Source organism: Bradyrhizobium sp. UFLA03-84 (assembly GCF_002289535.1).
Classification (GTDB): domain Bacteria; phylum Pseudomonadota; class Alphaproteobacteria; order Rhizobiales; family Xanthobacteraceae; genus Bradyrhizobium; species Bradyrhizobium viridifuturi.
Window position 1 is genome coordinate 227,509 of record NZ_NSJY01000009.1, and the last position, 55,868, is coordinate 283,376.

Below are 55,868 nucleotides of genomic sequence, written 5' to 3' on the forward strand. Positions count from 1 at the left end.
GCGCCGACCGTGCAGGGCGCGCTGGAGGCGGCAGTCAAGGCGATCTGCGGCGAGGATGTGCGCGTCCACGGCGCCGGGCGTACCGACGCCGGCGTGCATGCGCGCGGCCAGGTCGCGCATTGCGACATCGCCAAGCATTTTCCGCCCGGCCGTTTCCGCGACGGGCTGAACGCGCATCTGCGGCCCAATCCGATCGCGGTGCACGCGGCCGATATCGTCCCCGACGATTTCGAGGCGCGCTTCTCGGCGACCAAGCGGCACTATCTCTATCGCATCACCAACACCCGCGCGAACCTCGCGCTCGACATCGGCCGGGTCTGGCGGGTGCCGCGCGCGCTCGATGCTGATGCGATGCACGAGGCCGCACAGCGCCTGCTCGGCAAGCACGACTTCACCACCTTCCGCGACACCGAGTGCCAGGCCAGGTCACCGGAGAAGACGCTCGACCAGCTCGACGTCACGCGCGAGGGCAGTGCCATCAACATCGTGACGTCGGCGCGCTCGTTCCTGCACAGCCAGGTGCGCTCGATGGTGGGCTCGCTGGTCTGGGTCGGCGAAGGCCGCTGGAGCGCCGACGATCTTTTTGGTGCGCTCGCCGCCCGCAACCGCGCCGCCTGCGGCCCCGTCGCGCCGCCGGACGGGCTCTATTTGATGCGGGTGGATTATTAGACGGCGCGAATGATCCCGTAGGATGGGTAGAGCGAAGCGAAACCCATCATGTGCGCCGCGGATTCGAAGTGATGGGTTTCGCTTCGCTCTACCCAGCTGACGGACTGTATCTGGTATGGGCGGCTTGACGGTGACCCCAATCCCTACTGTGCATGGGGTTGTTTTCGATATTTATGTCCGGCCGAGCGGCCGGATCAGGCAAAATACCGCTCCAGCACGCCGCGATAGATCTTCGTCAGCTTCTCCAGGTCAGCCACCGGCGTGCGCTCGTCGATCTGGTGCATGGTCTGGCCGACCAGGCCGAATTCGATCACCGGGCAGTAGCTGGAGATGAAGCGCGCATCCGAGGTGCCGCCGGAGGTCGAGAGCTCCGGCTTGCGGCCGGTGACCCCCTCGATCGCGGCGACCGCGAGATCGGTGAACGGGCCGGGCTGGGTGACGAACACGTTCGAGTTCGACGGTTGCCAGTCGATATGGGCGCGGATGCGGTTGCCGCAGGCCTTCGCCAAGCGCTCGTCGACCAGCTGCCGCAGGCTCTCCTGGGTGTGATTGTCGTTGTAGCGGATGTTGAACTTGGCGCGCGCCTGGCCGGGGATCACGTTGCTCGCGGTGTTGCCGACATCGACGGTGGTGAATTCGAGGTTGCTGGCCTGGAATTGCGCGCTGCCGTGATCGAGCGGCTCGTCGCTCAGCGCCACGATCAGCCGCGAGATATCCGGCACCGGGTTCGAAGCGCGGTGCGGATAGGCGACGTGGCCCTGCACGCCGTCGACCACCAGCGTGCCGGATTGCGAGCCGCGCCGGCCGATCTTGATCATGTCGCCGAGCACCTCGACATTCGAGGGTTCGCCGAGCACGCAATGGTCGAACTTTTCGCCGCGCTCGGCGCACCATTTCAGCAGCTTGACGGTGCCGTTGATCGAGACGTCTTCCTCGTCGCCGGTGATCAGGAACGAGATCGATCCCTTTGGCTCGCCGCTATGATCCCTGAGATATTGCAGCACCGCGGCGACGCTGCAGGCGATGCCGCCCTTCATGTCGACGGCGCCGCGGCCATAGAGATAGCCGTCCTTCACCTCGCCGGAGAATGCGCCGAGCGTCCATGCCGCTTCATCACCGGGCGGCACCACGTCGGTGTGGCCGGCAAAGGTGATATGCGGCGAGGAAGTGCCGATGCGGGCATAGACGTTGTCGATATCGGCGGTGCCGGGCTCGGAGAACGTCACGCGGTGGACGTTGAAGCCTGCGGTTTTCAGCAAATTTTCGAGAACGCCGAGCGCGCCGGCATCGGCCGGCGTGACGGAAGGGCAGCGAACCAGATCGCGGGTAATCGAGACGGCATCATTCATGCGCCTCGCTTAACACGTCACACCGCGGGTGGACCAGCTTTGTGCGGCACGATATCGAGCTCGCTCTGCTGATCCCAGCCCTGCGTGGAGCGCGACCCGCTGCCGTGGCCGCCGCCGCGGCTCACATGGGTTTTTCCCAGCGGATTGGGACCGTAGCGGTTGGGGTAACTTGTGCCGCGCAGGAAGGCGAGCTCGATGAAGCCCCAGAAATAGAGCACGAACACGATCGTGCCCGCGGCCATCATCACATAAGACTCGTCGGGAAGCCGACCTCCGAACTGGCTCATGAGACCCGGGATCGCGAAGTACGGCACCATCCACCAGCCGCTCTTGTCCCGGTCGTGCAGGCGCTTTATCGCGACCGCGATATAGACCCAGACGAACAAGAACGTTCCGCAGGCCTTGACCAGCAGGGTCGGCAATCCGGCCCATGTCAGTGATTTATAGCTGTCGGGGTCGAAGGCCCGGAAGATATCGTCGATGTTGAAGCCAAACGAGCCGGTCTTGCCGCCGAGGCCGGCCAGGACCACGAGCGCGGCCAGGAACATCATCCAGCAGACGATGATCAGCGTACCGAGCCAGAACTTGGCCCGGTTGACGCGGCCCTTGAAGCCGAACAGGTAATTGGCCCAGTCCATGAAAAAACTCCGGGCGGCGGCAATGTTTCGCGGCCCGGAGTTTTGTCGGCGTCAGGTCGAGATTGGTTCGATCAGTCCCGCAGCAGCTCGTTGATGCTGGTCTTGGCGCGGGTGCGCTCGTCGACGCGCTTGACGATCACGGCGCAGGCGGTGGCGGGTCCGGGCTGGCCGTTCTTCAGCGGCTTGGCCGGCAGGGTGCCGGGCACCACGACGGCATATTCCGGCACCTCGCCGACGAAGATCTCGCCGGTCTCGCGGTCGACGATCTTGGTCGAGGCGCCGAGGAACACGCCCATCGACAGCACCGCGCCCTTGCGCACGATCACACCCTCGGCGACCTCGGAGCGCGCGCCGATGAAGCAGTCGTCCTCGACGATCACCGGCTCGGCCTGCAGCGGCTCGAGCACGCCGCCGATGCCGACGCCGCCGGAAATGTGCACGCGCTTGCCGATCTGGGCGCAGGAGCCGACCGTCGACCAGGTGTCGATCATGGTGGCTTCATCGACATAGGCGCCGAGATTGACGAAGGAGGGCATCAGCACGACGTTCCTGGCGATGAACGCCGAGCGGCGCACGATCGCACCGGGCACGGCGCGGAAGCCGGCGTCGCGGAAGCGGTTCTCGCCCCAGCCCTCGAACTTCGAGGGCACCTTGTCCCACCACGATGCCTTGCCCGGGCCGCCCGCGATCTGGCCCATGTCGTTGAGGCGGAACGAGAGCAGCACGGCCTTCTTCAGCCACTGATTGACCTTCCACTTGCCGCTGGCCTCACGCTCGGCGACGCGGGCCTCGCCCTTGTCGAGCAGCTCCAGCGCGTGGTCGACGGCCTCGCGGACCTCGCCTTTGGTCGAGGTCGAAATGCCTTCGCGGGCGTCGAACGCGGTGTTGACGGTGGTTTCGAGGGCAGACAGCGACATCGGGACAATCCTTGGGCGTATCGGAGATATGACGGGAATTTTGCAGGGCTTTTTCGGAATTTGGGGCTGCGGAGTCAAGGCAAACCCGGCCGCCGAGCAGTGTCTCTCCTCCGTCGTCCCGGCTTTCGCCGGGATGACGTATGGAGGGATCAGGGCTTCAACCGCTGCAGGAAACCCGTGAGATCATCCGTGACATGGTCGACATGCGCCGCATCGCGGCCTTCGAGCTCCCAGGTCTCGCGCACCACTTCCTGGCTGCCGTCGGGTACGACCAGCACGGTGGTCATGCCGAGCTCATGCGGCACCACCAGATTGCGTGCGAGGTCCTCGAACATAGCCGCCTTCGCCGGGTCGACGTCGTGCAGCCTGAGGAATTTCTGGTAGGTCTGCGGTGCAGGTTTCGGCTCGAGATCGGCGGCGATGATGTCGAACACGCCGTCGAAATGGTGACCGATGCCGAGCCGGCCGAGCACCGCATCGACATGGTCGACCGAGCCGTTGGTCAGGATCAGCTTGCGCCCCGGCAGTTCGGCGATCGCAGCCCCCATCACCGGATTCGGTTGCAGCGGCGAGTGGTCGATCTTGTGCACATAGGCGAGATAGTCGTCGGCCTGCACGCCGTGCTCGGTCATCATGCCGCGCATCGTGGTGCCGTAGCGCAGGTAATAGTCCTTCTGCAGCCGCCGCGCCTCCTCGGGCGAGATTTTCAGCCAGTTGCCGACGAACTCGCCGATCCGCGCATCGACCTGCTGCCACAGATTGACGTGATGCGGATACAGCGTGTTGTCGAGGTCGAACACCCAGGTTTCGACGTGAGCGAAGCTGCGGGGAGTTTTCATTATTGCCCTCCAGCGATCAGCGCGAACGTCGCAGAGCCCTCCGCCGTCGTCCTGGCGAAAGCCAGGACCCATACCGCGGAATCTATCAATAAGGCACGATGCCCGTCGTTCTTCGCCAAACGCAGTCTTGTGGTTATGGGTCCTGGCTTTCGCCAGGACGACGGTGATGTATGTGGCGCGAGCGTCTTCATCACGGCATCGCAAAGCGCAGCGTCTTGCCGCCGCTGGTCATGTCGACGGTGGTGAAGCCGAGCGCGGTGAGGCCACGGGTGGCGCAATCGCCTTGCTCGTTGACCTCGAACTTGCTTTCGCGGGTGCAGAGCTGCACCGCGCCGCCCCAGTTCAACGGCTTGTCCTTGATCTTGATGGTGCGGTTGTCGCCGTCGACCGCCTCGGCGAAGGAATAGATCTGCTTCGGCGTGCCTGACACGTCGGGATGCAGGCATTTGCCGGGGTCGATGCGATACCAGCCGCGGCTGGTCACCGCCTTGCCGTCGTCGGTCGCGACCGCGGCCATCACCTTGTACTGGGTATCGTTGCACCAGGTCAGCCCTGAGGCGGACGGCTTCTGCACGGCATCGACCATGGTGGTGAAGAAGCTCGGCGACTGTACGATGTCGCCGGCGAGCCCGCGGCTCTTGAGGAAGGCCGACAGCGCGCTCTGCGTCTTCGGCCCGTCGACGCCGTCGATCGGCGCCGCATCGTAGCCCGCGATCACCAAGAGACGCTGGATGCCGGCGAGTCGCGCCTGCTCGTCGTCATACTCGCTGTCCTCGGCGAGGTAGGCGACGAGGTTGCCGTCATCGGTCTGCGTCGGCGTGATCTGGGTGAATTGCGCCGGCGTCTGCCCAGAGCGGCATTGCCGTGCAGCGGCGATCACGAAATTGTCCTGCGCGACGCAGAGCGTATCGGTGCCGTTCTGCGGGATCGGCGAGGCGCCGTAGACGCCGAGCGCGCGGGCATTGAGCAGCACGCGATCGGCGGTGAGCGCGCCCTGCACCACGACCCGGCAGGTCGCGGGATCGATGCGGAACCAGCCGCGGGTTGCGGTTGCGGCCTTGTCGTCGATGCCGATCGCGGCCTCGATCACGTAGCTCATGCGGTTGCAGAGCTTGAGGTCGGCATGCGCCGGCGCCGACGAGAACAGGAACGACATCAGCGCGGCCGGCAGCGACATCGCGAGCCGCGCCGCCGGCGACCGGCGAGGGATCCTCGCCGTGTGTCCCGTGCCTGCCATTACTTGTGGATCAGCGTGCCGGTGCCCTGGTTGGTGAAGAGCTCGAGCAGCACGGCGTGCTGGGTCTTGCCGTCGATGATCACGACGCCCTGCACGCCCTGTTCGAGCGCGTAGATGCAGGTTTCGACCTTCGGGATCATGCCGCCGGAGATCGTGCCGTCGGCGATCAGCTTGCGCGCTTCCTTGATCGACAGGTCCGGAATCAGCTTCTTGGACTTGTCGAGCACGCCGGGCACGTCGGTCAGCAGCAGCAGGCGCTTGGCCTTCAGCGCACCCGCGATCGCGCCGGCAAAGGTGTCGGCGTTGATGTTGAGCGTCTGGCCGTCCTGCGAGGTGGCCAGCGGCGCCAGCACCGGGATCAGCTCGTAGCCGATCAGCTGGTTGAGCAGCGTCAGGTCGACCTTTTCGGGATCGCCGACGAAGCCGAGATCGACCGCTTTCTCGATGTTGGAATCGGGGTCGACCATGGTGCGCGTCGTCTTCGACGCTTTCACCATGTTGCCGTCCTTGCCCGAGAGGCCCACGGCCTTGCCGCCGGCCTCATTGATGTAGCCGACGATCTGCTTGTTGACCGACCCCGCCAGCACCATCTCGACGATCTCGATGGTCGCGGCGTCGGTGATACGCAGGCCGGCGGCGAATTCCGACTGGATGCCGAGGCGCTTCAGCATGGTCGCGATCTGTGGCCCGCCGCCATGCACGACCACCGGGTTGATCGCGGTCTGCTCGAGCAGCACGATGTCGCGCGCGAACGCCTTGGCGGTGTCCTCGGCGCCCATGGCATGGCCGCCGTACTTAATGACGATGGTTTCCTCGTCGTACTCCTGCATGTGCGGCAGCGCCTCGGACAGGATGCGGGCCTGATCGAGCGGGCTGATGTGCTGGTCGGTCATGGGGCTGGGCTCATCGTCAGCGGAGGGACGGGCGCGGTTCTATCTGATTGCCGGGCAGGGCGCAAAGCGTCTTGACCCTCTGCCCTTGTGGGAGAGGGGCGCTTCGCGCAGCGAAGCGGGGTGAGGGGTCTGTCCCCTCCTATGGCCACCTTTTCCCACATGGGGAGAAGGAAGAAAGGCAATTATGAACCCTTCGGCCACATCGCCGAAACCGCCAGCACCAGCCAACTCAGGATCAGCAATGTTCCGCCGGTCGGCGCGGCCATCGGAAACAGTCCGTGGCCGGCATACTGGCGCAGCACCAGGTCGCCCGCGAACAATGACGCCGCGATGACGAAGCCGGCCGCGGCCACGATTCCGAGCTTGGCATGAACGATCGCGCGGTCCGCGACTGCAATGGTCGCGATAACGGCGGGTGCATGGAACAGCAGCATCGAGGACGCCGCCGCCAGCCGCGTGGCATCAGGCAAATGAGCCGCGGCCGCCGCCAGCATCACGCCGCAGGCGCCCATCACGGCGGCGCAGACGATCAGGAATCGGGATACGCCGCTCATCGACGCCGTTCCTCGATCAGGCGCACCATGGCGGCGCGCAGCTCCGGCATGCCATCGCCGGTGCGCGACGAGGTCACCAGCACGTCGGGGAACGCGGCGGGATGTTTTGCCAGCGTCGCAATGGTATCGGCGATCGTGGTCTTGAGTTCGCCGGCCTTGACCTGGTCGGCCTTGGTCAGCACGACCTGGTAGCTGACCGCGGATTTATCCAGCGTCTTCAGCACGTCGAGATCGACGTCCTTGATGCCGTGGCGCGCGTCGATCAGCACATAGACCCGCGCCAGCGTCGCGCGGCCGAGCAGGAATTTGTGGATCAGCGCCGTCCACGACGCCACCTTGGTCTTCGGCGCCGAGGCGTAGCCGTAGCCCGGCATGTCGACCAGGCGGAAGTTCGCGTTCTCCGGGCCCTCGAAGAAGATCAGCTCCTGGGTCCGGCCCGGCGTATGCGAGGTACGCGCGAGCGCGCTGCGGCCGGTCAGCGCGTTGATCAGGCTCGATTTGCCGACATTGGAGCGGCCGGCAAAGGCGACCTCGAGGCCGGCCATCGGCGGCAACGTCTCGATCGAGGGCGAGGCCCAGATGAAGCGCCAGTCGCCGGCGAACAGCTTGCGTCCCTGCTCGATCAGCTCCGCATCGGGTTCGGTGGTCATCGAAGGGTCCCACTTCGTCTTGGCCGGCGTAGCTCCAGCCGTTCACGTCGACGTCTTGCTACCCTCCAATACGTGGATGCCCGGCACAAGGCCGGGCATGACGCATTGATGGGCGAGGTTGCCGGAAGCTACGTCGGCTTCTTTGCGAACGTCGACTTCAGATTGTCGAACAACTCCACCTTCACGCCGTTCTTGCGCATGATGAAGCTCTGCTGCAGCACCGAGAGCGTGTTGTTCCAGGCCCAGTAGATCACGAGACCCGCCGGGAAGCCGGCCAGCATGAAGGTGAAGATCAGCGGCATCCAGTCGAAGATGATCTTCTGGGTCGGATCCGGCGGCGCCGGGTTGAGCTTCATCTGCACCCACATCGTGATGCCCATGATGATCGGCCAGATGCCCATCACCAGATAGGCGCCGAAATGCGGTCCGAGCAGCGCGATCGGATCGAACGGGATCAGACCGAACAGCGTGAACAGGTTGGTCGGATCCGGCGCCGAGAGGTCCTTGATCCAGCCGAAGAACGGCGCGTGCCGCATCTCGATGGTGATGAACAGCACCTTGTAGAGCGAGAAGAACACCGGGATCTGCAAGGCGACGGGAAGACAACCGGCGATCGGGTTGATCTTCTCCTTCTTGTAGATCTCCATCATCTCCTGCTGCTGCTTCACGCGGTCGTCAGGATAGCGTTCCTTCAGCGCCTGCAACTGCGGCTGCACCGACTTCATCTTCGCCATCGAGGCGTAGGACTTGTTGGCGAGCGGGAAGAACAACATCTTCACGATCACCGTCACCAGCAGGATCGCGATGCCGAAATTGCCGACCAGGCGATAGAACCAGTCCAGCGCCAGGAACATCGGCTTGGTGATGAAGTAGAAGTGGCCCCAGTCGATCAGCAGATCGAAATGGTTGAGGCCGAGCTGCTTGTTGTAGCCGCCGAAGCCGACCAGCGGGAAGTTGAGGCCGACGGTCGCGGCTTCCTTGGCGCCGGCGAACAGCCGCGCGTTGGCAACGCCGGTGCCGCCGATCGGAATGGTCTGCGCGCCGAGCATGTAGTCGGCCTGGTAGCGCTTGTCGCCGGTGGTGAACCGAGCGCTTTCGAGCGTCGCGTTGGTCTCGGGCAGCAACGCGGTGGCCCAGTATTTGTCGGTGATGCCGAGCCAGCCGTCGGTGACCTTCGAGAACACGATGCCGCGCGAATTGCCGCCGGTCGAGGTCTTGGCCTCGTCGAGGTTCTTGTAGGTGTATTCCTGCAGGCCCTGTTCGCCGAGATAGCCGATCGGGCCTTCGTGCAGGATGGCATAGCCCGACACCGGCGGCTTGCCGCCGCGCGAGATCAGGCCGAACGGATACAGCGTGACCGGCGCGCTGCCTTGATTGTTGACCTCATCCTTGATGCTGAAGAGGTAGCGATCGTCGATCGAGATGGTACGGCGGAAGGTCAGGCCCTGGCCGTTCTCATACTTCAGAACCACCGGGGTGCTCGGCGACAGGCTGTTCGACCCCTCCTGCTGCCAGACGGTCTCGGCGTTCGGGGTCTTCACCGACGCGCCGTTCGCGGTCAGCCACAGGAACTCGGCATAATAAGGCTCGGCAGTGCCCGATGGCGACAGCAGCACGACAGCCGGCGATTTGGGATCGACCGTCTCGCGGAACTGGACCAGCGCCAGATCGTCGATCCGGGCGCCCTTCAGCGCGATGCTGCCGATCACGCGCGGAGTGTCGATCTTGATGCGCGGGCCCGAGGCGAGAACCGTCTCGCGGCTCGCCACCGGCGCGTCGGCGGCAGGCGTGCCGGGTGCAGGGGACGGCGTTGCCGTGGCTCCGGGAGCGGCGCCAGGCGCGGCACCCGGCGTCGCCTGCGGCGCCGGCTTCAGCAGTTCGGCCTGCTTCTGCGCCTCGCGCTGCTTCTCCATCTGCGGCACATTGTAGAAATATTGCCAGGCGATCAGGACGAGGCCGGACAGAATGACGGCAAGGATCGTGTTGCGGTTGTCGGACATCTCTTAGGGTCTCGTCATTCCATTCGGATTGGGCGCGCGTTTGTTACCCGCCTTTTGCGCAGGCCGGTCGAGGCGGCGCAGCGCCGACCGCAGGTCGTCAATCATGGTCGCAAAGTCGCGGGTCAGCGCGTCACGGCGGCCGACTAGCACATAATCATGGTGTGGCCGCATGAATACGGCATCGACCCGTCTCATCACTTCGCGAAGCCGGCGGCGGATGCGGTTGCGCTCGGTCGCGGTGCCATTCTTCTTGGTGACGGTATAGCCGACGCGGATCGGGCCCTGATCGTCGCGCGGGCGGCCCTGCAGCACAAAAGCTGCGGTATTCGCCCGTGCGCCATTGGCAACGGCGAGGAAATCCGCCCGCTGCCTCAGCCGATCCATAATGGTATCTCCGGGGAGGAGACGTCCGGGCTCAGGCGCTCAGGCGCTTGCGGCCACGCGCGCGACGCGCGGCGAGGACCTTGCGGCCGCCAGCCGTGGCGAGACGGGCGCGGAAGCCGTGACGGCGCTTGCGCACCAGTTTGCTGGGTTGATAAGTCCGCTTCACGGGTAATTCTCCGCTGACCGGGCAATTTGCCGTTGTATTGAGATGGAGTCCGGTGATGCTGGCGGGCCCAAACGAGCCGTTTACGGCCCCAAAGAGCCGCCCCCGGTCAAGAACCGGGCCATCGCGGACAGTTGGCGCGGCTTATAAGGGAGCGCCCTGTTTTCGTCAATGTCACAGGGCGTCGCAAAGAGGCTTCTTTGAAACGTCGCAATTGGGGCGAATATAACTGTTTTCGCGGGGTTTTTGACGGTGAGGAGCGCTTCTGGGCGTTCGGGGAACCGCCGACATTAGCGATCCGTAATTTGACCGGCTTGGGGGCCGGGCCGCATCTTCCGACCCCTAAGCCAAACAAGGCCTTATCTTGTGGCTCTAACTTACGATCAGGCGACCGCGCAGAACCAGCGGCCCAAGCCGACCCTGCGGCTCGGGTTGTCGGGCAAGCTTTTGCTGCTGACGATTCCGCTGGTGATGATCGCCGGGCTCCTGATCTACGTTCCGGCCATCGCCAACTTCCGCATGAACCGGCTCAACGACCGCTTGGCCGCCGCCAATACCGCGGCGCTGGTGCTCGATGCCGCTCCCTCCGGCCTGGTGCCGGATTCGCTGGCCCGGCAGATCCTGACCAGCATCGGCGCCCGCGCGGTCGCCATCAAGCTCGGTCAACAGCGCCGCCTGCTCGCCAGCGCCGACCTGCCGGCCGCGATCGATCATGACGTCGACATGCGGGACATGACGGTGTGGTCGGCGATCGTCGATGCCTTCGAGATCATGCTGGAGCACGGTGACCAGACCATCCGCGTGGTCGGCCCGGCGCCCGGCCAGGCCCAGTTCATCGAGGTCGTGATCGACGAGAAGCCGCTGCGGCAGGCGATGTACCGCTTCTCGCGCAACGTGCTGGTCGTTGCGCTCTTGATCGCCGGCCTGACCGCCGGCCTGGTCTATCTGGCGTTGCATTATCTGTTCGTGCGGCCGATGCGACGGCTGACCGCGAGCCTGGTCGGCTTCCACGAGAATCCGGAGAGTTCGGCGCGAATCATCGTGCCGAGCCAGCGCGGCGACGAGATCGGCGTTGCCGAGCGCGAGCTGTCGGACATGCAGCGCGACCTCGTCTCGATGCTGCATCAGAAGAGCCGGCTCGCCGCGCTCGGGCTCGCCGTCTCCAAGATCAACCACGATCTGCGCAACCTGTTGGCGTCATCGCAATTGCTGTCGGACCAGCTCGCCAGCGTGCCCGACCCGCGGGTGCAGCGCTTCGCGCCGAAATTGCTGCGCTCGCTGGAGCGCGCCATCGCCTTCTGCCAATCGACATTGTCCTATGGCCGCGCGCAGGAGGCGGCGCCCGACCGCCGCGTGATCATGGTGGAGCCGGCGGTTGCCGAGGTACGCGAGTCGGCTGGGCTTGCGACTGACGTCTCGATCACCTGGATCAGCGCGATCGAGCGCGGCCTGACCATCGACGCTGACCCCGACCAGCTGTTCCGCGTGCTGCTCAATCTGGTGCGCAACGCAAGCCAGGCGCTGGAAAGCCGGCAGGACGGCGATGGCGGTGCGCAGCAGATTCGCATCACGGGCCGCCGCGAGGGCACGGTTGCGATCATCGAGGTATCCGACACTGGCCCCGGCGTTCCGGCCAAGGCGCGCGAGCATCTGTTCGAGGCGTTCCAGACCTCCGGCCGCCCCGGCGGCAGCGGGCTCGGCCTTGCGATCGCCGCCGAGCTGATCCGCGCCCATGGCGGCCACATCCATCTGGTCGAGGGCACCATCGGCGCCACCTTCCGGATCTCGATCCCGGATCGCCCGGTGGAATTGCTGTCGGTCCGCAGCGAGCGGGCACGGGCGTAAGGCCGTTCCGGTACTCCGGGGCGGCTAGAGCGTTCCGAAAATGGCGTTTCCAGAGCTTGCCAACTGGACCGGGAGCCTGTAGCTAGAGCGCTCTTTCGCGACGTTCCGGGGCTCCCGGAGCCATGCGGGCTTCAAGCCCTGCAGCGAAAATGCGCCCGTAGCTCAGCTGGATAGAGCATCAGACTACGAATCTGAGGGTCGGACGTTCGAATCGTTCCGGGCGCGCCATTCATCTTTGATTTCATTGGGTTTTTAAGGCATGTGCCCAGCGGCGAGACCGCTGTGCTCTGACCTCTCGTGCCGAGGCGCGGTCAAATACTTGTGCGGCGCAGTATGTGTTATTGCATCGCAACAAAATTGGCCTATGTCGGCTTCTCAAGTCCGATTGAGGAGCCTTCACGTGACCAAGATTTCCCTCTCCATCATTGCTGCCGCCACCCTCGCGATCGCGAGTGCAACGGCCGCATCCGCCACAGAGCTTCCGACTTACGAAGCCGCGGGCCTGCCGATCTCGCCGATGCAGGCTGGCGTGCTCGGCGCCGCCAATGTCCACGAGCAGGCGCCGTCAGCCGCGACGTCGGCCACGCCGCATCAGCTCAATGTTCTGACGCCGCGCAACAAGATCACGACCGCGCGGGCTTCCGCCCGGACCGACCGCTCGCTGCACTGACCGGCATAGCCGGTCCTGTCCGAGAGGGCCGCGACACCATCGCCGGCCTTCTCGGTTTCGCACAAGCCGCGGCGTGTAGCGAAAAATCTCCTCGCCGGCTGAACGCCCGGCGTCCTGCCTACTTGCCCATCCGCAGGCCTTTGGTGGTGAAGCGCTGTGGCTTGTCGCCGGGGCGCAGGGGGCGTCGTGTGCCGGCGGCCTTGCCGGTGCCGGGCGGTTGGTGCGCGGGCACGAGTTGGTCGGGGCGCGAGCCGATCAGATCGCGGCGTCCCATCTGGATGAGCGCTTCGCGCAGCACCGGCCAATTGTCGGGGTCGTGGTAGCGCAGGAACGCCTTGTGCAGCCGGCGCTGCCGGAGTCCCTTGATCGCCTCGATCTTGTCGCTCGCGCCGCGGCGCACGCCACGCAGCGGATTGACGCCGGTGTGGTACATCGCGGTTGCGGTCGCCATCGGCGAGGGCAGGAACGTCTGCACCTGGTCGGCGCGGTAGCGGTTCTTCTTGAGCCAGAGCGCGAGGTTCATCATGTCCTCGTCGGTCGTGCCCGGATGCGCGGCGATGAAATACGGGATCAAATAGTATTTCTTGCCGGCCTGCTCGGCCGCGGCATCGAACATTTTCTTGAAGCGGTTGTAGGCGCCGATGCCCGGCTTCATCATCTTGTCGAGCGGGCCGCGCTCGGTGTGCTCGGGCGCGATCTTCAGGTAGCCGCCGACGTGATGGGTGACGAGCTCCTTGATGTATTCGGGGCTCTCGACCGCGAGGTCGTAGCGCACGCCCGAGGCCACCATCACGCGCTTGACGCCCTTGACCTCGCGCACCTTGCGATAGAGCCGGATCAGGTCGTCATGCGAGGTGTTGAGGTTCGGACAGATCTCGGGGAAGACGCAGGACGGCCGCCGGCACGCCGCCTCGATCTTCGGATCCTTGCACGCCATCCGGTACATGTTGGCGGTCGGCCCGCCGATGTCTGAGATCACGCCGGTGAAGCCCGGCGTCTTGTCGCGGATGCGCTCGATCTCGCGCAGGATCGAGCCCTCCGAGCGGTTCTGGATGATGCGGCCCTCGTGCTCGGTGATCGAGCAGAACGTGCAGCCGCCGAAGCAGCCGCGCATGATCGTCACCGAGAAGCGGATCATCTCCCAGGCCGGGATCTTGGCGTCCTTGTAGGAGGGATGCGGCGCACGCGCGTAGGGCAGGTCGTAGACGGAATCCATCTCGGCCGTCGTCAGCGGGATCGGCGGCGGATTGAGCCACAAATCGCGGTCGCCGTGACGCTGCACCAGCGGCCGCGCGTTGCCGGGATTGCTCTCCCGGTGCAGCACGCGCGAGGCGCGGGCATAGGCATCGCGGTCCTGCTCGACCTGCTCGCAGGCCGGCAGGCGGATCACGACGTTGCCCGCCTGGCGCGCTGCGCCCTCGTCGGCGGAATCGAGATCGTCGGCATGCAGTTCGGCGTAATCCTCGGGCACGCGGCGGAACAGCGCGACGCCTCTGATCGAGTCGAGATCGCGCGGCGCCTCGCCATTGGCGAGCCGGTGCGCCACCTCGACGACTGCACGTTCGGCGTTGCCGTAGAGCAGAAGGTCGGCCTTGGCGTCCGCCAGCACCGAGCGGCGCACCTTGTCGGACCAATAGTCGTAATGCGCGATGCGGCGCAGCGATGCCTCGATGCCGCCGAGCACGATCGGCACGTCCTTGAACGCTTCGCGGCAGCGCTGCGCATAGACGATGGTGCAGCGGTCCGGACGGCGGCCGCCTTCGCCGTCGGGCGTGTAGGCGTCGTCATGGCGCAGCCGCCGGTCCGCCGTGTAGCGGTTGACCATCGAATCCATGTTGCCGCCGGTGACGCCGAAGAACACGCGCGGCTTTCCCAGCGCCTTGAACGGCTCGGCCGATTGCCAGTCGGGCTGCGCGATGATGCCGACCCTGAAGCCCTGGGCCTCCAGCAACCTGCCGATGATCGCCATGCCGAAGCTCGGATGGTCGACATAGGCATCGCCCGTCACCAGCACGATATCGCATTGGTCCCAGCCGAGCGCCGTCATCTCGGCACGGTTCATCGGCAGGAACGGCGCCGGCTTGTCGGCGCGCGACTGGTGGCGCGGCCACGACGTCAGGGAAATTTCGGCGTTGGCAAGGGTGCTCATGGCGGCCACGCATAAGACTCCGGCGTCGCGAATTCAACCAATCAGCATGCCGTCCGGCCCGATTGCGAATTGCCATGGCCGAAGAGTTCCGGATCGGGCTGAAGGGGATCGGAATGGCGATCGGCAAATCATCTGATATCTCAATAGCATAAGAGATCAACGCCGTGCCATTCTTCTGCATCCTCCCGACCGGCAATCCCGACGATGCCGTTGGCGGCGTTCCCTGAACTGGCCGCCACCAACGGGTGCTTCGGACTGGCCGCCTCAGGTGCGCGTGATCGAGAGGCCGCCGTCGACCAGCAACGCGGTCCCGGTGACGAAGCTGGAATCTTCCGACGCCAGATAAAGCACCGAGCGCGCGACTTCCTCGGGGCGACCCACGCGCTTGAGCGCATGCAGGTTGGTGACGAAGGCCGCCTTGTCCGGGGTGTCGTTCATCTCGCGATACATCTCGGTCTCGATCGCGCCGGGCAGCACTGCGTTGACCCTGACGTTCTGCGGGCCGAACTCGGCGGCGAGCGTCTGGGTCAAGCCGATCAGGCCGGACTTGCTTGCGGCATAGGCGGCGACGCCGGGGAATGACGAGCTGTAGCCGACGAAGGTCGAGGTGAAGATCACCGATCCGCCGCCATGCTTGGTCATCTCGGCGATCTGGTGCTTGGCGCCCAGGAACGAGCCGGTGAGGTTGATCGCAACGGCATCGTTCCAACCGGCTTCGGAGACGCCGGTCGAGGCGCCGCCCTCACCGAGCGTGCCGGCGTTGTTGAATGCGATGTCCAAGCGGCCGAATGCCTTGACCGCCAGCGCGACGAGCGCCTTGGCATAATCTTCCGAGCGCACATCGCCGGCGAGCGCGACGGCCGTCCCGCCGTTGGCCTTGATCTCGTCGACCAGGCTCGCCAGCTCGCTTTCCCGCCGTGCGCCGACCACCACCTTCGCGCCTTCGGCCGCGAACAGCTTGGCCGTGACGCGGCCGATGCCCGAGCTCGCGCCGGTCACGATTGCAACCTTGTTTGAAAGACGTCCCGTACCCTGTGCCATGTCCGTTCTCCGGTTCGGCCGCGCCAATCGCGGCGTGATGGCAACCTGATTAGACGCTCACAGAACTGGAAAGAAGGCACAGAAAATGGTCTTATCATTCAGCTTTTATGAATGCTCGAGGCTGCCATGGACCGTCTGCGTGCCTTCGAGGTGTTTGCCACCGTGGTTGGCCAGGGGTCCTTCACCCGCGCGGCGGACAAGCTGGAGACCTCGCCGGCCAACGTGACCCGCTACATCAACGAACTGGAGGAGATGCTTGGGGCGCGCCTGCTCAACCGGACCTCGCGGCACCTGTCGCTGACCGACACCGGCAAGACGCTGTATGATCGCGCGCTCTCGATCCTGGAGGAGGTGGCGGAGGCGGAGGCGATCGCGTCCTCCACTGCGATGCAGCCGCGGGGACGTCTGCGGATCAACGCGCCGCTGAGCTTCGGCATTCTTCATCTTGCGCCACTGTGGCCGCGTTTCATGGCGCGCTATCCGGACATCGAACTCGACATCAGCCTAGTCGATCGCCTCGTCGACCTTGTCGACGAGGGCTTCGATCTGGCTGTCCGCATCTCGCGCGAGGGATCACCGAGCTTGATCAGCCGCAAGCTCGCGGCGATTCATCATTTCGTCTGTGCGTCACCGGATTACGTCGCGCGGCAAGGCGCGCCGCAGACCCCGGATGACATCAGGAATCACGCCTGCATTGCCTACGCCTATTCCGCCTCGGCCGAGGAATGGCGGTTGCTCGATGGAGACGGCAAGCTTCACACGGTGCCGGTTTCCAACATCTTCAACACCAACAACGGCGAGACGGCTTGCGCGGCAGCGTTGGCCGGCTTCGGATTGATTCTGCAGCCGACGTTTCTGATTGGAGAGCTGCTGCGGCAGGGCCGCCTGGTCCGCCTGCTGCCGGGCTATCACACGCCCGAGACCGACGTGCTGGCGGTTTACCCGAGCCGCCGCCACGTCAGCGCAAAGGTGCGGGTGATGGTGGACTTCCTGGTCGAGGCATTCCGCGGCAAGCCGCCGTGGGATTGACGTGCGATCGAAGCCCGCACGAGCCAATGTCCGGGCAAATTCGGCCCAAGGACGAGGGAACGCCCGTAAAAACCCTGCTTGCGCCCGCCGGGGCGTTGAGAAAAAATAAGGTTTTTCAGTCTATAGGCGGCAGAATGTTTTGTTCATTTTGTCCGGCCTTTGAACCGGCGGGTCGTCTCTCATGTCGAGTGAGATTTCAAACGCCGTTTTTTGCGCGGCGGTCATTCTGGGTGTCGTCTACGGCAGTCGCATCCTGGAGAAGACGTGGCCCATCGCGGAAGTTTCCGGCGACGAGTTTCGTGCTGATTGGCTCGCGGTCATCGTGAGCGTCGGGTTGGAGCACCTGTTCGCCCCGCTTGCTGCGATCAGCGCTGGTGCGATCGCAAGCTATGCCGGACTTGGTTGGATCAAGCTGCCGACCGAAGGTTACTGGTGGTTCGTCTCGTTCGCGATCGTGGTGGTGGCGCTCGATCTCTACAAGTACACATTCCATCGGCTGCAACATGCGGTCCCCTTTCTTTGGGCGATGCACTCGTTCCACCACAGTGCGAACGGCATTACGTTCATCACCGGTGGCCGCCATTTCTGGTTGGAAAGGGTGCTGTCCGACGCCTTTCTTCCGATCATAGCGATCCTGTTTCGGATCCCTCCGGACATGGCGATCGCTGCGGCATTCATCTTCTTCCTTCCCGATGCCTGCGCGCATCTCAACGTCCGCATCCCGCTCGGCCGCTTCGTGACCTGGATCAACAATCCGCAATGGCATCGGATCCATCATTCGGTGCAGATCGAGCATCGCGACAAGAACTTTGCCGCCTTCTTCCCGCTCCTGGACATTCTGTTCGGCACGGCGTGGGTGCCGAAGCCGGGCGAGTATCCGGCAACCGGACTTGTGCCTCCTGAGCGGGCCGACATCATCAACAGCATCATCTGGCCGATCCGGCATCTTCGGCATGGGGAGTCTAAGAATGAACTGGGTTAAGGGCCTTCTACTGTTCGTCGCGTTGATTCTCGGATACGCCGATCTCGAGTCGACGAATGTGATCCTGAATCTCGGGCTCGGCGAGTTGAACCCGTTCATGCATATGGCGCAGACATGGTTCGGCGTGTGGTGGCTGGTCCCCAAACTCGGTCTCACCTTCGTCCTGACGTGGCTGCTCTGGCGCAGCAACAATGTCTACAACATCGCTCTCGTCGTCGCCTTCTGCTCAACGCCTGTCTTGAACAACCTCGTCATCATCGCCGGAAACTGAACCGGACACGCGTTGCGTTGCCGGAACAGGGCGACGCGCGCGCCTTGTGGCGGGCGTGCAAACTTTCGTTTGAACTCGCAGAACCTGCTCGTGCTGTCTGGCGACAAACTCTGGAGTGACGGAGGATCGCGTGGCGCGATCGGGAGAATGAATGATGTCGGACAGGCTTGCTCTCAGCTGCATCGTCGCTGGCGCCCTGATGCTGGGGGCGCTGGGTGCGACAGTGCACGCGCAGACGCCGTCGAGCTGCAAGGAGCCGCGGTCGGGCACCAGCCGCGTCCCGATCCTGTCGCCGCCGCTCGCCAATGTGGTGACGGGCAAGGGACGGCTGCAATTCTACTCGGCGCCGAATCTTCACTGCCCGATCAGCGGGGTGTTCGTGATCCCGAATGACGAGCTGGTCGCGTACGCGCAGACCAATGATGGCTGGTCGTCGGTGACGTACTTCCATTCAGGGACAGACAACGACGTCTCGGGTTGGGTGAGGTCGGCGAGACTGAAGGCGACCGGGACCGTCGGCCCAAAGCAGTAGCGGGCAAACGGGGGCGCGGCAGACGCGGCTTCCTTGGCGTGGCCAGCAGGCCACGACGCATGCCTCTTGCGGCATCAATGGATCGCCGCGTACATGATCTTCTCCTCGGTGGCTTCGAGTGCGGAGAACTCCTCGACCACCTTGCCCTGGCGCGAGACCAGGATGCGGTCGGACAGCGCCATGATCTCGGGCAGATAGGACGAGATCACCACCACCGCCTTGCCCTCGTCGGCGAGCCGGTTGATCAGCTCGTGGATCTCGACGATGGCGCCGACGTCGACGCCGCGGGTCGGCTCGTCGAAGATGATCAGCTCGGGCTCCTGCACCAGCGATTTGGCGATCACCACCTTCTGCTGGTTGCCGCCCGACAGCTCGACCACCTTGGCCTCGTCGCCGATGGCGCGCACCTTGAGCCGCTGGATCCAGCTCTTGCCCACGCTGTTGGTCTCGCGCCGCGACAACAGCATCCGCCCGCCGGGAAACTTCGAGAGCAGGCCGAGATAGATGTTGCGTGCGATCGAGGCGGTCTCGAAGAAGCCCTCGACCTTGCGATCCTCGGTCACATAGGCGATGCCGGCCTTCACCGCCGGCGCCGGTACCCGGTAGCGCACCGGCTTGTCGTGCAACAGGATCTCGCCGCCGTGGAAGAAGTCGCGCTTCAAGACACCGGAGACGATCTTGAAGGTCTCGGTGCGGCCGGCGCCGACCAGGCCGAACACGCCGGTGATCTGCCCGGCGAACACCGACAGCGAATTGTTCTTCACCATCGGCGCCATCTTGAGATTCTGCACCGTGAGCACCCGCGCGCCGGCCGGCCGGACGCTGGCCTTCCGCGCGCCGTACAGCGTGTTGGAGAGGTCGCGGCCGACCATCGCCTGCACGATCGCGGCACGGTCGAACTTCGCCGCGTCGTCGGTGATGACGTGCTTGCCGTCGCGCAGCACCGTGATGCGGTCGGCGAGCAGCAGGGCCTCTTCCAGCGCGTGCGAGATGAAGACGATCGAGACGCCGCGCTTCTTGAGATCGCGGACCAGGTCGAAGAAATACTTCTTCTCCTCCGGTGTCAGCGATGCGGTCGGCTCGTCGAAGATGATGACCTTGGCCTTGTGCAGCACCGCGCGCGCGATCTCCACCATCTGCTTCTTGGCGGCGCCAAGCCCGCTCACGGTCGCGGTCGGCGTCACGTCGAAATTCAGCGACTGCAGAAATTGCTGGGCGGCGATGTAGATGCCGCGCAGCCGGTTGTAGAACTTCTCCTGTCCGAGAAACAGATTTTGCGCGACGGTCATGGTCGGCACCAGGCTGTTCTCCTGGAACACCATGGCGATGCCGAGATTGCGTGCCTCGAGCGGCGTGCGCGGCGCGACGTCCGAGCCGTCGACCGTCATGCTGCCCGAGGTCAAGGTCACGACGCCGGCCATCACCTTGGTCAGCGTCGACTTGCCGGCGCCGTTCTCACCGACCAGCGCGTGGATCTCGCCGCGGCGGAGGTCGAAATCGACCCCCTCAATGGCGGGCACGCCGGCGTAGAGCTTGGTGGCCTTGCGCAGGGACAGCACGGTGTCGCTCATGAGCCTGTCTCCTCGGCAAGCCCGGCGAGGGGCAGTTTCAGCACGCGGCCCGGTCCTTTGGCGATCAGCACGAGGTCGCCGCCGAGCTCGAGCGCTGCGACGACGCCGTGATTGACGCCGTCGACCCGGCTATGCAGCGAATAGAGCGGCTTGCCGTCTTCGCCGAGCCGGATCACGAGGCCGTAGGAGCGCGGCGGCGCCCAAGGCTTGATGACGCCCATCGTCTTGATGTGCGCGCCCTGCATCGGTTCCTTGAACGAGAAGCCCGAGCGGAGCCGCGGCGCCACCCAATAGGCCGGGTCGATCTCGGCCATCATGCGGCGCCGGTAGGCCGGCTCGCGCAGCACGAATTCGATCAGCTGGGTGCGTGCCGTGAACGCGGTGAGCCAATAGCCGCCGCCGGCAGCCTTCGACAGCCGCGACGGATAGACCGGCAGGTGGCCGAGCACGATCTGCGGCGGCCTGCCATTCGTGATAAGGACGAGACGATGCCGCCAGCTCTCGCTGACCAGCACACCGTCGCCGCGCGCGCAGGCGCCGAAGGCGTAGCCGAGCCTTGCGGCCAATGGTTTCACCGAGCGGGTCCTGGGATCGAGCCGGAACACGCGGCCGCTCCGGTTGAGCTCCATCAGGTCGCGGGCCCAATCGTCGACGCCGCAGGTCGCCGAGCCGTCGGTCGCGATCAACGTGCCGTCGTCCGCCAGCGTCAGCGCATTGATCGCATTGAAGGCGGCGTCGCTGAACGTCACGCCCGGTTCGGCCGCCGAAGGACTGGTGTAGAGACGTACCTCGCGGCCGCCGAGCGCGACCGCGATGCCGCCGTCCGCAAGCGCGCAGAGCGCCGAGATCGGCTGCTCGAAGCTGCGCAGCTCGGTTGCGGCGCTGCCGTCGAGCCGCAGCAGACGCCGGCCGTCGGCGACATAGAGGTTGCGGCCGTCGGTTGCGAGGTCCTCGGGCGCCTCGCATTCCAGCAGCGTGGTTGCGGCCTCGAGTTTCTGGTTGGGCTTGAGCGCGCCATCGAACGACGGCACGGTGATGGTGGCCTCGCCGCGGCCGAGAAAGCGGTTGGCGAATTCCCTGACGGCCGCGATCACGACAGCTTCCCCCAGCGCTTGTCATACTGCACGAAGTTCGGATCGGCATTCGTCAGCTTGTAGCGGCCGATCCGGTTGTTCATGATGCCGCCGAGATAGAGATAGCCGCGATGCTCCCGCATCGAGGTGATCATCGGATGGTTCTCGCCGCGCAGGTCCCAGAACGATTCGAGGATCTTGCCCTGCTCGTTGAACTTGACGACACAGCCGGTGTTGATGTTCGGGAACAGCCATTCGTCGACCGGGACGCGCTTGGCCATGCGGCGGCGGAAGCCCGGCATCTTCCAGGCGAGGTCGAGCGAGGGGCTGCGCATGCCGACCAGCGCCAGCCAGTAATTGCCGTCGGAGGCGAGATTGATGTTGTCGGGATAGCCCGGCAGATTGTCCATCACCACCTCGACCTGGCCCTTCTTCGGCCCCGCGAACCACAGCCGCTTGATCGAGCAGCCGAAGGTCTCGGCGAACAGGATCGACTGGCCGTCGCTGGCGACGCAGATGCCGTTGGGGAATTTCAGGCCGCGCAGCGCGGTGTGGGTGGCGCCGGTCTTGGTGTCGTAGCAGATGATGCGGCCGTTGCCGCGCGCCTCGAGGCCATCGATCGGCCATTCGTCCATCTCGTAGCGGACGGTGGCTTCCGAGAAGAAGATCAGGCCGTCATCGGTGATGTCGAGGTCGTCGGCGAGCCGCAGCCGGCTGTCGTCGTTCACCGAATGCATGCTGCGGTTGGTCTCGTCGGTCGCCTTCTCGACGGTGCCGTCGGGCTTGATGCGATAGAGGCCCATGCCGCCGATGCAGACATAGAGATTGTCCTGCCGGTCGAACGCCATGCCGAGCGGCTGGCCGCCGATATGCGCGAACACCTCCATCCGCTGATAGTCGGGCGCGAGGAAGCGCATGATGTCGCCGTGGCGCGAGCCGGCGTAGAGATTATTGTTGCGATCGAGGATCACGTCCTCCGGCGCTTCGATGCGGCCGAGGCCGATCAGTTCGACATCGCGCAGCTTGTCGTTCTGCTCGAATGGGCCGCCCTGGCCGATCTCGGTCGGAGGCGGCGGCGGCAGCGCGTGATAGGTCGGCGCGACATAGACCTTGCTGATGATGCGGGTGCGGTTCTTCTGCCAGCGGATATCGACCATCGCGGCGACCAGCAGGATGCCCGCGAGCGCCATGCGGTTGATGCCGCCGCGCGCGTTGAGCGTGGTCAGGCCGTTGGTGATCAGCAGCACGATCAACACGCCGACCAGCGATTTGGCGACCGAGCCCTTGCCGCCGCCGAGCGTGATGCCGCCGAGCACGGTTGCGGTCAGCACGATCACCTCGAGGCCGACGCCGATGTCGCCGCCGACGGTGCCGAGGCGTGCGGCGAAGAACAGCGCGGCGATGCTGGTCAGCACGCCGCTGGCGACATAGCACAGCGCGATGGTGCGGCGGACCGGAATGCCGGAATTGTAGGCCGAGCGGCGCGAGCCGCCGATCGCGGTGATGTGCCAGCCCGGGCGCAGCCGCGTCATGAAGATATGGCCGAAGATCGCGATCGCGATGTAGACCAGCGCGACGCTCGGAATGCCGAACACGTCGCCGCCGCCGATGAAATTCCAGGACGGAATGTCGGGGAAGGCCGCCGCGATCGAATTGGAATATCGCTGGATCAGCAGGTCGAACGCCGATCGGTAGATGATCAGGGTGATCAGCGTGGTGATGAAGGCGCGGAGCCGCAAGTAGCCGATCAGGACGCCGTTGACGGCACCGAGCAGCGCGCCGCAGGCGAGGGTGGCGACCACCACCGCGGGCACCGGCCAGTTCAGCACGTCGAGCAGATAGAGTGCGCAGAAATCCGTCAGCGCGAAGATCGAGCCGACCGAAAGATCGATGCCGCCGACGATGACCACCAGCGCCATGCCGAGCCCGATGAAGCCGATCTCGCCGGCCTGCCGGGCGGTGTCGGCAAGGCTCGACGGCGACAGGAAATGATCGATGGAGCGGCTGAGCGCGAAGCCGACGATCAAGAGCAGGATCACCGGAATTGCGGTCTCGGTCCAACGCTTGGACAGGATCTCGCCGAGGAGATGATCCGGCCAGTAGCGGTAACGCAGGCTCGTCAAGGTGTCGCGCATCGGCATTCCAGCAAGGCGTTGATTTTCTGAGAGATCGACGTCCCGGGCGAGGCGCGCCCGGGACGTCAAGCGGAGTGGCCGGGTTATTTCTTCAGGTCACTGAGATTCCAGCACGCGGTCTGGCTGTCCGCGTTCTCCTTGGTGATCGGAATCAGCGTGGTGTACTCCGAGCCCTTGATCGAACCGGCCTTGGCGCCGGACGACAGCAGCCATTTGATCGTGCCGGCCATCTGCGCGGCCTGGGTCGGCACGTCGTAGCTCAGGTTGAGGTCGAAGGCGCCGGACTTGACGAGCTCGCAGGCGCCTTTGCGCTCGCCGCCGCCGGAGGTCGCGACGAACACCTTGCCGGTCAGTCCGGCTTCCTTCACCGCGGCCGCGGTGCCGATATCCATGCCGTCCCAGAAGCCGACGATGCCGCAGAGATCGGGATTCTGCTTCAGCACCGTCTGGGTGATCGCCTTGGCTTTCGCCGCATCCCAGTCGGCCGCCTGGCTCGAGACCACCTTGATCTCCGGATGCTTGGCGAGCACGTTCTCGACGCCCTTGAGCGTGTAGGCGCTGGCGGCCGCCGAGAGCGCACCCTGCACGATGGCGATCTTGTTGGACTTGCCCTGGCAGGCCTTGACCACGGCTTCGGTGTCCTTTTCGCCGATCTCGATCCAGTTGGCGCCGACGAAGGCCGAGGAGCGATAGGCCGATCCCATGTTGATCTGGATCACGTAGATGCCTTCGTTCTCGGCGCGTTGCAGCAGCTTGGCGTAGGTCTGCACGTCCGGATTGTGGATCACCATCACGGCGGGCTTTTCGGAGATCAGCGAGGTCACCGCCTGCGCGCCGGCATTGGTGTTCCAGTTGGGATCGCGGATCTCGAACTTGACGCCGTAAGGCTCGAGCTCCTTCTTCATGCCGGCGTACCAGCCTTCGGTGAGGTCGAAGTTCATGGCCACCGGAACATAGGCCACCGTCTTGCCGGCGAGCGACTCCTTGAACGGCTTCTGGAACGGCTCGTCCAGGCCCTGCTGGGCCAGAGCCGGTGCGGCGATGGCCGCGAGCCCGAGCGCTGCGGCGATCACCTTTGCAGTCCTGACAGCGTATTTCATTGCTTCCTCCTTGGTCGTGATTGATCGTTCGTTGGCTTGGTTCAGATGTCGCCCTGCTGTGCCGTTTCTTCGTTGCGCGGATTCAGGAATGAATCCGTGATGACGGCGAGCAGCAGGACGACGCCCTTGACGAGATTTTGTCCGGCGTAGGAGATGTCCATGATGGTCATGCCGTTGAGCATGGTTCCGATCAGCAGCGTGCCGATGACGACGTTGAGCACGCCGCCGCGGCCGCCCGACAGGCCGATGCCGCCGAGCACGACGACGAGGATGACGTCGTAGATCAGGGTCGAATTGAAGACGCGGGTCGGCATCGAGTTGACCGACGCCGCCATCACCAGGCCAGCAAAGCAGCCGATCAGCGCCGCGACGACATATTGCAGCACGATGATCGGCCGCGAGGGGATGCCGGTGACGCGGGCCGCGTAGGGATTGTCGCCGATCGCGTAGATATAGGCGCCCCAGCGCGTCTGGCGCAGCAGGAAGGCGACCACAACGCAGGCGATCGCGAACATCACGATCGAGGTCGGGATGCCGAGGATGGTGCCCTGTCCGAGCCGCTCGAAGCCCTTCATGCCGTCGCTCCACTGCACGACGTCGAGCTGAAACAGCGCGGCCTGCCCGAGGCCGGCGAGCAGCAGGCCGGTTGCCAGCGTCGCAAACAGCGAAGGGACTTCGGCATAGGCAATCAGCCAGCCATTGACCAGGCCGAAGGCGATCGTGAGCAGCACGGCGGTCGCCAGCGAGGCCGGCAGCGAGTGGCCGTTCTGCACCATCTGCAGCACCAGCCCCGGAGGCACTGCCAGGGCGGCGATCAGCGAGATGTCGATGCCGCGCCCGATCACGACGATCGCCATGGCGAGTCCAAGGATGCCGAGCACCGCGACGTTCTGCAGCAGCGTCAGCATGTTCTCCGGCGTCAGGAAGCCGCGCAGGAAAATCGAGAACGCCAGGAACAGCACGGCGAAGACGGCGAAGACGATCTCCTGTTGATTGAATCGCAATCGCTTCATTGCCTCGTCCTTCCCTAGGGCTATGGGTGCGCCGTCTGTCTGGATTTGGTGCGGGAGCCGGTCGCGACGCGACTGGGCCGTGTCCGGCCGGCGACCGCGGCGTCGGCGAACGTGCTGACGGCGTTGATGTAGGTTTCGATCGAAGTGCCGCGCCGGCGGTACTTGGCGCGCTTGACGTACCAATCCTGCAGCAGCGGCTTGATCAGCGAGGCCGTCAGCGTGACCTGATCGATTGCGAACACACCGCTGGCGACGCCCTGCTTGAGGACGCCGGCGATGATCTTCTCGGTCATCACCTCCATGTCGATGGCGCGCTGGCGTTCCGCCGGTGGAAACGACTTCGCTTCCATGAAGCAGAACACGAACCAGGGCTGCATCGCTTCGCTCATGCGGACATGGGTGGCGATGATCCAGTGCAGATGCTTGCGGGCATCCTGCTTGACGTCGGCGGGCGGTTGGTTGAGGACCTCCGCCACTGTCTCGGCGACCTCGCCGAGGATCATCGACAGCAGCGTCGGCTTGCTGTCGAAATAAGTATAGAGGCCGCCCATGCTGAGGCCAGACGCTTCCGCGAGCTGGCGCAGCGTGGTGGCGTGAAAGCCGTGCTTGTTGGACAGCGTCAGCGTGGCGCCGATGATGCGCGTGAGGTTCGGAACGGCGAGATGCGGTTTCTGGACTCGAACGGAATCCCGATGCCGTTCGAGGATGCGTGCGCAAAGCACGTCCATAGCGAACGCATTCGTCCCCGACCGCTGTCGCGCGAGACCCAAATTGCCTCCCTGGCTATGTTCCCGGACCGTTTCATTTTGTTGCCGGTCCAGGCTGGACTTGACGCCCTTGCCTAATTCCTAGCCCACGAACCGGCGTTCCGAAAAGGGGGCTGAGCAAATTTTCTTAGTGAGCGCTCGCTCGTTTTTCCGATCGCACGTGCTGCTTGCCTGGGATGCGCGTGTGCTCCGGCGGCCGTCGGGAACTTTTCACGCTGAAAGCTCAGCACAAATTTCCGGCGCCGCGCCGACGAACATGCCGATTAGACGGCCGTCACATTCCAGATAAAAAGAACGCAGGTTAGCCGCCCGAACTCCATCCGCGGTCACTTTGGACCGAAGCAAGGCTATGGCGGCGGTTGGACCATCTCAAGGTTGGTGTGGTCAACGTTCCGGCGGTGCAGCAGCAATATGGCCGCACTTCGGGGTCTCGGCGTTTCCCTATCGCCCGGCGGCGCCGGTCTACAGCCATCGATAATTTTACACGAGGTCACCTCTATCTTTCACAGATCGTGACGCCGTCACATTTCTGACGATGGGCGTATGGAAAATAGAAAGAGCAACGGCTTGCTGATTCCATGCGAAAATCTGACGTGACGTGCCCCCATTGCCAGGCCGGCTATCGCCGGATCGAATTGACGTCGAAGGGCGGTGTCGCCGGCGAGTTTCGCTGCCTAGTGTGTGACCACATCATCGAGCTGATGGACGGTTCGACCGACGTCGCCTTTCGGCTGACCGTGCAGCCGGGCAAGACGTCCTACGCGTACTAAGGCGCTTTCTCGGTTCTGGCTCCCCGGCGTCACCTGCTCCAGCTAAGGCAGTGAGAGATCGCGCGCCCGCGGGCTGCTTGGCGGCAACGGCATCCTGCTCGAGAACCCTATCGGCCGCTGCCTTCGTCTGAAGCGCGTCATTCGGCCGGCGGCATGCTGCCATGTCCGCTGCGGTGTCCAGCCGCGGCGTTCGCCCGCGACAGCATGCCGAGCGCGACGAGTGCGGCGGCAAATCCTGCGGCAGCACCGACACCGAGCGCCCAGCGCGGGCCAAGATGGTCGGCGACCCAGCCGACGATCGGTGCGCCGATCGGCGTGCCGCCAAGCGCAACGCCGAGCCGCAGCGCCATCACGCGCCCGCGCATCGCAGGCTCGGTCGAGAGCTGCATCAGTGCGTTCGAGGTATTCAGGACCGTCAGCGAGGCGATGCCGATCACGACCAGGGCGGCGGCGAACAGCCAGTAGTTCGGCGCCAGCGCGGCCAGCGTGCAGCCGACACCGAAGATCGCCGAGCCCAGCATCAATGCGACAAAGCGCGGCTGGTCGCGCGTCGCCGCCAGCAGCGCTCCCGACATCGTCCCGATCGCCATCATCGACGACAACAGGCCAAAGCCGCGCGCGTCGGTATGGAAGACGCCGACCGCCATGGTTGAGATGAAGATCGGAAAATTCAGCCCGAAAGTGCCGATCAGAAACAGCATGACCAGGGTCGCCCGGAGATCGGGGCGGGACCAGACATAGTGAAATCCCTCCATGATGCCGCCCCTGGTGCGGGCTGCGCGCGCATTCGGTCGAAGCTCCGATTTGCGCAGCAGGCACAGCGAGGTCAGCACCGCCATGAAGGACGTCCCGTTGAACAGGAACGCCCAGCCGGTGCCGACCGAGGCGATCAGCAAGCCGGCCATCGCGGGGCCGACCATGCGCGCGGCATTGAACGAGGTCGAGTTCAGCGCGATGGCGTTCGACAGGTCTCGATCGCCGACCAGCTCGGCCACGAAGGTCTGGCGGACCGGAGCGTCGAGCGCGGCGCTGCAGCCGAACAGGAACGCGAACACATAGACGTGCCAGAGCTGCACCAGCCCGGTGACGGTGAGAATGCCGAGGATGAGCGACAGTGTGCCCATCGTCGCCTGGGTCGCCATCAGGAGGCGCCGCTGGTTGAAGCGATCGGCGGCGAGGCCGGACCAGGGCATCAGCAGGAGTTGCGGGCCGAATTGCAGCGCCATCACGATGCCGACGGCGGATGCGCTGTGATTTGTCAGCTGGGTGAGGACGAGCCAGTCCTGCGCGGCGCGCTGCATCCAGGTGCCGATGTTCGACACCAGCGCGCCGGCCGCCCAGACCCGGTAATTAAAGCTCGCGAGCGATCGAAAGACGCGTCTCATGTTCGCTGTGGATCATTCCCGCCGTGAAACCGTCCGAACCGCCGCGCCAGGAACAGGCCGATCAGGAGGCCGCCGAGGCCGAGCGCTGCGACGTCGCTGGTGGTTCTGAGGCCGAATTCGCCGACGCGGCAAACCAGGAGATATCCGACCGCGAGGTTGAAGAAGCCCCACACGATGTTGACGGTCGATGACGACAGGCCTTCGCCCGGCGGCTTCGCGAACGGGCTCTGGAACGGCTCGCCCATCATGCCGGCGACGACATGCGGGATCGCGTTGGTGAGGAAGGCGCCGCCGAAGAAGTAGGCGACGAGGTCAAGCCAGTTCATGGGCATGCGTCCTTTCCAGGAGATCGATTATCGCTTGGGTCGAGCCGGTTTCGCCGAGCCGCGGGAATACCTGCTCGATGCTGTAATCATGGGCGTTCGGCCGCGCATCGGTCATGGCGTCGATCGCGAGCGTGACGTTGAAGCCGGCCTCAAAGGCCTGCCGTGCGGTGGATTCGACGCCGGTGCCGGTCGCAACGCCGGCGACCACGACGTGCGTGACGCCGCGGGCCCTCAGCCGGGTCTCCAGGTCGGTGCTGGCAAACGCGCCCCAGGTCCGTTTGGTGACGACGATGTCGCCCGGTTGCCGGTCAAGCTCCGGGAGCAGGTCGGTCCAGCCGTCGGGAAATGCGCTGCTATGGCGCGGCCGCTCAGTCCGTCCGGGTGCAACACCGTCGACATTGACCAGCACGATCGGCAGTCCGCGCCGCCGAAACGCGTTGATGAGCGCGCAGGCGCGCGCCACCACGTCTGCGAACGGATGGACGAAGGGCGCGTCGGCGAGCCCGGCCTGCAAATCGACGACGATGAGGGCGGTGATCGGATCGAGCGTCGTCAGAGCCATCATCGTTTCCTTTTCAACCGGATGTGTCTTGCGATCGGTGCGGCGTCAGTCCGCGACCAGCCGCTTCAGCAAGCCGACCGCGGCGGCGAGTTCATCCTGTTCCCGCGCCGTCAGCCGCGCGGCAATCGTGCGCGACAGCCAGTCCTGCCGTGCGGCGCGGCCGGTGCGCAGCCGCTCGCGGCAGGTATCGGTGAGCGACATGATGGTCTGGCGGCCGTCGTCCGGATCGGGCGCGCCGCGCACCAAGCCTGCAGCCTCGAGCGCTGCGATCGCCGAGCTCATCGACTGCGGACGCATGCCCTCCGACCGCGCCAGGCTGGACACGGTCGCGGGGCCGTCCCTTTCGAGCCGCAGCAGCACCGCGACCTGGGAGGGCGGCAGGTCGTCACGCTGCCCCTGCTCGCGCAGCCGGCGCTTCAGCGTTCCGATCAACAGGCGAAGGTCTTCGGCGAGCGCGGAGGTGCGCGCCGAGCCGGTACGGGCCGGTGAACTGTTCATGCCGTCTTGATGGCATATGTACAGGTAAACTGTAAAGTCTGTCTTCGCAGCTTAACTTCAGATTTCCGTGATCGCCGGCGGCGCCGCCGAGCTTTGCTGGATCACGGCCGCAACCCTGAATGGCGCCTGAACCCGCTTTGCGGAGCGCATCAATTTAGATTTTGTTGTCTTCCTGCGCGCGGCCCGGTTTCACAGTCCGGACTTGCCGGCGATCCTGCGCGCGAGACGGCCACTCAATAATCCACGGCTCGGCGGCAACGTGACGGCAAGCTGGGGCGCGCCGTTGCCGGGCTGAGCATCAGGCCGGGGATGCGGCGCGTGCGATGGCATGCGCCTATTCGCTCGTGGTCTCGCTGGTCGCCGGGGCTGCATAGATGTCCCGCGCGCGCTTGGTCACGGCCGCATAGCGCGCGGTCGCGCTGAGGCTCATCAGCCCGGCGCGCACCAGGCCGAGGATGGCGCGTCGTGAGTGGAACGGGCCGGTCTTGCTCGCGGCATATCCGCGCGGATAGAGCTGCAGGCGGCCGGTGAGTGCTTCTTGCAATGCCACCTTCTGGGTCGCGCTCAGGCGCCGGCGCCGTGCGGGCTTTTCCGCTTCCGCCAACATGCGCAGCTCGATACCCGACGATCTTCGTGGCGCGCGCTTCATTGTCAGCTCACACTCTGGCCGACTGGCACGACGACCTTCCGCGAGGCCCGGCGCCTGGCCGGCATCGCCATGGACGCCGGCATGTGGCACATCATGGCTTGCGCTGTTGCTCATTCATGGGACAGAACCGCATTTCGAGCGGCGGCGGCATCTGACGAAAGTCAGGATCGGTTGTGACGAAAGTCATATTCGTTTGCGGCCGCACCCGGCTTACGCCAGAGTGGGCTGCTCGCTGAGCGATGGGCAACGCATGATCAATCTGAGCGCGGATTTGCTTGCGGCCGCGGAAGCCAACGTCATCGGTCTCGCCGTCATCGGTGCCGACCGGAGCATGCAGCGGAAGATCGGTCGGCTGGTCGAATGGCTTCCCGCAATCGGCGTCGATTGCTGCGAGTGCATGCTGCTGGTCGGCATGGAAGCCGAGTTGGCGGCGCTCGCCAGCGGCCGGCGGGACATGATCGCGCTGGCCGGCGTACGCGGCGCGTCGCCTGACACCACGCAGCCGATGACGGCGGTCGTGCTGTGGAACGGCGCGCAATCGCACTACTTCGTGATCGCCATGCCGGACTTCGCAGGGCGTCAGGTGGAAACGCTGCTCGGCAGCGAACGCAGGGCGCGGCGCCTGATGGAGCAACAGCTCGAGGCGGCGAGCGCGGAGGTGCGCTTTGCCTCCCTGGCGCGAACGCGGCTGCGGCTGGCGCGCGACCTGCACGATACGCTGGTGCATTCGATCGTTGCGCTGCTGACCCAGATCCGGCTGATCAGGCATTATCTGTCGGTCGATCCCGCGCGCGTGGCGGACAGCCTTGCGACGGCCGAAGACGCGGCTGCGAGCGGCCTCGTGCGCGCCCGCGAGGCGATCGATCGCCTGCGCACGCCCGACGATCTGAAGCTCGATCCCGACGTCGAGGGACTGCTCAGCGACTTCGCCGCACGCAGCGGCGTCAGGGTGTCGATCCAGATCGACGAGCAGGCGCGTGCCGGCTTGCGCGATTGCGGATTGACGGTCCAGCGCATCCTCAGCGAGGCGCTGCGCAACGTTCAGGCCCATGCGCAGGCGCGCCGTGTTTCCTTTCACGCCTTCGAAGCGCCGGCGGCGGTCGGTCGCAAGCTCATCGTCGAGATCCGCGACGACGGCCACGGCTTCGATCCCGCGGTCCCTCATCCCGGACATTTCGGATTGATCGGAATGGCCGAATTTGCTGAACTTGTCGGCGGAAGCTGCGCGGTGGAGAGCGCCCGCGGACAGGGAACGCTGGTCCGGATATCGCTCCCCGTGGCGGTGCCGCCGACGGCGTCGGCCGGCGTGCTGGCCGATTGATGTCGTTGCCGTGCGACAAACTTCGAGAGGATGACGGAAGCCCGTGAGCAGGATCGAGAAGGTACGGGTGCTGATTGCCGAGGATCAGACCCTGATCAGGGAAGGTATCGCCACACTGCTTGCCCAGCAGAACGACGATTTCGAGATCCTTCCCGGTGCGGCCGACGGCGAGCAGGCCATCGAGTTCGCGCGGCGCTACCGGCCGGACGTCATCCTGATGGATCTGCAGATGCCGCGTGTCGACGGCATTGCGGCGACTCAGCGGATTCTGCGCGAGCTGCCGCAGACTCACATCGTCGTGCTGACGACGTTCGAGACCAACGACCTGATCTTCGAGGCGGTCAGCGCCGGCGCCAAGGCGTATCTGCTGAAGGATGCCAGGATGGAGGAGATCGCATCGACGATCCGCGCTGTCATCAACGGCCAGTCCGGGCTTTCGCCCGGTGTCGCCGCGCGCATCCTCGATGAGTTCAAGAGGCTGCGCGGCCCGCGCGTCTCGGCGAAGCTGCCAGTGCGCGACGGGCTGACGGCGCGGGAGAATGAAATTCTCACGCTGATCGTCGAGGGCAAGAGCAATACCGAGATCGGCGAGCGGCTGCATTTGGCCGAGGGCACGGTGAAGAACTACGTCAGCACCATCCTGGAGAAATGCCAGGTCAAGAACCGTACGGAACTCGCAATAAAGGCAATAACTTACTAGAAATAATTGGCCTTGTCCGTACAACCAGGCGGCTGATCTGGCTGAAATTGCTCGCCTTTCTCTGGGCCGCGCCCGCAAAATTGGCTATAGGGTTGTTTCGGATTTGCTTTTTAAAGCGGCAGGTCCGTATTGCGCAGCTTTGAGTAAGCAGGGAACGACCATGAAGGGTATCGAGCGCCAGACCAAGGATTCGGATGGACTGGCAAACGCGGCGGCCGGCAACGGCGCGGATCCTGCGGCGCATGGCATGGCGGCGATCGATCAGGTCCGCGACCTTCTGTTCGGCGGCGCGCAACGCTCGCTCGAGACCAACCTCTCGGGCCTGCGCGAGGAGATGCAGGCATCGCTGAAGCAGATGCAGGCCGACTTCACCAACGAGCTCACCGCGCTTTCAGCACGGCTCTCCGACCTCGAACGCGATACCGAGCAGAAGCGCCTCGACTCGCTGAAGGATGTCGGCGCGGCCATCACCCAGCTCGGCACCGTCATCAGCGGATTGGGATCGGGCCGCACGGGCAAATAAGCATGCCAGCTGCTGCCGGCCAGAATCGCGAGATCGAGCAGCTCAAGACATTGCTGTTTCAGCCCGAGGCGACGCGTCTGACGTCGCTCGAGGCCGACCTCGATACGCTACAGCGCTATGTCGGCAATGCCGATCGCCTGGAGACGGCGACCGCCGGTATTCTGGTCGAGGCGCTGGAGCGCGCCGAGGTCAACCGGCCGCGCGAGCTCGCCACCGCGATTGCGCCGGTCGTGGTCTCCGCGATCCGCAGCGAGATCAAGAATTCGCGCGAGCAGATGATCGAGGCGCTCTATCCGATCGTCGGCCGGCTGGTCAGCGCCGCAGTTGCGAATGCGTTCCGGGAACTGGTTGCATCGCTCGAGCAGCGCATCAACGCACTGACCTCGGCGCAACTGTGGGTCGGGCGCGTCAAGTCGCTGGTGACGGGACGTCCGATCAGCGAGTTCGTGCTCGCCGATCGCCCGCCGCAGATCAACCGCCTGCTGATCATCGAACGCGGCAATGGCCGCCTGATCGGCGACTGGAAGCGCGAGGCGACCGCCGACGAACGCGCCGATCTATTGAGCGCGATGGTTGCGGCGATCCTCGAGTTCTCCGTGCAGGCGCTGGCCGGTGAAGGCAATCTGCAGACGCTCGATTTCGGCGGACGGCAGCTCGCGCTGCGCGCCTCGCCGCGTTACATCCTGGCGGCGGAGTGCCTCGGACCGCTGCGCCCCGCCGACAATGCCCGGATCAACTCGCTGTTCTTCGACGCGATCGAGCGCATCGACCGCGGCGCGGATTGCGACGGCCCGATGCTCGCCTCGCTCGCAACCGCGATCGAGACCGACGATACGCCGCGACGGATCGCGAGCCGGCGCGGCAAGGTGATCCTGTTCGCGGTGCTCGCCGCTGTGTTGGCGCTGCTGCTCTGGCTTGCCGCGACGTCGGTGTCGCGCGGCCTTTTGGAGCGGCGCACCCATGCGGTGCTGGAGCAGCTCGCCGCGAAGCAGCCCTTGCTGGTCACGTTCCCGCTGCGACTCGATTTCGATCACGGCAGGGCAAGCGTGGCGGTCTCGGGCATCGAGCCGAGCCAGCTGGAGACCGCGCCGTTGATCGACGCGCTCGCTGCGGCCGCGGCGCCGTACAAGATCGTCAACCAGATCGGGCAGGTCGCCACCCCGGACCAGGCGGCGGCGTCGCAGGCCGGTATCGTGGGCTTGCAGCAGAGCCTGGCGCGCTTGCAGGCGAGCCTCGACCAGATGCGCGAGGCGATCAGCGCGCAGGCAAAGTCCGGCGATCAGAAGGTTGCCGGGCTGACCGAGCAATACGGCAAGCTCGGCGAGCAGTCCGCGAAGCTCGGCGAGGAAGTTGCAAAACTGCAATCCGTCGCCGATGGCCCGACGGCGCGGCTCGACCGCTTCATCGCCTCGACCGCGATCTTCTTCGCCAACAATTCGGACGAAGTTCTCGACAACGATCAGGCCGAGCAGCAGCTGCGTGAGCTCGCCGGACTGCTGGCGAACAACGACCTCAAGGTACGGATCGTCGGCTACGCCGATCAGAGCGGCACCGAAGGCACCAACAAGACGCTGGGGCGCAAGCGGGCGGAGCAGGTCCAGCGCAAGCTGACCGCGCTCGGGGTCGATCCGTCGCGGCTGATCTTGGTGTCGCGCGCCGCGACGATGCCGATCACCGACCGGCTCGACGTCACCGTCGGCGGCAATCGCCGCGTCGCGTTCGAGACGGTCTATCGAGGCGAAGTGGCCCCCTGATGCTCACCGCAAAAGTCATGCTGCTCGGCGATATGGGGGTCGGCAAGACGTCGATCCTCTACCGGCTGATCTACGACCGGTTCGAGGGCCAGTACAAATCGACGCTGGGCGTCGAGATCCTGAGCCACGACGTGGTGCCGGCGGACGGCAGCGATCCGATGCGCCTCGTGTTGTGGGATACCGACGGCGATTTCGGCACGCAGATTTTCGACACCGTCTATGTCACCGGCGCATCCGCCGCGATCATCGTCTCCGACGTCACGCGGCCGCAGACCGTGACCCACATGGTCGAGCTGGTCCGCGGCTTCGAGGAGCGCTTTCCGGGCCGACCCTACCGGGCGCTATTGAACAAGATCGACCTGCCCGAAGCCGCGGGCAGCGCCGGCGCAATTGCCGAGCTCGCCAAGTCGCTCGGCAGGTCGAACGTGAAATCGGTCAGCGCCAAGACCGGCGTCGGCATCGCGGAAAGCTTTGTCGAACTTGCCCAGACCATCCGCCGCCGCCAACTTTAGCGCAAGATGGGCAGCGCGCGTTGGTGTCAGCCGTCCCGACTTCTCGGGGCTGGCGAATCGGGCCGGGACGGCTGACTTCATCGCACGTGGGGCGTACGATGAAACGCGCGCGACGTGCGGTGCCTGACCGCACGATTCTCTCCCCGACTGCACCACGCCGTCCCATACTCCGATAGTGACGATGGTCATCTTCCACTAGGCCAATGGCCTGCCTATCGTTCGCTCCGTCACCGGAACCAGCCACGGGACCCACGTCTCGGGCACATGGAGTGAGAGAGCATGAGCATTTTTGGAAGCATCATGGGTGCAATCTTCGGCCATGGCGCCCAGGCCAAGACGGCAGAGACCACAGCGACGGCTGCCCCCGGCGCAGCACCGGCTTCGACATCGTCAGCTTCCGCATCGGCGGCTCCCGGCACGCCGGCGGCGCAAACCGTCGACGTCGCCGCGATCGTCGACAAGGCCGCGGCCGCCACCGGCGAGAGGCTCGACTGGCGCACCTCGATCGTCGACCTGATGAAGGCGCTCGGTCTCGACTCGAGCCTTGCGGCGCGCAAGGAGCTTGCGAAGGAGCTGCACTACACCGGCGATACCAACAACACCGCCACCATGAATGTCTGGCTGCATCAGCAGGTGATGGCCAAGCTCGCCGCCAACGGCGGCAAGCTGCCGGCCGACATCAAGACTTGATGACCCCGACTTGAGCCGTGCAAGGCTTTCGCGCCCTGCACGGCTCCGAACGATATGTATTGCGTGAGGAGCAGTTGCGATGACCTCATCTCATCTTGCCATCCTGAACCGGCCGCGGACCGGTGTTGCCGCCGCGTCGATCGGTGCAGCACTTGGGTTCGCAGCATTGGCGCTCGGCATCACGATTGCGATCGCCCGCGCGGATAATTCCGGCGACGCGCCGCAGCCGGCAGCTGCGAATGTGCAACGCGCTTCGCAGACCCTGCCGCCAGCGCGGGTCATCCTGCCTGCACCGTGGGAGCAAGCCGCTCCGCTGCAGCCGGTCGCGGCGCCGGCGAAGCCGGCGGACCGCCAGTAAAATTTCGCATCTCTGTTACCGCCGGCGATCCAGTCGCCAGGCCGCGCACAGACCCCCAGCTCTGGAGCCTCGCCATGCCAGAACAGGTCAAGCTGCCCCGAAAACTTTCGCAGGAGCCCGGCGCTCCATCGACGCTTCGGCCGAGCCACCGGCGGGTCATCGAAGAACTCGACCGCTGGGCCAACAGTCCTGGCCTGCAGCCGCCCAGTGACGAAGACGAGCGTCACGACGATGCGCGCCGACGAAGGTAAGGCGTGAGCGGAACTGCGACGGCCCGCATCGCCGGGGATGCGGGGCCGGCGGTGGCGGCGTTGATCAGTTGAACGGCACGCGTGCCCTGGCCGAGAACGTCCAGATCCGTGCGGTGCCGCCGAGCCCGCCATACTCCGCCCCGAGGCCGAGCACGGCGCCGCCCGCAAGCCTGGTGTTCAGCCCGCCGGTGACGCGCGCCGACCAGCCCTCCAGCACCAGCGTCGGGTTGACCGGAATGCCGTTCACGCCCAGCGCCGCCGCGTCGTCACGGCTGAAGTAGTAGTCGCAGTAGACGCCGAGATAGGGCGCCAGCACCGCGCCGTCGGTCAGGGCCAGCGGGTAGCTCAGCCTGGCGCCGGCAGACGCGCGGCCGGTGACGAAGTCACGCGCCGTCTGCAACGTGCCGAGCGTGTCGGTGTAGGCGTTCTCATGCTCCCACAGCGTGTAGAGACGCGCGGACGGCTCGATCAGGAGGTTGCTCATCTTGTAGCTGCCGGTCAGTCCGGTCGCGAACATCCAGCGGTCGCCGTTGAAGCTGCCCTGCGCCGTTCCGGCCACGCCGTTGTAGCCGATCCGGGAGAAGGTCACGGCGGCGTCGTAACGCAGCGACGGCGTGATCATCCAGCCGAGATAGGTGCCCGCGGTCCAGCCATCGCCGGTGAGCTTTCCGCTGATGTCCTGCGCCGTGTAGTTGAACGTCTCGTAGCCGGCGATGGCGCCGACCAGGAAGTTCGGCGCTGCCTTGTAGGTCAGACCCATCAGCGCATTGAGCTGATTGCCGTAGATCGAAGACCCTGTTGTACCGACGCCCGGCGAGGTCGGCGACGACCAGCGGTCGGTGCCGCTGCCCCTCACGTCGATCCAGAACAGCCAGTCGCGCGCCTCGCGATACGTCGCGGGCTTAGCCTTGGCCGGCATCTGCTGATCGATCGCCGCAAACGCATTGTCGATCCGCGAACTGCCGCCGCTGCGTCCGGACGCACCGGAATTTCGATCGGAAGCATAGGCGCCGCGATTGCCTGCGTCGGCCTGCGCCACGCCACTGTCCGGGTCGGCCGCGAAGTTGAAGCGCATGCCGGTGCCGCCCGGCGTCATGAAACTGCCACCTTCGCTGAAGCCTTCCGAGATCGCGCCGTCGATCGCGCCCGAAATCGCCTGGCCGGAATTCTGCGCCACGACCTTGGTGAGGTCGATCTGCAACGCCCGCAGATTCACGCTGTCGGCCGGGACGCCGACGCTCTGCGCCAGCGCCGGCGAGGTGCTGGCGTCGAACGAGCCGTTGTCGGCATAGCTCGCCGTGATGGTGTGGCTGCCGATCTTGAGCGTTGCGATCGAGAACGTCGCCGTGCCCGTAGCGAGCGTTGCGGTGCCGATCGGCGAACCATTGTCGCTGAAGGTCACTGTGCCCGCGGGCGTGCCGGCCGGGGCGGTGACCTTGGCGGTGAAGGTGATCGACTGGCCAAAACTGCTCGGGTTCTGCGATGAGGTCAGCGCGATCTGGGTCGTACCCTCCGCAAAGCTGAAGCGGTCCGCTGCCGAGGTCGCCGATGTCCCGACCGCGGTTGTCACCGTGACGTCGACGGTGCCGCTGCCCGAGGGCGAGATCGCGGTGATCGAAGTCGCCGAATTGACCGTGAAGCTCGCCGCATTGGCCGCGCCGAATTTCACCGAGCTGGCACCGGTCAGGTTGGTGCCGGTGATGATGACCGTCGTTCCGCCGCGGGTCGGGCCTGCGGTCGGCGAGATCGACGTCACCGTCGGCGGAGACGCCACATAGGTGAACTGGTCCGCCGGAGACGTGGACGATGTCCCGGATGGGTTGGTCACGGTGACATCCACCGTGCCGAACCCGGCGGGCGCGACGGCGGTGATCTGCTCGTTTGAATTGATGACGAAGCTCGTCGCAGCAGTGGCGCCGAAGTGCACGGCGGTCGCAGTGTTGAAGCTGCCGCCCGCGATGATGACGGTGGTGCCGCCCGCCGCGGGACCCGATGTCGGGGAGATCGAGGCCACCGCCGGCGCCGGCGCGCTCGCGGCTGCGACCGAACTGAACAACGCGGCGGCGATCACGGCGAGGCCGCAAGCCGCGCGGCGTGCGATCGATGGCCGTCTGTCGCGAAGGTCGGATGCAAGGCGCGAAGCGACGAAGCGGAGACCGGTCCGCGCGAAGTTTGCAATCGGCAGCAAGGAAAACCCCCGTCGCGCCGCGATGCAGGCCGGCGCAGATTCCAAAGAAAGTATGGGGTTGTTCTAATACGCAGTTCGGCAAGCGCGCCGCGGAATCTCCGCGCGCAGCCGCTTTTGTGACGCGCCGTTGCCGGGCCGCTACGTCATTGCACGATTTGAGAAGATGGAAGCGCGCGACGTCGCCGCGATCAGTCGGTCACGCGGTCGATCATTCTCATCCCGCGCACGCAAGCTGACGTCACACGTGCTACGTCCGCTGCGCCGTCGCGATCAGCGCGGTCGAGGGAATCGCGAAGCTGTCGCCGGTCCGTCTCTGCTCGATCTCGCTCCGGAGCGCGCGCGCGACCGCGGCGCTCTGGCCGGCATCGAGCCCGCTCCAATGCGGCATGAACTCGAACAATTTGTCGATGTCGGCTGGATCGGCGACCTTGAGCGTGAAGTCGTGGGTGATCTCGGTGATGGCGGGCTCGGAGAAGCCTGCGGCGATGACCGCCGCAGCAAAGCGGGTGGGGTCAGCGAGCTCGGCGAGGCCCGTGCAAGGCATCGGTGTGACATTGTCGGGATAGAGCCGGCGGATGATCTGCGACAGCAAGAGATGCACGGCGGCGCCGTCAGCGCTTTTCCAGACCGCAATCGAAGCCGATCCGCCAGGTCGCGTCACCCGCGCCATCTCGCGCAATCCGGCGCGCCAGTCCGGAAACAACATGACGCCGAACACCGACACCGACGCATCGAAGGCGGCATCCGGCAGATCGAGCGCCTGGCCATCCATCTGCCGTGCCTCGATATTTGGAAGGCCATGCGCGCGGACCCGCGCCACCATGCCGGCGGAGAAGTCGATCGCGGTGACCGCAGCCCCGGTGCGGGCGGCGGCGAGTGCCGCGGCGCCGGTGCCGGTCGCGACATCGAGCACTTTCGATGCCGGGCCGATCGGGAGGGTTGCGACCGCGGCGTCGGCGAACAGCGTCGTGAACGGCTGTGACTGCGCCTCGTAGGCGGTGACCATCTTATCCCAATGCGCGGGATCGTTGTACGGCAACGGTTTCGCCGGCTCACTTGACTGCATGAATCTGGTCCTCGAGGCTTTGTTTGTGCTTGGCGAGGCGGCGCTTGAAATCCTTCGCGAGCGCATCGAGCGTCACCGCGCTGAGCCGCTTCAGGAACAGCGCCTCGACCTCGCGAAACGTCCCCGACAGCGCATCGTTGACGGCCTGTTCGACCAGGCAGCCGGGATTTTCCGAGCGATGGCCCATCGCGACGATGGTGGGGGCGCCGACCGCGCGATAGATGTCGGCGAGCGTGATGTCGGCGGGATCGCGCGCCAGCGTCCAGCCGCCGCCATGGCCCTTCTCCGAACGCACCAGGCCTTGCTCGCGCAGGCCCGCCATCACCCGGCGCACCACCACAGGGTTGGTCGCCATCGCCTGGGCGAGTTGCTCCGACGTGACCGGCTCGCCCGCTCCGATCATGTGGAGCAGGCCGTGCAGGACGCTGGACAGGCGGCTATCGCGGATCATGTAACTTCATATGTTACATGATGGGCAAGACGTCAAGGGGGCGGGATATCAGGCCGCGGTCTGATATTCGCGTGCCGGATTTGGCGGCGCCGCGCGTTTAATCCCCATCGGGGTCTTGAAGTCGGGGGCGGTATCGTGGGCAAGGTGGCGATCGATCGGATGTTGCTGGATGCGGTGGCGCATTACGGCGCGGGCCGCGCGATGGAGGCCGGCACGTTGTGCGGCGATATCCTCAGCGCCGATCCCGACCATGTTCCGGCGCTGCATCTGTCCGCCGTCATCGCCTTCGTGACCGATCGCGCCGCGGAAGGCGCGGTGCTGCTGAACCGGGTGTTCAGCCTCGATCCGCAGCATGGACCGGCGTTCGGCACACTCGGCGATGCGCTCGCCGTGAAGGGCGAGCACGAAGGCGCAGTAGCGGCTTTCCAGCGCGGCGTGACGCTGCGGCCGAAGGATGCCGGCCTGCACATCAAGCTCGGCGTGGCGTTGTGCGACCTGTCGCGCTTCGATGAGGCCGAGACGGCGTTTCGCCGCGCGATCGCGCTCGATGGCAGCCTGACGCGGGCGCGGTTCAACCTCGCCGTTGCCCTGGCCGGGCAGCAGCGGCCGGTCGAGGCGGAGCAGGCCTATCGCGAGGTGATCGCGCGCGATCCGGCCTATCGCGGCGTCTGGCTCAATCTCGGCAACGCACTGTCCGATCAGAAGAAGCACGACGCCGCCGCCACCGCCTATCGCCGCGGGCTCGGCGCGGATCCCGACAATCCCGGGCTGCACTGCGGCCTTGGCGCGGCGCTCTACCGCCTCGGCCAGCTTGAGGACGCGATCCTGCACTACCGGCGCGCAACGGCGCTCGATCCCGGCAACCTCGCGCCGCAGCGCCTGCTTGCCATGGTGCTGCACGAACTCGGCGAGCGCGAGGAGGCGGTCCGTCTCTACCGGCAGGTCTCGGCCCGTGATCCCTCCGATCACGTCATCCTCAACAATCTCGGGGCCTGCCTGTTCGAGCTTGGGCAAGTCGATGAGGCGATCGCCTGCGCCGAACTCGCGCTGGCGCTCAAGCCGGACTATGCCGCTGCGCACACCAATCTCGGGATCATCTTCGAGGCGCAAAACCTGGTCGAGGCCGCGGTCGCGGCGCATCGGCGCGCCATCGAGATCGATCCGCTCTATGCCAAGGGGCATGCCAATCTGGCGGTCGCGCTGCGCAACGCCGGCGAGATCGATGCCGCGCTGGTGTCGTCGCGCCGGGCCATCGCGCTCGATCCCGAGCAGCCGCTGGCGCATTACAACCACGCGCATTTCCTGCTGATGAACGGCGAGTTCGAGGAGGGCTTCGAGGAGTATCAGTGGCGCCGCAAGACCAAGATGCTCAGTGAAGGCGATCCGGTGTTCGACGAACCGGAATGGCAGGGCGAGCCGCTGGCGGGGCGCACGCTGTTGCTGTTCGCCGAGTACGGGCTCGGCGATGTCATCAATTTCGTCCGCTACGTGCCGATGCTGGTGGGCACCGGCGGCCGAATCCTGCTGCAAGTTCAGCCGGCGCTGGTCGCGCTGCTGCGGCCGATGCTGCCCGGCGTCGTGGTGCTTGCCCGCGGCGAGACATTGCCGCCGTTCGACCTGCAATTGCCGCTGCTCAGCCTGCCGCGGATCTTCCGCACCACCGTCGAGACGATTCCTGCGGCGACGTCCTATCTGCAGGCGGATGCCGGCAAGCTGGCACGCTGGCGCGACGCACTCAGTGGCGTGTCCGTCTTGAAGGTCGGCGTGGTCTGGGCCGGCAATGTCAGGCACAAGGGCGACCGTCAGCGCTCGCTGCCGGCGGAGGCCGTGCTGCCTCGGCTGGTCACGCCTGGCGTTCAGCTCTACAGCCTGCAGAAGGAGCCGCGGCCCGACGACGCGCCGGTGCTGCGGAATCTCGGCTCCGATATCGTCGATCTTGCGCCGACGCTCGGCGACTTCGCCGACACCGCGGCCGCCGTCTGCGCGCTTGATCTCGTCATTGCCGTCGACACCTCGGTGGCGCATCTGGCCGGCGCGCTGGGGCGCCCGGTCTGGATGCTGTGTCCCTATGCGCTCGACTGGCGCTGGCTGCGCGACCGCGCCGACACGCCCTGGTATCCGACCATGCGGCTGTTCCGCCAGGACAGACCGCAGGCCTGGGACCGCGTGCTGGCGCGGATGTCGGACGAACTTGCGCGCGTCGCAGCTGGCGAACGCGAGTTGCTGCTGCCGCCTCGCTTGGCGCACTGACCCGGTCTCACCCGGCGCTCATTCCCTGCGCGCCGCCGAGCAGCTTCACGTTGAGCCGGCCGCCGTCGAACAGCATCTCGTTCAGCGCTCCGTCGATGTCTTCGGCTGTGACATCTTGACCTTCGTTGCGGGCGATGCTGGCCTGCGCGATGCGGCGCATCAGCTCCTTGATGAAGGCGGCGCTGACGCCTTCGGTGCGCTGCACCGCTGCATCGATGACGAACGGCGCGAGCGGCAGGCCGCGGCCGTAGAGCCGGATCAGCTTGCCGCGTCCCGCTTCGTCGGGCAGCGGCACCTCGATCGCCTGGTCGATACGGCCGGGCCGGCCGGCCAGTGCGCCCTCCAGCTCTTCTGGCCGGTTGGTGGTCAGCACGAACAGGATATCGCAATCCTCCTTCAGGCCGTCCATCTCGTTCAGCAGCTTATTCAGCAGGGATTCCTCGCACGGTCCGCCCATGTCCTCGCGGTCGCGCGCGATCAGGTCGACGTCCTCGATCACGACCATGGTCGGCTGCAGCAGCCGCGCGAGGCTCATATAGGCGCCGAGCAGCCCGACCTGTTCGGCGGTGATGATCAGCGTGGTGTGGTTTGGCAGATTGGTGGCGAGATAGCGAATGGTGTGGGTCTTGCCGGTGCCGGGCGGGCCGTAGAGCAGGATGCCCTTGCGGGTCGACTGCTCGAGCTTGCGCAGCAGATCGCGGCTTTCGACGAAGCCGAGCACGTTGCGGTCGAGCAGCCGCAGCGTCCGTTCCGGCAGGATCACGTCGTCGCGCGCGACGGTCGGCAAGCGATGCACGGTCACGCCGCGCGCGCGGCCGCGATAGTCGGCGGCATCCTCAAGCGACAGGATCTTGCCGCGATAGGATCGTGCCGCGTGTACGGCCGCTTCCAGCTCCGCGAAGGTCCGCTGCACCAAGGCGTTTCCAGCGGTACCCGCAGGCACCGCGAGTTCGATCCGCAAGCCCGGTTCGGTCTGATAATCACGATGGTAGCTGAGCAGCACCGCGTAGCGCAGCTCTTCGGTTTGGCACAGCCACAAGCCATTGCTCAGGCATTTGACTGACTCGGGCTCTCCAACGTCGACGTCGTGATACTGCGGCGGCGCGATCGGCGGCGCGTTGCGGCTGTTCTCCATCAGCGAGGCAATCCCGAGGGTCTCATAGCGGTGTTGCTCGTGAATGCCGAAGAAATGGATCGGCGCAGCGAACAACCTGTCGATCGCGGTCTGAACGTCAGCTCGCATGTGACCGGGAAATTGCCGCGACCGGGTCATGATCTGATTGCGCGGCGTCCCGGCAAAATGCCAATCGAGCGCCATGAAGGCATATCGGAACTCCTCGCTCGGCAGATTTTCCGAGCTTGCCCGCGCGGCGATCAGGCAGTTGCCGCACAGGCAGACTGTCCGGCGGATGAGAAACACGTCGGTCACGGGCTCCAACGCGCCACAGAGATCGCACGGCCGGGCCGCGTCCGCGGCTGACGCGGTGATCAGCAATGGATGCCCGTTGTTGCGGATCAGCTGTTGGGCGGACTCCAGCAATGCCTTGGCCACCGTCGCGGGATAGGGGCCGCATGCGAAGCCGTTCTGGGCCTCGATTCGCGCGGTGACGGCAATCGCCTCTTTCCGGGATTTGCCGAATACCGTGCGCAACAAGTTGCGCATGAATTCCAGCGGCGTTTCGTCGTCATCATGAAAGAAGAGCCTGACCGGACCGTCGTCGCTGAACACGTCGTGCATGACACCCCCGAAACGCAATCGCAAACCAAAAGAACAAAATAAGAACACCATGGCCGCCAGCCTGCGTCAAGCGAAAGATTCTGCCGCCTCATCCCTGACGTGTGGTGAACGGCTCGGCCGGCCCAGCCGGGACCGCCTTGCATGCGTAAACGCCGCTCAACACTTGTGACGATTGTGTTGCGGCAAATGCCAAAACATGGCCGCTGCAACGGCAAACTTCCGACACATCATCGGGGCGAAAAGGAGCGATCCGACATGGCGCGAGCGCGAGAGCTGATTCCTTCCAGGGATGAGCCGTCGCGCAATGACTTTTAATAAGAGGCCCTCGTGTCGCACACATTTCGTTTTGCGATCCTTCTCGTCCTCACCCTGTTCGTCTCTCCCGCGCTTGCGCAGCCGGCCGCCAAGCCGGCGCCGCCGCAACCCGGTACCAGCGACACGCTGACACCGGAGCAGGCGAAGCGCGCGCTCGAGACGCTGCAGGACGACAAGAAGCGCGGCGAGATCATCAACACGCTGCGCGCCATCGCCAAGGCCTCGCCCCAGGCTGCTGCTCAGCCGGCCGCCGCGGAGCCGGCACCCGAGCAGCATTCGCCGATCCCGCTCACCGCCGACAGCCTCGGTGCGCAGCTCCTGCTGATGGTGTCGGAGCAGGTCGGCGAGATGTCGCGCGAGGTCGCCGACGTCGCGCGCACGCTGACGCATTTTCCGGCGTTCTATTACTGGTTTGTGCGCACCGCCAATGATCCGGACGCGTATGGCCTCCTGATCGACATCGCCTGGAAGCTGGCGCTGGTGTTCGGCTGCGCCCTGGCTGCCGAATGGGTGGTGTTCCGCTTGATCAAGCGGCCGGTTGCGTTCCTCGAAACGCGGCTGCCGCAGACCGCGCGCATGCCGGTGCAGGCGCTCGCGAGCGCCGATCCGCCGTCGTCGGTTACCGATGTCACGCCGGAACCGGAGTTGCATCGGCGCCGGCTCAGCCTGGCGCGGGCCTGGCAGTCGCTGGTCCGGCTGCCCTTCGTGCTCGGCCGCCTGCTGCTCGAACTGCTGCCGGTGGTCGTGTTCGGCGGCATCGCCACGGCGCTGCTCGGCACCGAGATCGGCGATCAATCGACGACGCGGCTGGTGATCCTCGCCGTCGTCAATGCTTACGTATTTTCGCGCGTCTTGATCTGCGCGGTGCGGGCGCTGGCGGGGCCTTTCGGCCTGTTCCGCGTCCGTGCCGAGACCGCGGCCTATATCGAGATCTGGGCGCGGCGCATCGTTGCGGTCGGGGTCTCCGGCATCGCTTTCGCCAACGTCGCGCTGCTGCTCGGGCTGCATCGCGCCGGCTATGCCGCGCTGATCCGCCTGGTGATGCTGGTCGTGCATCTGTTCGTCGTCGTCATCATCCTGCAGTGCCGCCGCCAGGTCGCCGATGTCATCCGTGCGCCGGCCGATCGCACCGGGCTTGCGGCGCGGACGCGCAACCGTCTCGCTTCACTCTGGCATGTGCTGGCGATCGCGCTCGACCTCGCGCTGTGGGCGGTGTGGGCGCTCAACATCCGCAACGGCTATTCGCTGCTGCTGCAATATTTTGTCGGCACGGTCGCGGTGCTGCTGGTCACCCGGCTCGTCACCATGGTGGTGCTGAGCCTGATCGATCGCGGCTTCCGCATCAGCCCGGACCTGATGCAACGTTTCCCGGGACTCGAGACGCGCGCCAACCGCTACCTGCCGCTGCTGCGCAAGGTGGTGACAACGGTGATCGCCTTGATCGGCTTCGTCGCGCTGCTCGAGGTCTGGGGCGTCGACGCCATCGTCTGGTTCTACGGCGGCCAGATCGGCTCTCGCCTGATCTCGGCGCTGGTGACGATCGGCATCGCCGCGCTCGCCGCGGCCGTGATCTGGGAAGTCGCCAATGCGCTGATGGACCGCCAAATCGACACGCTGTCGCGCGAGGGGCATTACGCTCGCGCGGCACGGTTGCGTACCTTCCAGCCGATGCTGCGCACCGCGCTGTTCTGCATGATCGTTGCGGTGGTCGGGCTCACCGCGCTCAGCGAGATCGGCGTCAACGTCGCGCCGCTGCTCGCCGGCGCCGGCATCGTCGGCATCGCGATCGGTTTCGGTTCGCAGAAGCTGGTGCAGGACCTGATCACCGGGCTGTTCCTCCTGATCGAGAACACCGTGCAGGTCGGCGACACCGTCACGGTGTCGGGCCTCTCGGGCGTGGTCGAGAACGTCTCGATCCGCACCATGCGGCTGCGCGCCGGCGACGGCTCGGTGCATGTGGTGCCGTTCAGCGCGGTGACGACGATCACCAATTCCAGCCGCGGCGCGGGCAATGCCGCTGTCAGCGTCAACGTGTCCTACAAGGAGGACACCGACCGCGCCGGCGAGGTGCTGAAGGATATCGTCGCGCAGATGCGTCAGGAGACGGCGTATCGTGCATTCATCCGCGGTGACCTCGAATTGTGGGGCGTCGACAAGGTCGACGGCTCCGTGGTGACCATCGTCGGCCAGATCCGCTGCACCGATAGCGGCCGCTGGTCTGTGCAGCGCGAGTTCAACCGCCGCATGAAGCGGCGCTTCCAGGAAGAAGGCATCGAGATCGCCTCGATGGGCCAGACCATCCTGATGCAGCTCCCGCCGCCCTCCGAGCCTGATACCAACAACGCGATGCCGCGCCGCGCGGCGGGCTGATCGGGCACGCTATCTGCGCGTCTCACGGTTGCGACGCGTCTCGCGACCGTGAGACGATCGCGGCGCTCTTGAACACGGCAATCGGCTAGAGCCGGCCGAAAACCGGCTATTCCCAACGATTCTCTGCGATTTCTCCCGCTGGCACAGCGCTTGCTGATTGTCGCGCAATGCGCGGCAAGACGCATTGCATGACTGAACCCAACGAAGGAAGGAAACGCACATGGAGCTTGGCTACTTCACCATGCCCTCGCACCCGCCGGAGTGCGGATTGAAGGAGGGCCACGACTGGGACCTGCAGACGCTGCGCTGGCTCGACGAGCTCGGCTATCAGGAAGCCTGGATCGGCGAGCATCACACCGCGCCCTGGGAGCCGCATCCGTCGCCCGATCTCCTGGTGGCGCAGGCGCTGCTGCAGACCAAGAATCTGCGTATCGGGCCTGGTGGCTTCCTGCTGCCGTATCACCACCCGGCCGAGCTCGCCAACCGCGTCGCGATGCTCGATCATCTCTCAAACGGCCGCTTGAACTTCGGCGTCGCGGCCTCGGGCCTGCCGAGCGACTGGGCGATGTTCAATGTCGACGGCATGTCGGGGCAAAACCGCGACATGACCCGTGAGGCACTCGAGATCATCCTGAAGATGTGGTCGGAGCCGGGACCGTGGACCCACAAGGGCAAGTACTGGACGGTGAGCAAGCCGGACACGATGTTCGACTTCCTTAAACCCCACATCAAGCCGTTGCAGGGCCCGCATCCGCCGATCGGCGTCGCCGGCCTGTCGAAGAACTCCGACACGCTGAAGCTCGCCGGCGAGCGCGGCTTCATCCCGATGAGCCTCAACCTCAACCCGGCCTATGTCGGCAGCCACTGGGATTCAGTCGAAGCCGGCGCTGCCAAGACCGGCCGCAAGCCGAGCCGCAAGGATTGGCGGCTGGTGCGCGAGGTGTTCGTGGCGGATACCGACGAGGAGGCGTGGAAGCTGTCGACCGGCGACATGATGGGCCGGATGATGGGCGAGTATTTCCTGCCGCTGCTCGGCCATTTCGGCTTCAAGGACTATCTGAAACACGCGCCCGACGTGCCCGACAGCGACGTCACCGTCGAATATTGCGCGCGCCGGAATTGGATCGTCGGCTCGCCCAAGACGGTCACCGAGAAGATCGAGCAGATCTACCGGGAGGTCGGCGGCTTCGGCGTGCTCTGTGTGTTCGGCTTCGACTACAAGCACAAGCCGGAGGCCTGGCGGCACTCGCTGGACCTGCTCAAGAACGAGGTGATGCCGCGGCTCAAGCATCTCGGCGCCGAGTTCGAGAAGGCTGCATGACAGCTAGGCGGGGTGCGGGGCTTGCCTCGTACCCCGCCTTGCATATCTTGAGGGAAATATATTTCAGTACCGGGGTTGCGGCATGACGGTCGACGCACAGAGTTTCAAGCAGGCGATGCGCCATTGCGCCGGCGCGGTCGCGCTGGTGACGGTCGGCTCGGAGACCGGGCAGCGCACCGGCCTGACGGTGACCTCGGCCTGCTCGTTGTCGGACAATCCGCCCTCTGTTCTGGTTTGCGTTAACCGTAATGCCAGCGCGCACGCTCGCATCCTCGAGGAGCGCCATTTCGTCATCAACTTCCTGAACGAGGACCACGCTCTGCTGGCGCTGACCTTCTCCGGCCAGAAGGGCGTCAACGGCGACGACCGTTTCGCGTTCGGACGCTGGACCACCGGTGCGACTGGCGCCCCGGTGCTGGAGGATGCCGTCGCGGCGTTCGACTGCGTGCTGGCGCAGGAGCTCGAGACCAAGACCCATTCGATCTTCATCGGCGAGGTCCAGCATGTCCGCGCCGCGACCACGGTCGATCCGTTGATCTATCTGCGCTCGGGCTTCCAGAGCGTGCGCAACATCCATGATCCGATCACGCTCGGCGACGTCGATGCGCGCCGCGTCAGCTGGAACGAGTTTTCCTGAGCAGCCGGCAGGCGGTGCGCCTCCGATAGTCAATCAGCATCGCTGACCAATCCTGATCAATTTGACGAGCGCGCCATGCGCGCTAGCGGCATGCTATAAGTGCCGCCGCGCTTTCCATCGGCGGTTTGAGGCCCCAAGCGCATCTCGAGATCTCCAGTCATCGACAAGGGAGAGCAACTCATGAAGATCGTTGTGATCGGCGGCACCGGACTGATCGGCTCCAGGACGACAGCCATTCTGCGTCAAGGCGGCCATGACGTCGTCGCCGCTTCGCCCAAGAACGGCGTCAACACCATCACCGGCGAGGGGTTGAAGCAGGCCCTGGCTGGCGCAGCCGTCGTGATCGACCTCGCCAATTCGCCGTCGTTCGAGAACAAGGCGGTGCTGGAATTCTTCGAGACCTCCGGCCGCAACCTGCTCGCGGCGGAGAAGCAGGCCGGCGTCAAACACCATGTCGCGCTATCGATCGTCGGCACCGACCGCACGCCGGAGAACGGCTATTTCCGCGCCAAGGTCGCCCAGGAGAAACTGATCGAGGCGGCCGGCATTCCCTACACCATCATCCGCGCGACCCAGTTCATGGAATTCGTCGGGGCGATCGCCGATGCCGGTGCGGTTGGAAACACGGTCAGGCTCTCGCCCGGCCTGTTCCAGCCGATCGCGGCGGAGGATGTGTCCGCGTTCGTGGCCAATATCGCGCTCGAGCCGCCGCGCAACGGCATCGTCGAGATCGCTGGCCCGGACCGTGCGCCGTTCAACGACATCGTGGCCCGCTACCTGAAGGCAAAGGGCGACCCGCGCGAGGTGGTGCGGGACCCTGACGCGCTCTACTGGGGCGGCCGGGTCGAGGAATACTCGCTGGTGCCGTTGGGCGAGGCGCGCATCGGCCGCATCGATCTGAACGAGTGGCTGCGCCGCTCGCGGTCCGCTGCCTGAGTGGAGAGCCTGACGGCGTCAGCTATTTGAGCCACACCAGGAGCGGGACGGGCGCGCGGCCCTCGCAGGACAGCGTGCCCTCGTAATTGTGCGTCTTGCGGGCGCTATAGGTGCAGGGCGCGCCGTCCAGCACCAGTTCGGCCGTGACCTGTGCATCCGAACCGGTGATTTGCAGCTTGATCTCGCCGGCGCGTTCCTCCGGCCCATCCTGCGTGCAGATTCCGACGTGCTTCATCTTCAACGGTCCGAAGAATTGCCTCGGCGTTCCCGGCGCGCTTTCGGTGAGATGCCCGGTCAGCTCCCATTCGCCGAGGACGCCGGCCTGGCCGAGGATCTCCATCGCACCGAGCGGCGGCGCGTGGCTGAGACACAGCGCAACAGCGCCGAGCAGCGCCGCGCCGCCGTTGCGCCATGTCGTCAGCGGCATCACAGCTTGCTTCCCGTTGTCTGTCGCAATTCCATCAGCTCCGGCCGGGACACGTCGGAATCCGCGGTGAGCCGGGCGATCTGCGTTGCGCAGTCCTGGGTCTTGGCTTGATCGCCGGATGCCTTGGCGCTCTTCATCATCCCAACATAAGCCGCCAGCCGGTTCGGCTCCTTCTTGAGCACGGCCTCATAGGCGGCAAGCGCGTCGGCGGCCTTGCCGCGATCGAGCAGCATCGCGGCGTAGAGCTCGCGCGCCGGGGCGAGCGGTCCCGGCGTGACGGGATGCTTCTCGGTCTTGTCTTCCGCTTCCGCGGCGGAGTTCATCGCGCCGAGCGCTTCGTCGTATTTGGCTTCGGCGTACAGCACCCAGGCGCTCGCGATCTGCTGCTGGATATCGACGATGTTGGACCAGTAGGCGTCCTTGGCGTCCTTGAGCTTGTCGCGCAGCTCGACCAGCTTGGCGACATCGGGCTTGGCGGCCGCCGGATCGCCGGAGCGCGCGGCGCCGACTGCGCGGGCGAAGTAGGTGATGGCGTCCGCATAGGCGTATTTGGTCGGATGCACTTCGAGCGCGGCGGCGCCCTTCCAGTCGCCGCGTTCGAACACATAGCGAGCCTGGCTTGCCGCGACCGCGAACGGACCGGCGAACCGGTCCTGCTTGAACTGGAGCTTGCCGAGCTCGTCGACCACCGCGCGCGCCTCCTTGTCCTGGCCCAACTGGAGATAGGCATAGACCAGATAGTCCATCGCGTGCGCCTGATCCTGCTGCTCGCCGTCTTCCTTGGCGATGCGCGCAGATTCCTTGTTCGAGGCGATCGATTCCTTCCAGTAGCCGACGCGCGTGAAGATGTGCGACGGCATGTGCTGGGCGTGTGGCGCGCGCTCGGCGATCTTGGCATAGCGCATCGCCGCGGGGAGGCCCTTCTCCGCGAGCGCCGGATAGTCGTAGAGATGGATCAGGTAGTGGGCGATGCCGGGGTGCTCGGGCTGGCTCTTGAAGATCGGCTCGAGCAGCGCCGCGCCCTTCAGCTGGTTGGCATAGGTCTTGTCGGACGGGGACGCCGCGACGTTGAGCGTGATCGCATAGGCGATCTGCGCCTCGTCATCGTCGGCATAGCGTGTCGCGACCTGCTCTTCGGCTGCGAGGAATCTCTGCACGCGGGTGCGGTGATCGACCTTGTCGTAATCGACATACATCGCCGCGATCGCATCGACATAGTCGCGCTCGCGCTGTGTCTGCGCGCCCAGCGCCTGACCCTTCTTCACGGCTTCGAGGCCGAGCGGAAGGTTCTCCGGCGGTGGCGGCCCATGCGGATTGTAGAGATAGCTGAGCGCGATGCCCCAATAGGCGATGGCGCATTGCGGATCGGCCTCGAGCACTTCCTCGAAGGTGCGCCGCGATGCGCTGTACCAGAACGAATGCTGATACAGCATGGCGCGATCGAACAGCTCCTGTGCTTCGGGCTTGCAGGACGTCGCGAAATGAACTTTGCCTAATCGTTGTTCAGTCGAATCCGAGACGGCAGGCTGCGAAATGGTCGCGGCAATCAGGCCAATGACCACAGCGAGGGGAAACCGTGTCATGGGACCCGCTCCGTGGCGTCGAATGAAAGGCGCATGATAGCACCTTTCCCGCGCGGCCGGAACGGCAGGTGCTGTCCTGGCCTAGCTGTCCAGCTCGATCGCTAACGCCTTGATCTTCCGGTACAAGGTCGCGCGACTGAGCCCGAGTGCTTTGGCAGCGTCGCTCACTCTTCCGCCATTGGCGCGCAACGCGTCGGCGATCGCGGCGCGCTCGCTCGCCGCGTGATCGGCCTCCACGCTGCGCCTGACGAACGGCGGCAGATCGAGATCGGCCTCGGTGATGACGCCGTTCTCGGCGGTGGCACCGGCAAGCCGCAGCACGTGACGAAGCTGGCGCATGTTGCCGGGGAAGGGATAGGCCATCAGTTGCGCCCAGGCATCCGGCGCGATGCGGCAGTGCGGGGCTTCCTCGTCGGCGATCTGCGCGATCACCTCGCGCCGATCCGCGCGCTCGCGCAAGGCGGGCAGCCGGATCTCCATGCCGCGCAGCCGGTAATACAGGTCGGAGCGGAAGCTGCCGTCCTCTGCCATCCGCGCCAGATCACGATGCGTGGCGCTGATCAGGCGGATGTCGACCGGGACAGGCTTCAGCGCACCGAGCGGCCAGACCTCGCGATTCTCCAGCACGCGCAGCAGCCGCGTCTGCAGCGCCAGCGGCATGTCGCCGATCTCGTCGAGGAACAGCGTGCCGCCGCTCGCCTGCACGATCAGCCCCTTCGATCCCTCGCGCCGCGCGCCGGTGAAGGCGCCGGCCTCGTAGCCGAACAGCTCGGCGTCGATCAGGCTCTCCGGCATCGCCGCGCAGTTCAGCGCGACATAGTTGCGGGCCGCGCGATTGCTTGCGGCGTGGATAGCGCGCGCGAACACGTCCTTGCCGGCGCCGGTCTCGCCATGCAGCAGGATCGGCAGATCGAGATTGCCGACCGTCATCAGCCGCTTGACGCCCTTGATCAGCACGGGATCGCGGCCGGCCAGCCTGTGCAGGCCGCTGAACTGTCCGGCCGGTTGTTCACGCGGCGGCGCAGGTAACGGACGGGAGGCACGCGCGCGGACCGGAGGCGCCAGGTGGCCGCGGCCCCATGGCGTGCCGTCGGCCCGCCGCAGCGTGACCGGATCATCCGCGGCGCGCGTCGCGCGATCGTCGAGCTGGATCAGATGCGACAGGTCGATGCCGCCATCGATCATCGCATCGGTCAGGCCGAACATGCCGCGCGCGGTGCGGCAGGCGCCGACCACGCGGCGGTCGTCGTCATAGGCGAGCATGCCATGGCCGTCGCCGGGCAGCGTCGCAATCCAGGAGGCGCGGTAGCGCCGCCGGAAGAACGACTGCTCGATCCGCCGCGTCGCCTCCGTGGTGACAGCCAACGCCAGTTCATGCGCGCTGCGGCCGAGATCGCTGCGGCAGGAGGAGATGTTGACGGCGCCGGCCAGCCTTCCGGCATGATCGAACAGCGGCGACACCGCGCAGGTGAACATGTGCCACTGCTCGCGGAAATGCTCGTCGCCATGCACGATGATCGGCCGCTGCTCGGCGAGCGCGGTGCCGAGCCCGTTGGTGCCCTCGAAGGTCTCGGCAAAGTTCGAGCCGGTGTAGATCTTCCATTCCAGGAACATCCGGTCGTAGTCGCCTCCGGGCAGGCGGCTCACCAGCATGGTGGCATTAGGGTCGGCGAGGTTGACGCAGTAGCCGGTGTCGTGAAGCACCCGGGCGAGGTCCTCGAGTTCCGGGATCGCGACCTGGATCAGGTCCTCCATCGGCTCGGCGACGTGGCGGACCTCGGCCTCGGTCAGGGTCTGCGGCGGCCCGCGCCGGGCCGGATCGAGGTTGTGATTGACCACGCAGCGCCGCCAGGACGCGGCAATCCGCGCCTCGGTGTCGACGCCGGCCACCTGATTGGCCGCCGATAAAACACGGGCGACGTGATTTGAGGCCGAAAGATTGGCCATCCAGTGGTCTCCACCCTGTATTTTGAGCGAAGTCTGGCAGCCCGATGGCGAATGTCAATTGGCCGACGAGGTCGCGGGGAGGGACCTTTGGGTGGAGGCGGGTGGGCTGTGTAGGGCGGATGAGCGAAGCGTCATCCGCCGTCTTGCGCGTCGATCTGCGGCGGATGACGCCTTCGGCTAATCCACCCTACAAGCTCTGACATTTGTAGCTTCCTGATCGATGTTAAAGATGAATGCCCTCGAACGCTGCTTCTGACTCCCGACCGGACATCCGCGGCGCGGAACAATTAATTTCAATTCTCGTCCGCAAGGCTCCCAAGAGCATGCCGTTGATTGTTCGGACGCTTAGTGCCGAGTTCATCGATTAGCGAGATCCATCCCGGAGCGCGTCGAACTCGCGCGGTGGCTGCCCGGTCATCCGACTGAACACGCGCGAGAAGGAGGCGGCGCTGTCGTAGCCGACCTGCGCCGCCACACTCTTGACCGGTTTGCCCTTGCCGAGAAGCTGGCGCGCGATCGTCATGCGCCAGACCGTCAGGTACTCAATGGGCGTCAGGCCGACCAGCGTCCGAAAATGATCGGCGAACCGCGTGCGTGACATGCCCGCAACGTCGGCCAGATCCTCAAGCTTCCAAGGCTTCTTCGGCGCCTCGTGCATCGCGGTCAGCGCCTTGACCAGGCGTGGGTCGGCGAGCCCGGCGAGCACGCCGGTCGAAATGGCGCCGCTCTCAACGACGTGGCGCACGATTAGGATCAGGAGATAGTCGAACAGCCGGTCGAGCGCCGCTTGGCGGCCACCACCTTCGGAGAAGGCTTCGCCGACCAGCAGATCACAAACCGGGCCCAGCGCCGGATGAGCAGTGAGCGGCAGGACCACACATTCAGGCAGGCCCTGGCCAATCGGGTTGCCCTCCGCACCCCCGAGTTCGACGGTCGCGCATACGAGGTCGGCTCCGCGCTCGGGATCGACTGCGAAACTGTGGGTCCGCCCGCGCGGCAAAAACAGCAGGGTCGGCTCAACGAGTTCGAGGTCAGCTTGTCCGTCCTGGGTGACCGTGAGCGCGCCTGCCTTGAACAGGTGCAGATGGCCCACACCAGTGAACTGCAACGTCTGGCACAGGTTCCCGGTGAAGAACGTCCGGGCCGTCGGCGTTACGTGGGCGAACAGGGCAGCAAAGGGGTCCATCGGGACGATCTGCAAAGTTATTGGCACCAGGCGTCACCCATAGTCTTCCATATGAGTGGTGTGCAAGTCCCCAGTCCTTGATCAACCGGAGAGTCTCATGAATATTCGCTTCGTCACAAAGACCGTTCACGCCTTCCTCGACTACCCCGTCGCGTTGAGCCTGATGGCAACGCCGTTCCTGCTCGGACTTGGCCGTGCCAATCCACTGGCGCTCTGGGTGTCGGTCGCAACCGGCGTCGCCGCCCTCATTCTGACCCTGTTCACCAATCACAAGACCGGTGTAGTCCGCGTGCTGCCATATGGGTTGCATGTCGCGGTTGACCGCCTCGTCGGCATTACTTTCGTCGCCGTGCCCTTCGTGCTCGGCCTGCATGGGCTGGACGCCTGGTACTACTGGGCGAACGGTGTTGCTGTTCTCCTCGTCACCTTCGTGCTCAACGCGCCCGAAAGCGGGGAGCGCGCGCTGAAGTCGGCGAACGCCTAAGAGCCTTCGCTAACATCATGTGACAGCGGCCGAGTTAACCCTCGGCCGCTGTCGGTGCTTGAACCACCCCGGTACGGAGCCAGGTTTGGAAGTTGCGATAGGATGTTTCACCGTTTCGAGGTCGTATGTCCCAAGTCGATTGGCTGAGCCAACTCTTGCAAATCATCACCGTTACCGGCCAGCTCGAGGTCCGCTGCGC

The 55,868-nt window shown here is 65.4% G+C and carries 55 protein-coding genes and 1 tRNA gene (2 of these 56 only partly in view); 24 read left to right on the forward strand and 32 right to left on the reverse strand.

Translation table 11 applies throughout. The annotated features are described in order from the left end of the window. Positions 1-669, forward strand: the 3' portion of a protein-coding gene (gene truA / locus CK489_RS11180; protein ID WP_095732354.1) for a tRNA pseudouridine(38-40) synthase TruA. 69 nt of this gene lie to the left of the window's left edge; 669 of the gene's 738 nt are visible here — the last part of the coding sequence; its start codon lies beyond the left edge, outside the window; the stop codon is at positions 667-669. A gap of 194 nt (positions 670-863) precedes the next feature. On the opposite strand, the gene dapE is transcribed toward truA, so the two are convergent. From dapE to rpmH, 11 genes are all read right to left on the reverse strand, one after another. Further along, the gene (gene dapE, locus CK489_RS11185) at positions 864-2,018 is read right to left on the reverse strand and encodes a succinyl-diaminopimelate desuccinylase (RefSeq protein ID WP_095732355.1); all 1,155 of its coding nucleotides are present in this window, start codon (positions 2,016-2,018) and stop codon (positions 864-866) included. A gap of 17 nt (positions 2,019-2,035) precedes the next feature. Further along, a complete protein-coding gene (locus CK489_RS11190; RefSeq protein ID WP_050626821.1) occupies positions 2,036-2,656 on the reverse strand; it encodes a DUF805 domain-containing protein in 621 nt (206 codons plus the stop codon). A 71-nt stretch (positions 2,657-2,727) separates the two neighbouring features. After that, a complete protein-coding gene (dapD, locus tag CK489_RS11195) occupies positions 2,728-3,573 on the reverse strand; it encodes a 2,3,4,5-tetrahydropyridine-2,6-dicarboxylate N-succinyltransferase (protein ID WP_021079579.1) in 846 nt (281 codons plus the stop codon). Between the two features lie 149 nt (positions 3,574-3,722). Further along, positions 3,723-4,412: a pyrimidine 5'-nucleotidase gene (locus tag CK489_RS11200; RefSeq protein ID WP_094193762.1), complete on the reverse strand. Its 690-nt coding sequence runs from the start codon at positions 4,410-4,412 to the stop codon at positions 3,723-3,725. Between the two features lie 190 nt (positions 4,413-4,602). Next, positions 4,603-5,589 (reverse strand): DUF1036 domain-containing protein, encoded by a 987-nt coding sequence (locus CK489_RS11205; RefSeq protein ID WP_095732356.1) that lies wholly within the window; start codon positions 5,587-5,589, stop codon positions 4,603-4,605. Between the two features lie 59 nt (positions 5,590-5,648). Further along, entirely contained in the window at positions 5,649-6,542 is an 894-nt protein-coding gene (argB, locus tag CK489_RS11210) for an acetylglutamate kinase (protein WP_029083632.1), read from the reverse strand. A gap of 182 nt (positions 6,543-6,724) precedes the next feature. Then, a complete protein-coding gene (locus CK489_RS11215; protein ID WP_095732357.1) occupies positions 6,725-7,096 on the reverse strand; it encodes a DUF423 domain-containing protein in 372 nt (123 codons plus the stop codon). Next, positions 7,093-7,746, reverse strand: coding sequence for a ribosome biogenesis GTP-binding protein YihA/YsxC (gene yihA, locus CK489_RS11220; protein ID WP_050626825.1), 654 nt, complete (start codon positions 7,744-7,746; stop codon positions 7,093-7,095). Before yihA ends, CK489_RS11215 begins: the two co-directional genes overlap by 4 nt. A gap of 128 nt (positions 7,747-7,874) precedes the next feature. Next, positions 7,875-9,746: a membrane protein insertase YidC gene (gene yidC / locus CK489_RS11225; RefSeq protein WP_095732358.1), complete on the reverse strand. Its 1,872-nt coding sequence runs from the start codon at positions 9,744-9,746 to the stop codon at positions 7,875-7,877. A 3-nt stretch (positions 9,747-9,749) separates the two neighbouring features. After that, positions 9,750-10,130 carry a ribonuclease P protein component gene (gene rnpA / locus CK489_RS11230; RefSeq protein ID WP_050626827.1) on the reverse strand — a complete coding sequence of 127 codons (381 nt, stop codon included), beginning with the start codon at positions 10,128-10,130 and terminating at the stop codon, positions 9,750-9,752. Positions 10,131-10,161: 31 nt separating this feature from the next. Further along, positions 10,162-10,296 carry a 50S ribosomal protein L34 gene (rpmH, locus tag CK489_RS11235; RefSeq protein ID WP_008542748.1) on the reverse strand — a complete coding sequence of 45 codons (135 nt, stop codon included), beginning with the start codon at positions 10,294-10,296 and terminating at the stop codon, positions 10,162-10,164. Positions 10,297-10,659: 363 nt separating this feature from the next. Between rpmH and CK489_RS11240 the strand changes: the two genes are divergently transcribed. From CK489_RS11240 to CK489_RS11250, 3 genes are all read left to right on the forward strand, one after another. Beyond that, positions 10,660-12,138: a sensor histidine kinase gene (locus CK489_RS11240; protein ID WP_095732359.1), complete on the forward strand. Its 1,479-nt coding sequence runs from the start codon at positions 10,660-10,662 to the stop codon at positions 12,136-12,138. A gap of 151 nt (positions 12,139-12,289) precedes the next feature. Further along, positions 12,290-12,366, forward strand: a tRNA-Arg gene (locus tag CK489_RS11245). Between the two features lie 172 nt (positions 12,367-12,538). Further along, positions 12,539-12,808 (forward strand): hypothetical protein, encoded by a 270-nt coding sequence (locus CK489_RS11250; protein WP_095732360.1) that lies wholly within the window; start codon positions 12,539-12,541, stop codon positions 12,806-12,808. Positions 12,809-12,926: 118 nt separating this feature from the next. Here the strand turns inward: CK489_RS11250 and CK489_RS11255 are convergent, their stop codons facing one another. Both CK489_RS11255 and CK489_RS11260 read right to left on the reverse strand, forming a co-directional pair. Further along, positions 12,927-14,957 carry a YgiQ family radical SAM protein gene (locus CK489_RS11255; protein WP_095732437.1) on the reverse strand — a complete coding sequence of 677 codons (2,031 nt, stop codon included), beginning with the start codon at positions 14,955-14,957 and terminating at the stop codon, positions 12,927-12,929. A 264-nt stretch (positions 14,958-15,221) separates the two neighbouring features. Further along, positions 15,222-15,998 carry an SDR family oxidoreductase gene (locus CK489_RS11260; protein ID WP_095732361.1) on the reverse strand — a complete coding sequence of 259 codons (777 nt, stop codon included), beginning with the start codon at positions 15,996-15,998 and terminating at the stop codon, positions 15,222-15,224. 126 nt (positions 15,999-16,124) lie between these two features. On the opposite strand from CK489_RS11260, the gene CK489_RS11265 reads away from it, so the two are divergent. The 4 genes from CK489_RS11265 (at position 16,125) to CK489_RS11280 (ending at position 18,812) form a co-directional block, all read left to right on the forward strand. Further along, positions 16,125-17,027 carry a LysR family transcriptional regulator gene (locus CK489_RS11265; RefSeq protein ID WP_095732438.1) on the forward strand — a complete coding sequence of 301 codons (903 nt, stop codon included), beginning with the start codon at positions 16,125-16,127 and terminating at the stop codon, positions 17,025-17,027. Between the two features lie 181 nt (positions 17,028-17,208). Then, entirely contained in the window at positions 17,209-18,009 is an 801-nt protein-coding gene (locus CK489_RS11270; RefSeq protein WP_095732362.1) for a sterol desaturase family protein, read from the forward strand. Further along, a complete protein-coding gene (locus tag CK489_RS11275; protein WP_050626834.1) occupies positions 17,996-18,280 on the forward strand; it encodes a DUF5658 family protein in 285 nt (94 codons plus the stop codon). The genes CK489_RS11270 and CK489_RS11275 overlap by 14 nt, the downstream gene beginning before the upstream one ends. 151 nt (positions 18,281-18,431) lie before the next feature. Continuing rightward, positions 18,432-18,812: a hypothetical protein gene (locus CK489_RS11280; RefSeq protein WP_245350319.1), complete on the forward strand. Its 381-nt coding sequence runs from the start codon at positions 18,432-18,434 to the stop codon at positions 18,810-18,812. 74 nt (positions 18,813-18,886) lie between these two features. On the opposite strand, the gene CK489_RS11285 is transcribed toward CK489_RS11280, so the two are convergent. The 6 genes from CK489_RS11285 to CK489_RS11310 all read right to left on the reverse strand — a co-directional run bounded on the left by CK489_RS11285 (position 18,887) and on the right by CK489_RS11310 (position 26,432). After that, positions 18,887-20,383, reverse strand: a complete 1,497-nt coding sequence (locus CK489_RS11285) for a sugar ABC transporter ATP-binding protein (RefSeq protein ID WP_095732363.1) — start codon at positions 20,381-20,383, stop codon at positions 18,887-18,889. Next, the gene (locus CK489_RS11290) at positions 20,380-21,477 is read right to left on the reverse strand and encodes an SMP-30/gluconolactonase/LRE family protein (protein WP_050626836.1); all 1,098 of its coding nucleotides are present in this window, start codon (positions 21,475-21,477) and stop codon (positions 20,380-20,382) included. The genes CK489_RS11285 and CK489_RS11290 overlap by 4 nt, the downstream gene beginning before the upstream one ends. Next, a complete protein-coding gene (locus tag CK489_RS11295; protein WP_095732364.1) occupies positions 21,474-23,597 on the reverse strand; it encodes an ABC transporter permease in 2,124 nt (707 codons plus the stop codon). Before CK489_RS11295 ends, CK489_RS11290 begins: the two co-directional genes overlap by 4 nt. A 77-nt stretch (positions 23,598-23,674) precedes the next feature. Then, on the reverse strand, positions 23,675-24,691 hold the full coding sequence (locus tag CK489_RS11300; RefSeq protein ID WP_050626838.1) for a sugar ABC transporter substrate-binding protein: 1,017 nt from the start codon (positions 24,689-24,691) through the stop codon (positions 23,675-23,677). 41 nt (positions 24,692-24,732) lie between these two features. After that, complete coding sequence (locus tag CK489_RS11305; protein ID WP_095732365.1) at positions 24,733-25,704, reverse strand: ABC transporter permease; 972 nt, start codon at positions 25,702-25,704, stop codon at positions 24,733-24,735. Between the two features lie 20 nt (positions 25,705-25,724). Beyond that, entirely contained in the window at positions 25,725-26,432 is a 708-nt protein-coding gene (locus tag CK489_RS11310; protein ID WP_050626839.1) for a TetR/AcrR family transcriptional regulator, read from the reverse strand. Between the two features lie 632 nt (positions 26,433-27,064). On the opposite strand from CK489_RS11310, the gene CK489_RS11315 reads away from it, so the two are divergent. Beyond that, positions 27,065-27,241 carry an MJ0042-type zinc finger domain-containing protein gene (locus CK489_RS11315; protein WP_310881097.1) on the forward strand — a complete coding sequence of 59 codons (177 nt, stop codon included), beginning with the start codon at positions 27,065-27,067 and terminating at the stop codon, positions 27,239-27,241. 137 nt (positions 27,242-27,378) lie between these two features. Here CK489_RS11315 and CK489_RS11320 read toward each other — a convergent pair whose 3' ends face one another. The 5 genes from CK489_RS11320 to CK489_RS11340 all read right to left on the reverse strand — a co-directional run bounded on the left by CK489_RS11320 (position 27,379) and on the right by CK489_RS11340 (position 30,661). After that, complete coding sequence (locus CK489_RS11320; RefSeq protein WP_095732367.1) at positions 27,379-28,626, reverse strand: MFS transporter; 1,248 nt, start codon at positions 28,624-28,626, stop codon at positions 27,379-27,381. Further along, positions 28,623-28,952, reverse strand: a complete 330-nt coding sequence (locus tag CK489_RS11325; RefSeq protein WP_050626842.1) for a hypothetical protein — start codon at positions 28,950-28,952, stop codon at positions 28,623-28,625. Before CK489_RS11325 ends, CK489_RS11320 begins: the two co-directional genes overlap by 4 nt. Next, on the reverse strand, positions 28,939-29,514 hold the full coding sequence (locus tag CK489_RS11330) for an isochorismatase family protein (protein ID WP_050626910.1): 576 nt from the start codon (positions 29,512-29,514) through the stop codon (positions 28,939-28,941). Before CK489_RS11330 ends, CK489_RS11325 begins: the two co-directional genes overlap by 14 nt. A gap of 45 nt (positions 29,515-29,559) precedes the next feature. Beyond that, entirely contained in the window at positions 29,560-30,012 is a 453-nt protein-coding gene (locus CK489_RS11335) for a MarR family winged helix-turn-helix transcriptional regulator (RefSeq protein WP_050626843.1), read from the reverse strand. A gap of 334 nt (positions 30,013-30,346) precedes the next feature. Next, complete coding sequence (locus tag CK489_RS11340; RefSeq protein WP_245350320.1) at positions 30,347-30,661, reverse strand: hypothetical protein; 315 nt, start codon at positions 30,659-30,661, stop codon at positions 30,347-30,349. A gap of 250 nt (positions 30,662-30,911) precedes the next feature. Here CK489_RS11340 and CK489_RS11345 point away from each other — a divergent pair, with 250 nt between their 5' ends. The 8 genes from CK489_RS11345 to CK489_RS41690 all read left to right on the forward strand — a co-directional run bounded on the left by CK489_RS11345 (position 30,912) and on the right by CK489_RS41690 (position 36,770). Beyond that, positions 30,912-31,982: a sensor histidine kinase gene (locus tag CK489_RS11345; RefSeq protein ID WP_095732368.1), complete on the forward strand. Its 1,071-nt coding sequence runs from the start codon at positions 30,912-30,914 to the stop codon at positions 31,980-31,982. 43 nt (positions 31,983-32,025) lie between these two features. Beyond that, on the forward strand, positions 32,026-32,682 hold the full coding sequence (locus CK489_RS11350) for a response regulator transcription factor (RefSeq protein WP_021079504.1): 657 nt from the start codon (positions 32,026-32,028) through the stop codon (positions 32,680-32,682). 160 nt (positions 32,683-32,842) lie between these two features. After that, a complete protein-coding gene (locus CK489_RS11355) occupies positions 32,843-33,205 on the forward strand; it encodes a hypothetical protein (protein ID WP_050626846.1) in 363 nt (120 codons plus the stop codon). Positions 33,206-33,207: 2 nt separating this feature from the next. Next, a complete protein-coding gene (locus tag CK489_RS11360; protein ID WP_095732369.1) occupies positions 33,208-34,959 on the forward strand; it encodes an OmpA family protein in 1,752 nt (583 codons plus the stop codon). Further along, entirely contained in the window at positions 34,959-35,471 is a 513-nt protein-coding gene (locus tag CK489_RS11365; protein ID WP_050626848.1) for a Rab family GTPase, read from the forward strand. Before CK489_RS11360 ends, CK489_RS11365 begins: the two co-directional genes overlap by 1 nt. Before the next feature lie 279 nt (positions 35,472-35,750). Continuing rightward, complete coding sequence (locus CK489_RS11370; protein WP_198960900.1) at positions 35,751-36,161, forward strand: DUF3597 domain-containing protein; 411 nt, start codon at positions 35,751-35,753, stop codon at positions 36,159-36,161. 79 nt (positions 36,162-36,240) lie between these two features. After that, entirely contained in the window at positions 36,241-36,519 is a 279-nt protein-coding gene (locus CK489_RS11375) for a hypothetical protein (protein ID WP_050626850.1), read from the forward strand. Between the two features lie 74 nt (positions 36,520-36,593). Then, positions 36,594-36,770 carry a hypothetical protein gene (locus CK489_RS41690; protein WP_198960901.1) on the forward strand — a complete coding sequence of 59 codons (177 nt, stop codon included), beginning with the start codon at positions 36,594-36,596 and terminating at the stop codon, positions 36,768-36,770. Between the two features lie 64 nt (positions 36,771-36,834). On the opposite strand, the gene CK489_RS11380 is transcribed toward CK489_RS41690, so the two are convergent. The 3 genes from CK489_RS11380 to CK489_RS11390 all read right to left on the reverse strand — a co-directional run bounded on the left by CK489_RS11380 (position 36,835) and on the right by CK489_RS11390 (position 40,475). Next, complete coding sequence (locus CK489_RS11380; RefSeq protein WP_245350321.1) at positions 36,835-38,958, reverse strand: IPT/TIG domain-containing protein; 2,124 nt, start codon at positions 38,956-38,958, stop codon at positions 36,835-36,837. Between the two features lie 247 nt (positions 38,959-39,205). Continuing rightward, positions 39,206-40,024, reverse strand: a complete 819-nt coding sequence (locus tag CK489_RS11385; protein WP_245350322.1) for a class I SAM-dependent methyltransferase — start codon at positions 40,022-40,024, stop codon at positions 39,206-39,208. Next, positions 40,011-40,475 carry an Rrf2 family transcriptional regulator gene (locus CK489_RS11390; protein WP_095732373.1) on the reverse strand — a complete coding sequence of 155 codons (465 nt, stop codon included), beginning with the start codon at positions 40,473-40,475 and terminating at the stop codon, positions 40,011-40,013. Before CK489_RS11390 ends, CK489_RS11385 begins: the two co-directional genes overlap by 14 nt. A gap of 159 nt (positions 40,476-40,634) precedes the next feature. Here CK489_RS11390 and CK489_RS11395 point away from each other — a divergent pair, with 159 nt between their 5' ends. Continuing rightward, positions 40,635-42,725, forward strand: a complete 2,091-nt coding sequence (locus CK489_RS11395) for a tetratricopeptide repeat protein (RefSeq protein ID WP_095732439.1) — start codon at positions 40,635-40,637, stop codon at positions 42,723-42,725. A 7-nt stretch (positions 42,726-42,732) separates the two neighbouring features. Here CK489_RS11395 and CK489_RS11400 read toward each other — a convergent pair whose 3' ends face one another. Further along, complete coding sequence (locus tag CK489_RS11400; protein WP_095732374.1) at positions 42,733-44,463, reverse strand: ATP-dependent Clp protease adaptor ClpS; 1,731 nt, start codon at positions 44,461-44,463, stop codon at positions 42,733-42,735. Positions 44,464-44,790: 327 nt separating this feature from the next. Here CK489_RS11400 and CK489_RS11405 point away from each other — a divergent pair, with 327 nt between their 5' ends. From CK489_RS11405 to CK489_RS11420, 4 genes are all read left to right on the forward strand, one after another. Then, complete coding sequence (locus CK489_RS11405; RefSeq protein WP_095732375.1) at positions 44,791-47,148, forward strand: mechanosensitive ion channel family protein; 2,358 nt, start codon at positions 44,791-44,793, stop codon at positions 47,146-47,148. A gap of 220 nt (positions 47,149-47,368) precedes the next feature. Then, entirely contained in the window at positions 47,369-48,469 is a 1,101-nt protein-coding gene (locus tag CK489_RS11410; protein WP_050626855.1) for an LLM class flavin-dependent oxidoreductase, read from the forward strand. 82 nt (positions 48,470-48,551) lie between these two features. Further along, on the forward strand, positions 48,552-49,106 hold the full coding sequence (locus tag CK489_RS11415; RefSeq protein WP_050626856.1) for a flavin reductase family protein: 555 nt from the start codon (positions 48,552-48,554) through the stop codon (positions 49,104-49,106). Positions 49,107-49,286: 180 nt separating this feature from the next. Then, positions 49,287-50,042 (forward strand): SDR family oxidoreductase, encoded by a 756-nt coding sequence (locus CK489_RS11420; protein ID WP_050626857.1) that lies wholly within the window; start codon positions 49,287-49,289, stop codon positions 50,040-50,042. A 22-nt stretch (positions 50,043-50,064) separates the two neighbouring features. Here CK489_RS11420 and CK489_RS11425 read toward each other — a convergent pair whose 3' ends face one another. From CK489_RS11425 to CK489_RS11440, 4 genes are all read right to left on the reverse strand, one after another. Then, complete coding sequence (locus CK489_RS11425; protein ID WP_095732376.1) at positions 50,065-50,469, reverse strand: hypothetical protein; 405 nt, start codon at positions 50,467-50,469, stop codon at positions 50,065-50,067. Beyond that, on the reverse strand, positions 50,469-52,052 hold the full coding sequence (locus CK489_RS11430) for a hypothetical protein (protein WP_095732377.1): 1,584 nt from the start codon (positions 52,050-52,052) through the stop codon (positions 50,469-50,471). The genes CK489_RS11425 and CK489_RS11430 overlap by 1 nt, the downstream gene beginning before the upstream one ends. 81 nt (positions 52,053-52,133) lie before the next feature. After that, on the reverse strand, positions 52,134-53,999 hold the full coding sequence (locus CK489_RS11435) for a sigma-54-dependent Fis family transcriptional regulator (RefSeq protein WP_095732378.1): 1,866 nt from the start codon (positions 53,997-53,999) through the stop codon (positions 52,134-52,136). 364 nt (positions 54,000-54,363) lie between these two features. Further along, entirely contained in the window at positions 54,364-55,185 is an 822-nt protein-coding gene (locus tag CK489_RS11440) for an AraC family transcriptional regulator (protein WP_095732379.1), read from the reverse strand. A 97-nt stretch (positions 55,186-55,282) separates the two neighbouring features. Between CK489_RS11440 and CK489_RS11445 the strand changes: the two genes are divergently transcribed. Further along, a complete protein-coding gene (locus tag CK489_RS11445; protein ID WP_050626859.1) occupies positions 55,283-55,669 on the forward strand; it encodes an SPW repeat domain-containing protein in 387 nt (128 codons plus the stop codon). A gap of 125 nt (positions 55,670-55,794) precedes the next feature. Further along, on the forward strand, positions 55,795-55,868 hold the 5' portion of the coding sequence (locus CK489_RS11450) for an AraC family transcriptional regulator (protein WP_050626860.1). Its footprint extends 883 nt past the window's final position; 74 of the gene's 957 nt are visible here — the first part of the coding sequence; its start codon is at positions 55,795-55,797; its stop codon lies off the right edge, out of view.

Bases quoted from the DNA above. Each gene is read 5' to 3' on its own strand.
- CK489_RS11330 (WP_050626910.1), bottom strand. From the start codon at position 29,514: ATGGCTCTGACGACGCTCGATCCGATCACCGCCCTCATCGTCGTCGAT.
- CK489_RS11435 (WP_095732378.1), bottom strand. From the start codon at position 53,999: ATGGCCAATCTTTCGGCCTCAAATCACGTCGCCCGTGTTTTATCGGCG.
- yidC (WP_095732358.1), bottom strand. From the start codon at position 9,746: ATGTCCGACAACCGCAACACGATCCTTGCCGTCATTCTGTCCGGCCTC.
- CK489_RS11280 (WP_245350319.1), top strand. From the start codon at position 18,432: ATGATGTCGGACAGGCTTGCTCTCAGCTGCATCGTCGCTGGCGCCCTG.
- CK489_RS11360 (WP_095732369.1), top strand. From the start codon at position 33,208: ATGCCAGCTGCTGCCGGCCAGAATCGCGAGATCGAGCAGCTCAAGACA.
- CK489_RS11300 (WP_050626838.1), bottom strand. From the start codon at position 24,691: ATGAAATACGCTGTCAGGACTGCAAAGGTGATCGCCGCAGCGCTCGGG.
- CK489_RS11415 (WP_050626856.1), top strand. From the start codon at position 48,552: ATGACGGTCGACGCACAGAGTTTCAAGCAGGCGATGCGCCATTGCGCC.
- CK489_RS11285 (WP_095732363.1), bottom strand. From the start codon at position 20,383: ATGAGCGACACCGTGCTGTCCCTGCGCAAGGCCACCAAGCTCTACGCC.
- CK489_RS11425 (WP_095732376.1), bottom strand. From the start codon at position 50,469: ATGCCGCTGACGACATGGCGCAACGGCGGCGCGGCGCTGCTCGGCGCT.
- rnpA (WP_050626827.1), bottom strand. From the start codon at position 10,130: ATGGATCGGCTGAGGCAGCGGGCGGATTTCCTCGCCGTTGCCAATGGC.
- CK489_RS11410 (WP_050626855.1), top strand. From the start codon at position 47,369: ATGGAGCTTGGCTACTTCACCATGCCCTCGCACCCGCCGGAGTGCGGA.
- CK489_RS11320 (WP_095732367.1), bottom strand. From the start codon at position 28,626: ATGAGACGCGTCTTTCGATCGCTCGCGAGCTTTAATTACCGGGTCTGG.
- dapE (WP_095732355.1), bottom strand. From the start codon at position 2,018: ATGAATGATGCCGTCTCGATTACCCGCGATCTGGTTCGCTGCCCTTCC.
- yihA (WP_050626825.1), bottom strand. From the start codon at position 7,746: ATGACCACCGAACCCGATGCGGAGCTGATCGAGCAGGGACGCAAGCTG.
- CK489_RS11310 (WP_050626839.1), bottom strand. From the start codon at position 26,432: ATGGACGTGCTTTGCGCACGCATCCTCGAACGGCATCGGGATTCCGTT.
- CK489_RS41690 (WP_198960901.1), top strand. From the start codon at position 36,594: ATGCCAGAACAGGTCAAGCTGCCCCGAAAACTTTCGCAGGAGCCCGGC.
- CK489_RS11390 (WP_095732373.1), bottom strand. From the start codon at position 40,475: ATGATCCGCGATAGCCGCCTGTCCAGCGTCCTGCACGGCCTGCTCCAC.
- CK489_RS11335 (WP_050626843.1), bottom strand. From the start codon at position 30,012: ATGAACAGTTCACCGGCCCGTACCGGCTCGGCGCGCACCTCCGCGCTC.
- CK489_RS11200 (WP_094193762.1), bottom strand. From the start codon at position 4,412: ATGAAAACTCCCCGCAGCTTCGCTCACGTCGAAACCTGGGTGTTCGAC.
- CK489_RS11325 (WP_050626842.1), bottom strand. From the start codon at position 28,952: ATGAACTGGCTTGACCTCGTCGCCTACTTCTTCGGCGGCGCCTTCCTC.
- CK489_RS11420 (WP_050626857.1), top strand. From the start codon at position 49,287: ATGAAGATCGTTGTGATCGGCGGCACCGGACTGATCGGCTCCAGGACG.
- CK489_RS11340 (WP_245350320.1), bottom strand. From the start codon at position 30,661: ATGAAGCGCGCGCCACGAAGATCGTCGGGTATCGAGCTGCGCATGTTG.
- CK489_RS11265 (WP_095732438.1), top strand. From the start codon at position 16,125: ATGGACCGTCTGCGTGCCTTCGAGGTGTTTGCCACCGTGGTTGGCCAG.
- CK489_RS11430 (WP_095732377.1), bottom strand. From the start codon at position 52,052: ATGACACGGTTTCCCCTCGCTGTGGTCATTGGCCTGATTGCCGCGACC.
- CK489_RS11275 (WP_050626834.1), top strand. From the start codon at position 17,996: ATGAACTGGGTTAAGGGCCTTCTACTGTTCGTCGCGTTGATTCTCGGA.
- CK489_RS11365 (WP_050626848.1), top strand. From the start codon at position 34,959: ATGCTCACCGCAAAAGTCATGCTGCTCGGCGATATGGGGGTCGGCAAG.
- CK489_RS11440 (WP_095732379.1), bottom strand. From the start codon at position 55,185: ATGGACCCCTTTGCTGCCCTGTTCGCCCACGTAACGCCGACGGCCCGG.
- CK489_RS11395 (WP_095732439.1), top strand. From the start codon at position 40,635: ATGTTGCTGGATGCGGTGGCGCATTACGGCGCGGGCCGCGCGATGGAG.
- CK489_RS11400 (WP_095732374.1), bottom strand. From the start codon at position 44,463: ATGCACGACGTGTTCAGCGACGACGGTCCGGTCAGGCTCTTCTTTCAT.
- CK489_RS11385 (WP_245350322.1), bottom strand. From the start codon at position 40,024: ATGCAGTCAAGTGAGCCGGCGAAACCGTTGCCGTACAACGATCCCGCG.
- CK489_RS11355 (WP_050626846.1), top strand. From the start codon at position 32,843: ATGAAGGGTATCGAGCGCCAGACCAAGGATTCGGATGGACTGGCAAAC.
- CK489_RS11270 (WP_095732362.1), top strand. From the start codon at position 17,209: ATGTCGAGTGAGATTTCAAACGCCGTTTTTTGCGCGGCGGTCATTCTG.
- CK489_RS11445 (WP_050626859.1), top strand. From the start codon at position 55,283: ATGAATATTCGCTTCGTCACAAAGACCGTTCACGCCTTCCTCGACTAC.
- CK489_RS11255 (WP_095732437.1), bottom strand. From the start codon at position 14,957: ATGAGCACCCTTGCCAACGCCGAAATTTCCCTGACGTCGTGGCCGCGC.
- argB (WP_029083632.1), bottom strand. From the start codon at position 6,542: ATGACCGACCAGCACATCAGCCCGCTCGATCAGGCCCGCATCCTGTCC.
- CK489_RS11305 (WP_095732365.1), bottom strand. From the start codon at position 25,704: ATGAAGCGATTGCGATTCAATCAACAGGAGATCGTCTTCGCCGTCTTC.
- CK489_RS11375 (WP_050626850.1), top strand. From the start codon at position 36,241: ATGACCTCATCTCATCTTGCCATCCTGAACCGGCCGCGGACCGGTGTT.
- CK489_RS11205 (WP_095732356.1), bottom strand. From the start codon at position 5,589: ATGTCGCTGCCGGCCGCGCTGATGTCGTTCCTGTTCTCGTCGGCGCCG.
- CK489_RS11215 (WP_095732357.1), bottom strand. From the start codon at position 7,096: ATGAGCGGCGTATCCCGATTCCTGATCGTCTGCGCCGCCGTGATGGGC.
- CK489_RS11190 (WP_050626821.1), bottom strand. From the start codon at position 2,656: ATGGACTGGGCCAATTACCTGTTCGGCTTCAAGGGCCGCGTCAACCGG.
- CK489_RS11345 (WP_095732368.1), top strand. From the start codon at position 30,912: ATGATCAATCTGAGCGCGGATTTGCTTGCGGCCGCGGAAGCCAACGTC.
- dapD (WP_021079579.1), bottom strand. From the start codon at position 3,573: ATGTCGCTGTCTGCCCTCGAAACCACCGTCAACACCGCGTTCGACGCC.
- CK489_RS11260 (WP_095732361.1), bottom strand. From the start codon at position 15,998: ATGGCACAGGGTACGGGACGTCTTTCAAACAAGGTTGCAATCGTGACC.
- CK489_RS11370 (WP_198960900.1), top strand. From the start codon at position 35,751: ATGAGCATTTTTGGAAGCATCATGGGTGCAATCTTCGGCCATGGCGCC.
- CK489_RS11295 (WP_095732364.1), bottom strand. From the start codon at position 23,597: ATGCCGATGCGCGACACCTTGACGAGCCTGCGTTACCGCTACTGGCCG.